Raw genomic sequence first — 57,671 nt, forward strand, 5'->3', positions numbered from 1 at the left:
GGGCCCTGTCCTGATCACGAGCCAGAGTTCGCGCGACCAGCCGGGAGCTGACAGCTACAAGTACCTGCTCCAGCCGAACCTGCTGTTGCGCTAAGAACTCCGGTGCGGGTAACTCACCTGTCCCTGACCGACTTCCGCAACTATGCGCAGGTCGAGGTTCCGTTCCAGCCGGGACCGAACCTCATCGTCGGGAGCAACGGCCAGGGGAAGACCAACCTGGTCGAGGCCCTCGGCTTCCTGAGCACACTGGGTTCGCACCGGGTGTCGACGACGGCCGCGATGATCAGGTCCGGCGAGGAATCCGCGATCATCCGGGCCAAACTCGAGTACAACGGCCGGGACCTCCTCGCCGAAGTGCAGATCAACCGCTCGGGACTGAACCGGGCGCAGATCAACCGTTCGGTGATCAAGACGAGGGAACTGCCGCGGTATTTCTCGAGCGTCCTGTTCGCTCCGGAAGACCTCGCGCTCGTCCGCGGCGACCCGTCTGGACGACGCCGTTTTCTCGACCAGCTGCTCGTCCTCCGGTCTCCGCGTCTCACCGGTGTGCTCGCCGACTACGACAGGGTGCTCCGGCAGCGCAATTCCCTGTTGAAATCGGCGAGGGCGTCCGGATTGCGCACAACCCAGCTCGGAACCCTCGAAGTGTGGGACGACCGTCTCGTGGAATTCGGTTCGGAGATCATCGACGAGCGGGCGAAGCTCGTCGAAGAGCTCGGCACACCCCTCCGCACTGCATATGAGGCCGTCGTCGGCGCCGATCACGGGCCGGCCCTGCTCGGCGCACTCAGTATCCTCGGACTGGATGACACCCTCGGCAGCGAGGAGGACACTCCCTCCGGAGCATCGGTCGGCACGAATGATGCCGGAGCGAAGGAGGCAGGGGCGACCGCCGACCTGTTCCGTGCATCCCTGGCCGGTGTGCGCAGGAAGGAACTCGACCGCGGGATGACCCTCGTCGGACCGCATCGCGACGATGTGGTGTTCATGCTCAATGCCCTGCCGGCGCGTGGGTATGCGAGCCATGGCGAATCCTGGTCGTTCGCCCTCGCGCTCAAGCTCGCAGCCGCCGAACTCCTGCGCAGGGACTCCTCGAGTGGGGATCCTGTCCTCATCCTCGACGACGTCTTCGCCGAACTCGACCAATCGCGCCGCAGCCGCCTCGCAGCCGCGGTCCTGGGATTCGACCAGGTGCTCATCACGGCAGCCGTGTTCGAGGATGTCCCCAAGCAACTGGCCGCGCACACGATTCACATCCACGCCGGGGAGGTCATCGATGGCTGAGCAGAGCGAGGCAGCACGGGTCTACCTGCGCTTCAAGGACGTGTTCGGCGACCCGAACGCGAAGCGTGTCAGGGCGAGGCGCCGGGTGCGGGACGACACCGGCTCGAGTGTCCCGTTCGGCATCGGCCGCGATCCGCGTGGCCTCGGGGACACAATCGACTCCCTGACCCTGCAACTGGGCTGGAACTCACCCCTCGCGCAGTCGGAACTGCTCGCATCCTGGATCGAACTCGCCGGTGAGGAAACCTCGAAACACTCCACTCCCGCCGGCATCGACGAGGGCGTCCTGACCGTGCACTGCGAGTCGACGGCGTGGGCGACCCAGCTGCGCATGATGCGTGTCGAAATCATGACGCACATCTCCGTCCGGTATCCGGACGCGGGCATCCTGTCAATCCGTTTTCAGGGACCCAACGCTCCCTCCTGGAAAAAGGGTCCCAGATCAATTCCAGGGCGCGGTCCACGCGATACCTACGGCTAGGGAGCCAAAACAGGTCAACCGACTAGGCAAAACGCGTCAGATCCCCGTTTATGGCCGGGAGACCATGCCCTGTTTGGTAGACTCAAGGGTCGCCCGCGCGACGGTCAGGAGCTCCATAACAGATGTCAGTCGAACCATTGATCGAGCCGGAGCATGGATACGGCGCCGACGATATCCAGGTCCTCGAAGGACTTGAAGCCGTTCGGAAGCGCCCCGGTATGTATATCGGGTCGACCGGCCCCCGAGGTCTGCACCACCTGGTCTACGAGATTGTGGACAATTCGGTGGACGAGGCCCTCGCGGGACACTGCGACACGATCGGCATCGAGATCCTCGCCGACGGAGCCGTGCGCGTCGCCGACAACGGGCGAGGAATCCCCGTCGACATTCACAAGGCGGAGGGCCGTTCGACGGTCGAGGTCGTCCTGACCGTGCTCCACGCCGGTGGAAAGTTCGGCGGCGGCGGTTATTCAGTCTCCGGCGGCCTCCACGGCGTCGGCAGCTCCGTGGTCAACGCGCTGTCCTCCCGGCTCGACGTCGCGGTTCGTCGCCAGGGCCACGTGTGGCGGCAGAGTTTCCACGACGGTGTCCCCTTCGCCCCGCTGAGCCAGGACGAAGCCTCGGACGAGACCGGAACGACGATCACGTTCTGGCCGAGCGCCGAGACCTTCGAGACCACGGACTTCGACTTCGAAACCCTGCGGGCCCGTTTCCAGCAGATGGCGTTCCTTAATAAGGGGCTCACCATCACGCTCACCGACGAACGACCGGAGCACCTCGACGCAGAGGGCGCACCGATACACAAGACCTTCATGTACGAGAAGGGACTCGTCGACTATGTCGAGTATCTCAACCGTGCCAAGAAGGCTGAACTCGTCAACGAAGAGATCATCTCCTTCGAGTTCGAAGACCACGAACGCAAGATGGCGCTCGAAGTGGCCATGCAGTGGACCACCGCGTATACGGAGAGCGTCCACACCTACGCGAACACGATCAATACCCATGAGGGCGGCACCCACGAAGAGGGTTTCCGCGCAGCGCTCACGACCCTCGTCAACAAGTACGCGAGGGAAAAGGGCATCCTCAAGGAAAAGGACGACAACCTCACCGGCGACGATGTGCGTGAAGGCCTGACCGCCGTCGTGTCGATCAAACTCGCCGAACCGCAGTTCGAGGGCCAGACCAAGACGAAGCTCGGCAACACAGAGGCGAAGTCCTTCGTGCAGAAGGTCGCCAACGACCAGCTCTCCGACTGGTTCAACCGCAACCCGATCTCGGCCAAGGAGATCATCCGCAAGGCCCTCCAGGCCTCGAACGCCCGGATGGCGGCCCGCAAGGCGCGCGAAACCGCCCGACGCAAGGGCCTCCTCGAGGGCGGCGGCATGCCGGGCAAGCTCAAGGACTGCCAGAGCAAGGACCCGTCGCTCTCCGAGATCTTCATTGTCGAGGGTGACTCGGCCGGCGGCTCCGCCGTCCAGGGCCGGAACCCGGAATACCAGGCGATCCTGCCCCTCCGCGGGAAGATCCTGAACGTGGAGAAGGCCCGGCTCGACCGTGCCCTCGGCAACGCAGAAGTCCAGGCCATGATCACGGCGTTCGGCGCCGGCATGGGCGAGGAATTCAACCCGGACAAGGTGCGCTATCACAAGATCGTCCTGATGGCCGATGCGGATGTCGACGGCCAGCACATCACGACCCTCCTGCTGACCCTGTTGTTCCGGTACATGAGGCCGCTCATCGACCTCGGCTACGTGTACCTCGCGCAGCCGCCGCTGTACCGGCTCAAATGGACGAATGCCCCGCACGAATACGTCTACTCCGACAAGGAGCGCGACGCGCTGCTGCCGACGGCGCTGCTGCGGGCAAGCGGATCCCCAAGGACAACGGCATCCAGCGCTACAAGGGCCTCGGCGAGATGGACTACAAGGAGCTGTGGGAAACCACGATGGCGCCTGAGACCCGCACGCTGCTGCAGGTCACGCTCGACGACGCAGCGGCTGCCGACGAGATTTTCTCCACACTGATGGGCGAGGACGTCGAGTCCCGCCGCAACTTCATCCAGAAGAACGCGAAGGACGTGCGTTTCCTTGACATCTGACGACACCACCAACAACACGACCAACGAAGAGACCGCAGCGGAGGCCGCCGCGAAGGCGGCTCATCTCGAGCAGCACGGCAAGATCGACCAGGTCGACCTGCAGCTCGAGATGCAGCGCTCCTACCTCGACTACGCCATGAGCGTCATCGTCGGGCGTGCGCTTCCCGACGTGCGTGACGGCATGAAGCCCGTGCACCGCCGCGTGATCTACGCCATGTTCGACGGCGGCTACCGCCCGGACAAGGCGTTCAGCAAGTGCGCGCGCGTCGTCGGCGACGTGATGGGTCAGTTCCACCCCCACGGTGACTCCTCCATCTACGACGCCCTCGTCCGGCTGGTGCAGCCCTGGAGCCTGCGGTACCCGCTCGCCCTTGGGCAGGGAAACTTCGGCTCCCCGGAAACGACGGCGCTGCCGCCCCGCGGTACACCGAGACGAAGATGGCCCCGCTCGCCCTCGAAATGGTGCGCGACATCGACGAGGACACCGTCGACTTCCAGGACAACTACGACGGCCGCACGCTCGAACCCACCGTGCTCCCCTCGCGCTTCCCGAACCTTCTCGTCAACGGTTCGGTCGGCATCGCCGTGGGCATGGCGACCAACATCCCGCCGCACAACCTGCGCGAGGTATCCGCCGGCGCCCTCTGGTACCTGCAGAACCCGGACGCGACCCGCGAGGAGCTTCTGGAAGCCCTCATCCAGCGGATCAAGGGACCAGACTTCCCCACCGGCGCCCAGATCCTCGGGATCAAGGGCATCCAGGATGCCTATCGCACCGGTCGCGGGTCCATCACGATGCGGGCCGTCGTCAGCATCGAAGAGCTCCAGGGTCGCACCTGCCTCGTGATCACCGAGCTGCCGTACCAGGTCAACCCGGACAACCTCGCGATCAAGATCGCCGACCTCGTCAAGGACGGCAAGATCGGTGGCATCGCCGACATCCGCGATGAGACCTCCGGCCGCACCGGCCAGCGCCTCGTGATCGTGCTCAAGCGCGACGCGGTCGCGAAGGTCGTCCTGAACAACCTCTACAAGCACACCCCGCTGCAGGAGAACTTCGGCGCGAACATGCTCGCGATCGTCGACGGGGTGCCGCGCACGCTTCCCCTCGATGGTTTCGTCTCCGCCTGGGTCGACCACCAGGTCGACGTCATCGTGCGGCGCACCCAGTTCCGGCTCAACAAGGCCGAAGCGGATGCGCACATCCTGCGCGGGTACCTCAAGGCCCTCGACGCCCTCGACGAGGTGATCGCGCTCATCCGCCGGTCTCCGACCGTCGACGACGCCCGCACCGGCCTGATGGACCTCCTGGACGTGGACAAGCTCCAGGCCGACGCCATCCTGACCATGCAGCTGCGCCGCCTCGCGGCCCTGGAGCGTCAGAAGATCATCGACCAGGCCGCCGAACTCGAGCTGCAGATCGTCGAGTTCCAGTCGATCCTCGCGAGCCCGGAGCGCCAGCGCACGATCATCAGCGACGAACTCACCGAGATCACCACGAAATTCGGCGACGACCGCCGGACCGAGATCATGTTCGGCTTCGACGGCGACATGTCGGTCGAGGACCTCATCCCCGAAGAGGAGATGGTGGTCACCGTCACGCGCGGCGGTTACATCAAGCGCACCCGCAGCGACAACTACCGCAACCAGCACCGCGGCGGCAAGGGCGTCAAGGGTGCCCAGCTACGCGCGGACGACGTCGTGGAGCACTTCTTCGTCACGACCACCCACCATTGGCTGCTGTTCTTCACGAACACCGGCCGGGTCTATCGCGCCAAGGCGTACGAGGCCCAGGAATCCGGTCGCGACGCCAAGGGCCAGCACGTTGCCAACCTGCTCGCACTGCAGCCGGGCGAGGAGATCGCGCAGATCCTCGACATCCGCGACTACGGGGCGGCCCAGTACCTCACGCTCGCCACTCGCGACGGCCTGATCAAGAAGACGGCCCTGAGCGAGTACGACACGAACCGTACCGGCGGAATCATCGCGATCAAGCTGCGCGAGGGCGACGAACTCGTCTCCGCGCTGCTCGTGGAGGAAGACTCGGACCTGCTGCTCGTGTCCAGGAAGGGAATGTCGATCCGGTTCACCGCGAGCGACGAAGCCCTCCGGCCGATGGGCCGCAGCACTTCCGGCGTGATCGGGATGCACTTCCGCGGGGATGACCGGCTGCTCGACGCATCCGTTGTCTCCGACGACGGCTACGTGTTCGTCGTGACGGAGGGCGGATACGCCAAGCGCACCGCGGCCGATCAGTACCGCCTGCAGAACCGTGGCGGACTCGGTATCAAGGTCGCGAAACTCAACGATGATCGCGGGGACCTCGTCGGGTCCCTTATCGTGGATGACGAGGACGAAGTACTCGTGGTCCTTGCCAGTGGCAAGGTGGTACGCTCTGACGTCGCAGAAGTCCCTGCCAAGGGACGGGACACGATGGGCGTCGTCTTCGCTAAGTTTGCGGAAGAAGACCGGATCATCGCCATTGCGAAGAACTCCGAACGTAACCTGATCGTCGAGGAAACTGCGGACGAGCCGGAGAGCGATTCGGGAGAGGAAGAACCGTTAGATGAGTAGTGTTGCTGAGAAACTTGCCAAGAAGTCCGGCCGGAGGCCCACTGTGACAACCAAGCAGGTGCGGCTCAAGCTGGTGTACATCGACTTCTGGTCGGCGGTGAAGCTGTCGTTCCTGATCGCCCTGTGCCTCGGTATCGTGACCATACGTCGCGACCTTCCTGATTTTCACGGTGCTCAACGGCACCGGGATCTTCGGCAAGATCGACGCGCTGTACGCCGATATCGCGGGGTCTTCCTCCGATCTGGCCAGCATCCTGTCCATCGGTAATGTCATGGGCTTCGCTGTCGTCGTGGCGGTGCTGAACACGGTCGTCATCACGGCCCTGGGTGCCGTCTACGCCGTGCTGTACAACCTGAGCGTGAAGATCACCGGCGGACTGCTCGTCGGCTTCACGAACAACTAGCTCGACCTTCTCCACCCGCTCCACCCGCGTCACCCGCTCCACCCGCGTCACCGCCTCCCAATCGGGCAGCATCCGAAACGAATCGGCTGCTCGATTGGGAGAAACCGGAGGTTTCCGGTAGTCTCAAATCTGCCCAATAAGGGGGATATAGCTCAGTTGGTTAGAGCGCTTCACCTGATAATGAAGAGGTCCCAGGTTCAAATCCCGGTATCCCCACGCAGTTACAGTTTTATGCAGTCGCAGTTATAAGAAGTACCGGCCGTTCCGGCCATCACCCCCGTGAATGTACGGGGCCATAGCTCAATTGGTAGAGCGCCTGCTTTGCAAGCAGGAGGTCCGGGGTTCGATTCCCCGTGGCTCCACAATCTGCACGAGAATGAATCCTGCACGAGAATGACAGAAGGCCCGCATCCAGTGGATGCGGGCCTTCTTTGTGTCTCTGTCTGTCTGTTACGACTCGACGGACGATGCGTTCTTGGGCTCGTCGTCGGCGACCCAGAGCTCGTCATCGGCGCGGAACGTCTGCCAGACGGCGTATGCGACTCCTGCGGCGGCGGCCAGGGCGACACCGAGCGCGATGTATGCGCCGGCCCCCGGGCCCTTCTTCTCGATCACAACGGGCTGCTGGAAGTGCAGGCGGCTCAGGGCCGCACGAACGCGGGCATCCCTGGCGACGTCTCCGACGCTCATGACGGTGCCGATAGCAGTGCCGATGCCGGGAAGCACCTTCGTGACGACCTGGCTGCGCACATCCTCTGCGAGATCCTGCGTTGCCTGGATCTTCGGGCGTACCAACTGGTCGTAGCTGTCGCGGACACGGGGAACGACTTCCTCGCGGGTGAGCACCCCCGCCTGGTGTGCGGCATCACGTGCGAGCACGTTTGCCCGATCGAGAACCTCCTGCTGGTGGTTCCACAACTCGTCTGCGCTCTTGCGCAGCTTCGTAAGTTCCTTGCGGCGCTTGCGTGACAGGCTCATCTGGACCCTCCATCGATGTCATGTGGCGAACACCATCCATCTTGCCACGCAATACCGCAAGAGGGCTTCGGATGGCGTGGACGGTCAGGATCCGTCTTCGCGCCTGTGCAAGAATTGACCCCATGTCAAAGCACACCGCCGTCGCAACGCTCAATACATCGCTCGGACCGATCAAGGTCAACCTCTTCGGCAACCACGCGCCGAAGACGGTGAAGAACTTCGTGGGCCTCGCCACCGGCGAGATCGAATGGAAGCACCCCGGCACTGGCAAGGTCTCGAAGACTCCCCTCTATGACGGGACCGTCTTCCACCGCATCATCAAGGACTTCATGATCCAGGCCGGCGACCCGCTCGGTCAGGGCACCGGTGGCCCCGGCTTCCAGTTCGACGACGAGATCAGCCCCGACCTCGACTTCACCCAGCCGTACGTCTTCGCGATGGCCAACGCCGGCATCCAGGGCGGCCGCGGCACCAACGGGTCGCAGTTCTTCATCACTGTCGTCCCGACCACGTGGCTGCAGGGCAAGCACACCATCTTCGGCGCCGTCGAGGACGAAGCCTCCCGTGCCATCGTCGCGAAGCTTGCCACCGTGCCGACCGATGGCCGTGACCGTCCCCTCACCGAGGTCGTCATCGAGTCCGTCACCGTCGAGCAGGTCTAGGCCCACTTCGAATGACTGACCTGCCCGGATCCGCAGCCAATTTCTGCTATCGGCATCCGGGCAGGCAAAGCTTCATCCTCTGTCAGCGCTGCGGCCGCACCATCTGCCCGGAGTGCCAGACACAGGCCGCCGTCGGCGTGATCTGCCCCGAGTGCATGAAGGAGCAGCGGCAGAACGCCCCGCGCACCCGCCCGGCCCTGCTGACCCGCATCTCCTCGAGCCGTGGGCCCGTCGTCACGTACGGCATCATCGGGGTCACCTTCGCCGTGTTCCTGCTGCAGCTCGTCCCGGGATTCGACGTGACGAGCGCATTGCTCTATGCGGGCATCTACTCGTACCCCGGCAGTTTCGAGCCATGGCGGATGCTCACCAGTGTCTTCGTCCACTCGACCGGCTTCATCTTCCACGTGCTTCTCAACATGTACACACTGTGGATATTCGGCCAGATCCTCGAGGGGATGCTCGGCCGCGGTCGATTCCTCGCCCTGTACCTGCTGAGCGGCCTCGCCGGTTCGCTCGGGGTGTTGTTCCTCGCTGGTCCGCTCACACCGGTCGTCGGGGCATCCGGTGCGATCTTCGGCCTGATGGGCGCGTTCCTGGTAATTCAGAGGCGCCTCGGAGGCAACTCGACACAATTGCTGATCCTGGTCGGAATCAACCTCGTGATCGGCTTCCTGCCGAACCTCAATGTTGCCTGGCAGGCGCATGTCGGCGGCCTGATCGGCGGTGCGATCCTCGGCCTGATCTACGTGCAGACTCGGCGCAGCAAGCACCAGTCGCTGCAGAACTGGCTTGTCGCGGCCTTCGCGATCGTGCTCGTCGCCCTGAGTTTCGTCAAGTTCCTGGGCTGAAAGTTATCCACAGGTCTGTCCACAACTGGGGATAATTACACCGGTGTAATTGACCCCCAAAAGGGGGTAACCGAGAGGTTAACGCCAGCGGGTCGTCATCAGGAAGCCGACGAAGGCGATCCCGAATCCAACGAGGATGTTCCAGGAGCCGAGGCCGGCGATCGGCAGGGTGCCCTGGCTCACGTAGAAGACGATGATCCATGCCAGTCCGATGAGCATGAAGCCGAACATGACTGGTTTGAACCAGACGGCGTTCGGGGCGTCCTCGCCAGAGCGAACGACCTCGGTGCGGGCGGGCTTGGTGCGGGGATTCGTTCGTGCCATGCCTGCGATTCTAGCGCCATTGCCCATCAGGCGACCTCTCCAGGGCCTGCCGGCCACCACTGCCGATTAGAATCGGAACCATGTCCGACGCCACCCCGCCCGCTGCGCCAGCGGAGAGTCGCCGCGAGCGGCGCGCTTCCCGGCGCCGCAGGCCGGTGAGTGTGATCGGTGTCATCGGTGAAGTGCTCATCACGGGTGGCGTTCTCGTTTTCCTCTTCATCGCCTGGCAACTGTGGTGGAACGACCTCGTCGTTGCGGGGGAACAGGCGAGTGCGGCCAACCAGATCAGCCAGCAGTGGATCGGCGACGCACAGGCGGCCAGCGCGACGCCAGCGCCGACCGCCACGAACACGCCGACGGCCGTTCCCGTCCAGACGCCGGGCTTCGGGACTCCCGTCGTCAGCGTCGCCCCGGGGGAGGCGCAGCCGTTCGCCGTGCTGTATGTGCCCCGCTATGGCGCCGCGTACTCGCGCACCATCGCTGAGGGCGTCGGCCACAACGTGCTCAACAGTCCACGCCTCGGCATCGGGCATTACCCCGGCACTCAGATGCCCGGCGAGGTCGGGAACTTCGTCGTGGCCGCTCACCGCAGCGCCAATGGCGGCGGCATGCACCTGATCAACGAGTTTCAGCTCGGCGATCCCATTTTCGTGCAGACGGCCGACGGCTACTACACGTACCGGTTCCGTGACCTGGAATACGTGCAACCGACCGACGTGGGCGTGCTCGCCGCAGTCCCGCATGCGCCGGGGGCCACCGCGACCGATCGCATCATCACCCTCACGAGTTGCAATCCGCTCTATTCGACGGCGGAACGCATCATCGCCTACGGCGTCTTCGATTCCTGGCAGCCGATCTCGGCCGGCCCGCCCGCGGAACTCGCCGCCATCATCGCAGCCCAGGCCGCGGGCTAGGAGGCTCATATGTACGCAGCACTGTGGCGGGTCCTCCCCGGCCCGCTCTGGCTCCGCATCCTCCAGGTGCTGGTGCTCATCGCTCTTGTCCTCTTCGTCCTCGCCACGTGGGTTTTCCCGTGGGTGGACACCATCGTCAACAGCCAGGAATCGACGGTCGGCACCCCATGACCCGCATACTCGTGATCGACAACTACGACAGCTTCGTCTACACGCTCAACGGCTACCTGATGGAGCTCGGAGCTGAGACCGAGGTCGTGCGAAACGACGCCTTTCCACCAGAGGACGCCGCAGCGCGCATCGCCGAATTCGACGGTGTGCTGCTCTCGCCGGGGCCGGGGAAGCCTGCGGACGCGGGCGTTTCCATCGCAGTCGTGCTGGCCGCGTTCGAGGCCGGCTCGCCGCTCTTCGGCGTGTGCCTGGGGCACCAGGCGATCGCGGAGGCCTTCGGGGCCACGGTGACGAACGCCGAGGAGCTCATGCACGGCAAGACGAGCCAGGTCACGCACGACGACAGCGCTTTCTACGCGGGCGTTCCGCAGCCCTTCACGGCGACCCGGTACCACTCGCTCGCCGTCGTCGATTCCACCGTTCCGAGCGACCTTGTCGTGACCTCGCGGACGGCTGGCGGGGTGATCATGGGGCTGCGGCACGCATCCGCTCCGATTCTCGGCGTGCAGTTCCACCCGGAATCGGTCCTGACCGAGGGCGGCTACCTCATGCTTGCCAACTGGCTGGCCCTCACCGGCCTGCCAGGGGCCCAGGAGACCGCGCGGGGACTCCACCCCATCCTCAAGCTCTCCTAGGGGTAGTCCGAGCGGCTGTGCTCCGACATGAGGGGCCGCGGTCGCTCCGTTGTGGTGTTCGGTTCAAGGCTTCAACGGTTCAATGCCGGGCGGTCGCGCCTGGTCAGTCGCGGTTGGGTGGTCCGGTGAGGACCTGGTGTGCGCGGTGCCTGTTCGGTGGCCGCCAGAGCCGTTGCGGGTCGATGAGTCCGGGCGCCCGGACCTGGGGTGAGCCTTTCACCATGCGGATCTCCCACCCCGAGGTGTCGATCGTGTGGTGATGGAACCAGCAGAGCAGGACCCCGTTATCGACGGTCGTCGGGCCGTCCTTGGCCCAGGGCTTCACGTGGTGTACTTCGGCCCAGTGCGCCGGGGCTTTGCAGCCGGGGATGATGCAGCCGCCGTCCCGGGCGGTGATCGCCCGGCGTTGCGCCCGGTTGAAGTACCGTCGTTCCGGCCCGAGCTTGAGCACTTCGTTGTTCGCCCCGAACAGGACGCCTTGGAAGCCGCCGTCACAGATGCGCTGGTGCACCGTTTTGAGCGACACGGGGGCTTCGACGCCGTCGATCCACCCCACCCCGACCCCGGAGGCGAGGTCCGCCGCATTCACATGCACCATCACCGTCGGCGCCGACCCGCCCATCGACGGGGTGTCCGTGTCGCGGGCGGCGTGTTCGAACAGGGCCCGGAGGATGTCGGCGCGTTTCTCCCCGCCGGTGCGGGTATCCGCCCGCCGCTCCCGCAGCTCCGCTTCGATCACGTCCAGCTCCGGGCCCGTGTCGCTCTCGCCGTCCGCTGATTCGGCGCCGGGGATCATCTGCCCCGAATCCATCAGGGCCTGTTCCTCGGCGGTGGGGAACGCGGGCCGGGCGTGGAAGCTCAGGAAGGCGTCGAAGAGGGTGTTCATGATCCCGAACAGTTCCGGTGTCACCCCACCCTTCACCGGGTACAACCCGTTCTTGAGTTGGCCGAAGCCGATGTTGGACTTCGCCTCGAACAGGTCCTCGGTTGGGAGGACCCCGTCGGGGTCCAGGGCCGCCTGCCACTGCGCGACCATGCCCCGGATCAGGTCCGTCGTCACCGCGACACCGGCCCCGGCCAAATCCTCGGTCTCCGGGGTGATCAGCCCCGCCGCCGACGCGACCAGGGCCCGCTCCGCCGTCAACAGGTCATCCGGGGCCACCCGGTGACTGATCACCTGCAACCCCGCCACGATCAACTCCGCCGTCTCCACCCCGATCTGCCCCGCGGTCAGGGCGGCCCCGACAGTGGGGAACAAGGGCGGTAACCAGCTGCTCCCGCCGCACGGCCGCGGCAACACCGCGTCGCCGAGCTTCGTGCGGCGCTTGATCTCCCGGGCCGACACCCGTGTCACCCGGGTGAGGACATCCCACGGGCCCGTGCAGCCCATCTTCCAGGCCAGGCACTCGCGGCCGAGGACCCGGGCCCGCCGGTCCACATCCGTCGCCGTGTTCACCCGTGCCGCATCCACCGTCCGGCCGATGGCCTCCACTTCCTTCAGTGTCGTGACCGCTTCCGCGTCACTGAGCAGCCCCACTGGGATCGCCGCCAGGGCATCTGCGAGAGCCGAACGCGCTTCGGCGAGCCGGGCGACGGCATCCGCATGCACCGACGGCACCGACCCGCCCAGCCCTTCAGCGCCCTCGAAACCCTCGGCAACCGCGACCGAATGGGCCGACTCGACGCCTGCGATGGGCTGATCACCCGCGGCCCCGGAACCGGGTGTCTGCGGGGTGTGTGACTGGGGATCCGAAGCTCCTGCCATACCCCGATTCTACCCCGAATCGAACACAAAGACGAGATTTGTTCACATAATTCTATGTATATATACTCTATATTCACATCTGATGACGACGGGTGCAGGCTCGTGGTACCGAATTCAGGCGATCAGCCCGGGTGAGCGACACCTGCCCGCGGACCAGTGCGGTCAATCCAGCCGGGATACACGGATCTCCTGAATTCGACACACTCACCCTGCTCTGGGATCCTCCGCGCTCGGGCACGGCAGGCGTCACGGCGGCCAGCGCGCTGGACTGTGGGGCAGATGCGCTCGTGAGCTCTTTGCATCCCGAGCGGGAGGGAGGGTGGGGCAGAAAACGCGGCGTTAGCCTGCGCAGTAGGTGAGCGCCACCTGGGACTTCTGCTCCACGTCTCCGGGCGCCTGGGATTGCTTGGTGACCGGAGATCCGGGTTTCATGGCGCACGTGGCGTCTGGCGTCGGGATCGGCACAAGCTGTACGGACGGGGCCAGCAGGAGCTCGCTGGCCGCCTGAAGAGACTGGCCGACGAGGTTCGGCAGGGTGACGAGGCCGCTGGAGATGAAGATATCGACGGTGTCGCCGGTCTGGGCACTCCCCTGCAGCGCCGGGTCGGTGCGCAGCACAAGGTTGGGCGCGATCGTCGCAGAGTTCTCCTTGGTGATCGACCCTGGCAGGAGCCCGAGAGCGCTGATCGCGGCCTGGGCGTCGGCGATCGGCAGGTTCGTGACATCGGGCACCGTCACGGGCTGCGGACCCGTTGATACGTAGACCTTGATCACATCGGTCGGCTGGGCGATCGTTCCAGCGGGCGGGTCTGTTCGGGTGACCTTGTCCTTGGGGACCGTTGCGCTGGCCTCCTGAGCCATCGTGGCAGCGAGGTCGGACTCGATGAGGGTGTTCTGGGCGGTCTCGTAGCTCTGGCCGACCAACGAGGGCACCTTCCGGGAGTTATCCGGGAGGTCGCTGCTGGGGGTGAGGCTGAAGGCCCAGATCATCACGGAAAGCACGATCACGATCACGCTGAGGATGCCGGCCCAGATCCAGATGACCGGGGGCCGTCGCTGAGTGCGCACCATCGTGGCGTCCTCGGCGAGTTGCTTGAGCGCAAGCTCCGATCCGGAGGTCGCCGTGGGCGGTGCGCCGAAAAGGCTCGCGGTGGCTTCATCGACGGGGCGGTGCAGCGGGATCACGCCGGAGCCGGCGATCTCGACATCCGTTCGGAACTCGACGGCGCTCTGGTACCGGGCGAAACGGTCCTTTTCAAGGGCGCGCATCACGACGACGTCGAGTGCCGGGGAAACCTTGGGGTTGATCGAGCTCGGGGCGACCGGTGTCTCGCTGACGTGCTGGTAGGCGACGGCGACGGGTGTATCGCCGCGGAATGGCGCGCGGCCGGTGAGCATCTCGAAGAGAACGACGCCGGTGGAGTACAGGTCCGTGCGTGCGTCGACGGATTCTCCCTTGGCCTGCTCCGGGGAGAAATAGGATGCCGTGCCGAGGATCGCCGTGGTCTGGGCGACCGTCGTCGAGGAATCCGAGATGGCCCTGGCGATGCCGAAGTCCATCACCTTCACCTGGCCGGTCTTGGTGATCATGATGTTGCCGGGCTTGATGTCGCGATGAACGACACCCGCGCGGTGCGAGTATTCGAGCGCCGTCAGGACGCCGTCGATGATGCGCACGGCCTCGGTGGCCTGGACAGGGCCTTCGCGGATGATGTCCTTGAGCAGGCGTCCATCGACGAATTCCATCACGATGAACGGAATCTGCGATTCGAGGCCGCCGGGTTCTCCGACGGTCTCCTCGCCGGCGTCGAAGACACGCACGATCGTGGGGTGCGCCATCCGCGCCGCGGCCTGGGCCTCCTGGCGGAAGCGGGTGCGGAAGGCGGGATCGGCCGCGAGGGACGACTTCAGGAGTTTGATCGCAACCGTGCGGCCGAGCCGCGCGTCGGTGCCGATATGCACGTCGGACATGCCGCCGCGACCAATGAGTGCCCCCACTCGATAGCGACCTGCGAGCAGGCGGCCTTCATCACTCACAGACTCACTCCCACTCTTGTCGACCATTCGGCTCCAGGCATCGCCCCGGCTGAGGCAACCCTGGTTGCGCGGATCTTGGCTATTTTAGCTGACGTCCCTGCGTCAGTCTTACGGTGTCGCAGCGGTGATCGGCACCGCGGTGGAGGACGGCGACCAGGCTGAGGCGACCTGTCCGCAGTAGTACAGGTACTTGACGGTCATCGATCCGACCGGGCCGGCGACGACGGTCGCCGTGGTGACATCGGCGCCCGTCGGGTTCGCGGATTGCACGGTGCCGCCCGTCACCTCGAGCTTGTACCCGGCCAGGGTCTGGCCACTGGGGCACGATTGCGCGACCCAGGTGTAGGTCACCGTCTTGCCGCTGGCGACGGTGGTCGTGGTCGTCGTCGGAGCGGCGCTCGGGGCGTCGGGTACGACGGCCGGAGCGTAGACCGTGACCGTGATCTTCTCGCCCTTCTTGACCGGGCCGGTGGGGTTGACCGAGTAGACCGTGTCTGCAACCTGCGTTGCCGGGTCGACCGAGGCCTTGCCCGTGACGACGTCGGCGACGAAGCCCAGAGACTGGAGCATGGTGCGGGCTTCCCCGCTGGTCTTACCGATGAAATCGGACTCGGTTACTTCCGCCGTGGTGGGCGTCGGCCGTCGGAGTCGGCGTCGGCGTGGGCGTCGGAGTGGCGCTCGGCGTCTTCGAGGGAGTGGGCGACGGGGTGCTCGACGTGCTCGACGTCGTGACGGGGGTGCTTCCGCTGTTCTGCTGGGAAACGAACGCGACAATGCCACCGATGAGAACAAGGGCCAGCAGTGCGATCAGGGCGATGAGAGGCCAGGTCCAGGGGCTGCGCTTCTTCTTCGCGGCCTCCTCGGCCGCTGCCGCGGACGCGCGCGTGACGGGCGGCAGCCCGGAGGGAAGCAGCGTGGTCGCCTGCGCGTTCGCACCGGCACCGGGCATGAGCATGGTCGCCATGGTGGGGGTGACCCCGTTCATGACGGCAGGTACGGAAGCGGCCGCGAGGGCCACATCACCGCGGCGCAGGGCGGTCGCGGCCCTGGCGAGGTGGGCTGCGGATGCCGGGCGATCCGCCGGGTTCTTCGCGAGGCAGGAGATGACGAGGTTGCGGACCGGCTCGGAGACGGTGTCGGGCAGGTCAGGGGCGATCTCGTTGATCTGCGCCATCGCGATGGCCACCTGGGACTCGCCCGTGAACGGGCGGCGTCCGGCGAGGCACTCGTATGCCACGATCCCCAGTGAGTAGATGTCGGTCGTCGGCGACGCTGAGCGACCGCTGGCCTGTTCGGGCGAGAGGTACTGCACGGTGCCCATGACCTGGCCGGTGGCGGTCAGTGGAACCTGGTCCGCGATGCGGGCGATGCCGAAGTCGGTGATCTTGACGCGGCCGTCGGGGGTGATCAGCAGGTTCCCGGGCTTGATGTCCCGGTGCACCAGTCCCGCGGCGTGCGCGGCGTGCAGGGCGGATGCCGTCTGCGCGACGATGTCGAGGACCTTGTCGGTCGGCAGGACGTGCTCGCGCTCGAGGATCGTCGACAGGGCTTCGCCGGGTACGAGTTCCATGACGAGGAACGCGCTTCCGTCTTCTTCGCCGTAGTCGAAGACATTGGCGATGCCTTCGTGGTTGACGAGAGCGGCGTGACGAGCCTCGGCGCGGAAGCGCTCGAGGAAGCCCGGGTCACCGAGGTACTCGTCTTTCAAGATCTTGATGGCGACGGTACGACCGATTACGAGGTCGACGGACTGCCAGACCTCGCCCATTCCGCCGATGGCGATCCGGGACTTCAGTTCGTAGCGTCCCCCGAAGGTGAGCCCTGCTGTGGGTCTCATTTGTTCAGCACCGCCTCTAGTACCTGCTTTGCAACGGGTGCGGCGAGCAAATTGCCGTACCCCTTCTGGCCAAGACCTCCGCCATCCTCGACGAGGACGGTGATCGCGTATTTTGGATCTTCTGCGGGAGCAAAACCGGTGAACCAGAGTGTGTATGGCTCGTCAGTTCCGTTCTCGGCCGTACCCGTTTTTCCCGCCACGTTGACCCCGTCTATTCTTGCATTGCTCGCCGCGCCATCCGCGACGTCGTTGACCATCATCTGGGTCATCGTGGCCGCGGTTGCGGCGCTGATCACCTGTTTCACCGTCTTCGGCGTAAAGCTTTCGAGAGGGCTGAGATTGGGGGCGATGATTTCCTCCACCAGGTTCGGCGCCATCTGGACTCCGCCGTTTGCGATCGTCGCAGACACCATCGCCATCTGCAGGGGCGTTGCGCGCACTTCGTACTGCCCGAATGCCGAAAGTGCGGTCTGCGCGTCGTCGAGGACCGTGGGGTACACGCTCGTCGCGACGTCGAGGGGAACCGAGTAGCTCGTGTTGAACCCGTACTTCTCGGCCATCTCCCGGATGGCCGTCGACCCGAGCTGCAGCCCGAGCTCCGCCATGGGGATGTTGCAGGACAGGCGCAGCGCGGTGGCGATCGTGACCGTGTCGCCGCTGCCGCAGGTGCCGCCACCGGAATTGATCACGATCGACGAGCTGCCCGGCAGCGTGAAGGTCGCCAGGTTCGGGAAGGCGCTGTCGGGGGTGAACTTGCCCGATTCGATGGCAGCGGATGCGACGACGAGCTTGAAGACGGAGCCGGGAGGGTTGAGGGCATCGATGGACCGGTTGATGAGGGGGTTGCCCGGGTCGTTCACGAGGCTCTGGTACGTGCCGGTGACGGCCTCGCTGTCGTGCACGGCGAGCAGGTTCGGGTCGTAGCTCGGCTTGGACACCATGGCCAGGATCCGGCCGGTCTTCGGCTCGGTGACGATGACGGCACCGGTGAGGTTCCCGAGGGCATCCCAGGCGGCCTGCTGGGCGACCGGGTCGATCGTGACCTCGACCGATGCGCCCTTGGAGACCTGGCCGGTGACGAGGGAGTTCATCTGGTCGAAGAACTGGGAGTCCGAGGTGCCGCTGAGCTCGCCGTTGAGCGCGTGCTCGAGCCCGGTGGCCGCGCCATTGACGGGCAGGAACCCCGTGACAGGGGCGTAGAGCGCGGCCTTGCTGTACGTGCGCAGGTACTTGTAGTTGTCATCGGTCGGGACAGACTGTGCGATCGGGGTGCCCGCAACCAGGATGGCGCCGCGCTCGACCATGTAGCTGTCGTAGAGCGTGCGGGTATTGCGTGAGTCTGCGGACAGGCTTTCGGCCTGGAAGACCTGGATGATCGTCGTCGAGCTCAGCAGGGCGACGAACATCAGCATGACGACAATGCTGACGCGCTTGAGTTCGCGATTCATCAGACCACCAGCCTGGGTTGGTTGCGGATGGTGTCGGACAGGCGCAGCAGGAGCGCGACGATGATCCAGTTGGCGACGAGCGATGACCCGCCGGCCGCGAGGAAGGGTGTCGTGAGCCCCGTGAGCGGAATGACCCTGGTGACACCGCCGATCACGATGAAGCACTGGAGGGCGACGACGAAGGAGAGCCCGACGCCGAGGAGCTTGCCGAAGTCGTCGTGCCCGGCGAAGCCGATGCGGATGCCGCGGGCCACGAAGAGCAGGTACAGGGCCAGGATCGCGAACAGCCCGGCGAGGCCGAGTTCTTCGCCGAGGCTCGCGATGATGTAGTCGCTCTGCGGAACCGGGGTGATTTCGGGGCGTCCCTGGCCGAGGCCGGTGCCGAGAAGGCCGCCCTTGGCGAGCCCGAACAAGCCCTGGACGAGCTGGTAGCTCCCGCCGTCTGCGTTGTAGACGTCGGGGTTGAGCGCATCGAGCCAGTTCTGGAACCGGCCGTGCACGTAGTCGAGGGTCTGGCTGGCGATGATCGCGCCGCCGATGAAGAGGGTCATGCCGAGCAGGACCCAGCTGAGCCGGCCGGTCGCGATGTAGAGCATGACGAGGAACAGCCCGAAGTAGAGCAGCGCTGTTCCGAGATCGCGCTGGAAGATGATGACCGACATCGAGAGGGCCCAGAGAACCAGGATCGGACCGAGGTCGCGCAGCCGCGGGAACTTCATCCAGAGCACCCGGCGGCCGACCATCGACAGGCTGTCCCGGTTGCGGACCAGATAGCCGGCGAAGAAGATCGCGAGGGCGATCTTTGCGATCTCACCGGGCTGGAAGGTTGCGAAGGAGCCGATTCCGATCCAGACCCTGGCACCGCTGACCTCGCGGCCGAGGCCGGGGACGAGCGGGAGGAGGAGCAGGACGACCGCGACGAACCCGGACACGTAGGTGTAGCGGAAGAGCACCCGGTGGTTGCGGATGACGAGCATCACCGTGATGGCGCAGGCGATCGCCAGGCCGCTCCACACGGTCTGGCGCACCGCGGCACTGTCCCAGCCGGCGTCTCCATTGGCGATGTCGATGCGGTAGATCATCGCAATTCCGATGCCGTTCAGGAGCGTGGCGATCGGCAGGATGAACGGGTCGGCGTCCCGCGCCACGAAGCGCAGGACGATGTGCAGGCAGAGCACGAGGCCGGACAACCCTGCGCCCAGCACGACGAGGGTCGTATCGATGTGCCCGAGCGCCCCGAGCTGGACGAGCACGACGGCCGAGGCGTTGATCCCGCACGCGACGATGAGCAGGAACAGTTCGACGTTCCGCATCTTCTGCGGCAGGTGCAGTCGCCGCGTGCTGCCGGGCTTGGACTTCGGAGCGCGCGTGGGGGCATCCGTTGCCCGCGCGTTACTCATTCTTCGCCTTCGTCAGGCGCTCGACCACGAGGCGGGCCTCATCGAGCGACGCTGCGCTGATGGTCTGCTCGACCTGCTGCCGGTCGTAGACGCGCAGGTCGGTGACCTGGAGCGGGGTCTCCTCGTAGACGGAGTGGAGGGAGATGGGCCCGAGGTCCTGTTGCACGCCGCGGAAGATCGCGACCGTGCTGCCCTCGACGCCGACGTAGTACCGCGTCTGGGTCCACTGGTAGCCGAGGATTCCGCCGCCGACGAGGGCGACGATGAGCAGGATGACGCCGGCGAGCCAGGTGGCCTTGCGGCGGCGGGCGCGGCGGGCATCCTCCTCGATGAGTTCGGTGAGGTAGTCCTGGGAATCGGGTTCGAAGTGGGTCTCGCGAACGGGGTGCAGGCGCAGGCTCGACATCCGCAGGGCACGGCTGCGTCCGGGTTCCTCGCCGAAGGCCAGCGGTGCGGATGCCGACCCGACGACGATGGGGGTGTCGATGCGTTGGTCCGGCGCGCCGATGTCGACGACGACGATCGTGACGTTGTCAGGGGCTCCGCCGTCGAGGCTCTCCTTGACGAGTCGGTCGGCGACGCCCTGCGGGTCGAGCTCGCTCGAGAGTGCGGCCGCGATGCTCGTGTTGGAGACGACGCCGCTCAGTCCGTCAGAGCAGATCAGCCAGCGGTCGCCGGCGAAGGTCGCGAGGATCGAGGTGTCGATCTCGGGGGCGGCCTCGACGTCTCCGAGCACGCGCATCAGGACCGAGCGGCGCGGGTGCACCATCGCCTCCTGCTCGGTGATGCGGCCGCTGTCAACGAGGCGCTGCACGAAGGTGTGGTCGATCGTGATCTGGGAGAGCTCGCCCTGGCGCAGGAGGTAGATGCGTGAGTCGCCGATGTGGGCGATCGCGACCTCGTCGTTGAGCACGATCAGGGCGCTGACGGTCGTGCCCATTCCCGTCAGCTCGGTGTGCTCGTAGACCGTCTCGGCGAGGAGGGAGTTCGCCGCGATGAGGGCGGCCTGGAGTGCGAATTCGGCGTCCTGCGGGCTCTGGTAGTCCCGGTCGGCCTCGATGATGCGCTTGGTCGCGATCGCGGAGGCGACGTCGCCTCCCGCGTGCCCGCCCATGCCGTCTGCGACGAGGAACAGGTGCTGGCCGGAGTAGCCGGAGTCCTGGTTGTTGGACCGGATCTTTCCAACGTGGGACGCGGCCGCGCTGTGACTGACTGTCGCCATGGACCTACCGCCGAAGCTCGAAGCTGGTCGCGCCGATCTTGACGGTGGTGTTCAAGGGGACAGGTGTCGGAACCGCGAGGCGTACGCCCGCGAGGAAGGTGCCGTTTGTCGAATCGAGATCCTGGATCATCCACTTGTCATTCCACAGCATCAGCCGGGCATGGTGGGTCGACGTGTAGTCGTCGCGAATGACGAGGCTTGAATCGGCGGAGCGACCGATCGTGACCGAATCCACGGTCAACGGGAATTCGGTGCCGGCCTTCGGGCCGGAGGTGATCACGAGCCTGGTCGCGTTCTGGGCGGTGGCCTTGTCGCCGGGGCCGAGGTCGTCCTTCTCGGCGTGCGCCGAGAACTGTTCCGTCGGTGCCGCAGCGGATGCCGCCGGCGGCTGGACGAAGGCGGGAGCGGCCTGCATCACCGGTGCCGCGGCCGGCACGGCCGACGGGAATGCTGCGGCGAGTCCTGCGGACGCCACCGCGGGGGCGCCGTCCTTGGGCTGCTTGCGGACTCTCTGGCCGAAGAGGTCGCTGCGGAGGGCATAGACGATGCCGAAGATGAAGAGCCAGAGCACGAGAAGGAACCCGAGCCGCAGGACGAGCAGGGTCAGCTCGCTGACATTCATGCGGAGGGCCCCCAGAATCCGCCCATGTCGTGGCGCTCGTGCGGTGCGGCCGGCAGATCGGAGCGCTGGTCGGCAGCGGGAGCATCCGCGTGGGCCTGGGCGAGCACCCGGAAGACGATGCGGGTGCGGCCGATGGTGATGACCGAATCCGGTTCGAGGATCGCCTGCTTGACGGCGACACCGTTGAGCTGGGATCCATTCGTGGAGCCGAGGTCGCGCACCTGCGCACGGGCGCCGTCCCAGGTGATCTCGACGTGGCGGCGGGAGGTGCCGGTGTCGTCGATGGTGATGTCGGCATCCGTGCCGCGACCGATGACCGTGGTCGACTTGCGGAGCGGGTACCGCTTGCCGCCGACATCGACGACGGGCGTCCAGGTGACGCTGCCCTTGACGGTGGACGAGTCGATCTGGACCATGCCCTCGCTGAGGCCGCGGTCGTCGGAGAGGCTGATCGAGATGCCGCCGGCGAACTGGTAGCGCTGCTCGTTGCCGTGCTGCTGGACCAGGTCGGTGAGCTCGTCGATGAGTGCGGGTCCGAGGTTGGTCATGCGCTGGAAGTCGGTGTGGCTCATGCGGACGGTGAAGCGATTGGGCGCGAGGATGCGGTCGCGGGACACCACAGCTGCCTTGGTGTCCAGTTCGCGACGCAGCGCGGAGGTGATCTCCACCGGCTGTAGTCCCGACTTGAAGGTCTTGGCGAATGCGCCGTTTACGGCGCGCTCAAGGCCCTTTTCAAAGTTATCCAGAATGCCCACAGGTCTCCCGATCCGATCCTTTCGGCTATCAGCATGTTACTTGCCTCGCGTGTTAACTCGCCCGCCGGGCACATGGAACCGGAATTGTCATCCTACGGGAGGCGGCTATGGGCACGGAGGTGGGTCCGTTTCTGTCCGGCCAGGAGGCAGTCTCGCATGACTCGCGTCCGAGAGGGTCACGAGACGGCAAACGGGGCGGATGCTGCGCGCCCCTTCCCGCCTCGCCCGGCGGCTGGACGAATGGCATTCGCACCCCGAATAGTGCTAGCCTCTCTAAGTTCGCGCGAGTGGCGGAATTGGCAGACGCGCTGGCTTCAGGTGCCAGTGTTCGAAAGGACGTGGGGGTTCAAGTCCCCCTCGCGCACAGTGGGTTGAATGATCCAGTCGGACAAGAAAGGCCCCCGGGTAACCGGGGGCCTTTCGTCGTTTTCGAGCGGACGCAGGCGACTCTGGCTGCGCCGTTAGAACGCGAAGACTTCCTCGTGCAGGCGGGCAGGCGGATGTCCGGCGTCCTTCAGCGCCGACCGGACAGCCCTGGACAGACCGCGCGATGCGCACACGTAGACGTCGCGGGCAGCGACGTCGGGGACGAGCCGAGTCAGGTTCGCACCGGTCATGCTGTCCCGGGGATCTGTGGACGGCCCGATCATCCACACGATCGAGGCACCGCGCAACCGGGCGATTTCCTCGAGTTCGTCGCGGAAGATCACGTCATCGTCCCGGGAGGCCCGGTAGAGGAGGGTCAGGGAGCCGTCGCCGACCTCGAGCTCTTCGAAGAGTGCGCGCATCGGTGTGATCCCAACGCCGCCGGCGATGAGCAGAACGGATTCACGAGTGCGTTTCCGGTGCGTCATGGCCCCGTACGGCCCCTCGGCGAGCACGCGCGTGCCCGGCCGGAGGGAGTGAAGCGTGTGACTGCCGTTCCCGAGCGCCTTTACGGTGATTCGAAGCAGGTCATCGCCGGGAGGCGCAGACAGCGAGAAGGGATGCGCGGAGCGCCAGACCCCCGGCGCCAGAAATCGCCAGCGGAAGAACTGACCCGCTTCGACGCGCAGTTCGTCGATGTGCCGCCCGCGCAGAATGACGCTCACGACGCCGTCCGCCTCGGGCACCAGGCGTTCGATCCGGAGGCGGTGGCGCCAGGCGTGCTCCAGCGGCTTGAGAACGCGGTAGCGGAGCACCAGGCCCAGTGCGGATACGAAGAACAGGGTCCAGGCGATCTGGAGCCCGGGCCTGCCGGCAAGGTCGGGCCCGGCCAGTTCGTGCGTGAACGAGAGCGCCAGGGCGATATAGCTGAGCAGGTGGATGCCGTGCCACGTCTCGTAGGAGACCGAGCGCCGGGCTGCCCGCACCGACATGACCGCGATCACGCCGAACAGGACCGTCCCGGCGGTCGCGGCCACCAGCCCGGGCATGCCCAGGACGGCGAGGGATGCCGTGAAGGCATCTTCCCAGTGGCTGAGCATCCAGGAATGCACGGCCGCGACCGCATGAATCACCAGGAGGACGATGAAGGCGCGACCGCCGACGCCGTGCCAGCGGGCGAGCCGGTCGGCACCGATCGAGCGTTCGAGCAACGGTGCGCGCGACATCAGGACCACCATCACCGTGACGACATATCCGGCCAGGAATCCGGTGGTGTGAGCGAGGATGGCCGAGTCGAACTGGACAGGAAACCGGACGTCGACGAAGGCGAGTGCCGCAGACAGGACGGCGCCGATCACGATCAGTGTCTTGATGAGCGCGGCCGCAACGGGCGGCCGGGGCGATTGTCGATGACCGGTCACGGCCGGCTGTCCGGCACGATCGCCGGCGCAGCCGGGGAGACCGCCGGGGCAGCAGTGACCATGGCCGCCGCCGATGCGGTCATCACGACCACGACGGCAAGGGACGTAAGCCAGTTCAGCGCGGTCCACGCGCTGCGGGAGACGCGGGAGGCGTTCACTCGGTGGTGGGGTGCAGCCGGTCCGCGAGTGCGCCGGTGGGCCGGAACTGAGGTCATGGTCCTTCCTCCAGGGTGAGAGCACACGAGCGGAACTTTCCTCATCGGGCGACCGGAGGTGACGACGGTGCTTCGATGCGTCTTGTGCGAAAACTGCCTCCAATTGTGGTTCACATCCCGAAATTCAGGCAGTGATCGGGTAGATCCACACGAGATCCACAGTTTCATGAGGATTGCTCAGCTCGGCTGATTCCTAAGGTTTAGCGTCCGGATTGACGATGAGGAAGTCACTCAGACGGGTCCACCCCTCGGGAACTTCGTCGTTGCTCTCGATGACCCGTGCTCCGCCGGTGCCGCTTCCAGACGTCCACATTCCGTCTGCGGAACCGCAGAACGAATTCGAAGGACCGTCCGGCAGTTTTGCCACCATCAGGCAGAAGCCCGGGGTGCCTCGTTGCGGATCCGTGTACTTGGAGACGAAATAGCTCACATCTCTGGTGGTGCCGACGAACCGACTGGAAGCGGCATCGAGGCCGTCACTTGAAGCCTTGAGCGCCGAGGGAAGTGCGTCTTCGGGACCGGGTTTCTGCGCAAGGAACAGCCGGATCTCCGTGGTGGAGTCGTTGGCGACACAACTCGTCAGGCCGAGGCACGATGCACAGACCAATGCTGCCGCGATCCAGGCTCTGCTGGTCACTCTGAGACGAATCATGGCTAGCCCCCGCTTGAACCCACGCTGTAGTCTTCGTGGGAAACCTAGCATGGCATCGGCCGATATTGTCGGTCCGACCAGCAACTTACATCACCGAGCGGAGGACTCGCTCCCGTCCGCATTTGTGGCGAAGGTGAACCCATTGAGCCGAGATGGCTGTGGTGGCGGATGACGGCACGCCCAACATCCGGCTGCTTGCCTGGACGGGAGTAGCGCGAGCGTAGTGAATCCGTAGGGAAACTCCGTTTCGGCGCATGGATTCCGTAAGGATGGCGCGGCCCCCTGCGCCCGGGATGACGCTGGATTGGTGAACAGCGCTCGAATGGACCTCTCGGAACTCACGCTCAGCCGGTGGCTCTCGCCACTCCTCGACGGACGCTGCCGCTGGGGCAGCTACACGGTTTCGGCCGGTCGCTACGGCAGCACGAGCCAGCGGCTCGTGCTGTATCCGGCGGGGATCTCCGCACGGCAGCGCCGACGGGTTCGCGTGTGGCGCGGTTGGACGGTGCTCGGCCTGGTGGCCGTGTTCGGAGAGTTCGTAACGCTTGTTGAGGCGGGCGCACCGAGACTCCTGGTGATCACGGCCTGCATCGGGTTTTACGTCGCGAGCACCCTTGCTGTCGCCCATGCCGCCGGATCGATTCGTCGAGGCGTCCTCGAGCTGACCGTCGTGAGCTCCAGCCTCGCCCCCGACACGCGACTCTCCGCAGAGTCCCGCTATCTGGCGGGGCTCGCTTCGACGCTGTTGATCGCCGAGGAGTCACTCGCCTGCGGAGCGTCGTCGCCTGCCGATCACGAACTGGTGTGGTCGTCCGCGTACTCCGATGCCCAGCGTCACCTCGGTGCCGGGCGGTGACGTCGGCCGGGACTTCGACAGCTCCCTAGGGCAGGGGTCCTCGGCGGGCGACGGCGCCGGCGAGGGTGGCGTGGAGGAGCGGAAGCACGGACACGGCCATGAGCACCGTTCCGAAGACGACGTCGTCGGCACGGAGCAGGATGCCGCCGATCAGCAGGGCTGTGAAGAGGACCGCAGAGATGATCCGCCGTCCCGTTCGCTCGAGACTGCCCAGGCGGCGCTCGAGCCGTGGGGTCTGCACCGTGAGGTTGCCGTCTTCGACCCGCGTGATCAGGGTATCGAGCCGCTGGGGCAGCCGGGCGATGAGTCCTGCGGCCGCCACCGTGCGCTTCGCGAGATCCTGCACCAGGTTTCCGCCTTCGGCCCGGATCAGCTGTGCGGAGTACGGCTCGACGGCGTTCCAGATGTTGAAGGCCGGGTCGAGCGAACTGCACATCCCGCTGGTCAGCGACATCGCGCGCACGATGAGCAGGAAGTTCTCCGGCAGCTGGACCGGCAGGGTGCGCACCACATCACCGAATTCGTTCGCGAAGGCGCGGAACTCGCGCGGATCGACCTCCTGCAGTTCGGCGAAGCCCATCCCGCCGAAACGCGCGAACAGCGCCGTCAGCGCCCTCTCGAGTTCCGCGGTGTCCGCGGAGGGCAGGAGCACGCCCACCTCGCGAATGCCGTCCACCATGCCCTTGCCGTTGCGGGACGCGGCGGCGATGAGCAGGTTCCGGAGACCGCGACGCAGCGCGTCGGGTACCTCGCCCATCATTCCGAAGTCGATGAACGTGAACTTCCAGGCCCGGCCTGGAGCATCCGCTGTTGTGGCCGCATCCGCGGTGGCGAGGGGGTGACGAAGATATTGCCCGGGTGCGGGTCGGCGTGGAAATAGCCGTTGACGAAGAGCTGGTCGAACATGACCGCCGCGAACTCGGTGGCGACTTCAGACGGATCGATGCCTGCCGCCCTGAGCCCATCGACGTCATTGATCTTGATGGCCGTGACGTCCTGCAGGGTCAGCACCCGCCGCGTCGTTCGCTCCCACACGAGCTCGGGAACGCTGACGCGGGCGTCGTCGGCGAAGTTCCCCGCGAACCGTTCCGCGCTCGCGGCCTCGTGCAGGTAGTCGATCTCCTCGAGGCTCGTCACCGCGAACTCCTCGACGAGGACGGGCATGTCGACCCGATCCGAAACGAGGCGAATGTGGCTGAGCCAGCCGGCGACGCGGCGAAGGGCCCGGAGGTCGACGTCGACGATCGCACCGATGCCCGGCCGCTGGATCTTCACGACGACGTCCAGCAGGCCGGTCTCGGCAGCATCCATTTCCGAGAGCCGCGCGCGGTGGACCTGACCGAGGGATGCCGCGGCGAGAGGGGTCGGGTCGACGAACGAGAACGCGCGCTCGAGTGTCACCCCCAATTCGGACTCGGCGAGGGCCCGGATGGCCGGGAACGGCACGGCCGGGACCTCGTCCTGCAGGCCCTCGAGCTCCTTGGTGATCTCGGGCGGCAGCACGTCGAGCCGGGACGACATGAACTGGCCGACCTTGATCATGAGGCCACCCAGGTCGACCGCGAGCACGTGGAAGCGCTGCGCGATGCGCTGGAGCCGCGCCGACCGGTTGCGCGCCGAGAGCCGGGCGAGTCCGATCCGGGGCAGGAACAGTTCGTACCACCAGGTCTGCACCAGGTACCGCGCGGCGAACCGCAGGATCCGGCGGTAGCGGGCGCGCATGTTCCCGTCGTCGGTCATCGGATCTCCTTGACGCCGGCGTGCTTCGGGCACTCGTTCAATCCTGGGCGAGGATGGAGTACAACTGGCGACGCGCCTCGTCGAGCACGGCGACGGCCTTGTCCACCTGCTCCGGGCTGCCGGAGCGCCCGACCTGCGCGGCGGCCTGGGCCAGGCCGATTCCCGCCTTGGGCAGTGCGGTCGCCCGGCCGCTGTCGCGGGCACTCGGGGCCTCCCAGGGGGCGGAGGTCTCGGCTGCGGCATCCGCTACCGCGCGGCCCTCGTCCGTGAGCGCGTAGGTCTTGCGACCGTTGGCCTCCTCGGCCGTGATGAAACCCTCGTCGGCGAGCAGCTGGAGCGCCGGATACACCGAGCCGGGGCTCGGCTTCCACGCCCCGTTGCTGCGCTCCTCGATCTCGTGGATGATCTGGTAGCCGTGCATCGGCTGCTCCAGGAGGAGCGCGAGCACCGCGGCACGGACGTCGCCGCGCCCGACCCTCGTGCCGACCTTCTGTTCGAACTGCCCGCGCAACTGCTCCATCGCTTCCCAGATGGCGTTTCCGGCCCAACCTTCGCCCGGTCCGCCCTTGCGACCCGGGAATCCGTCTCCCATAAATGAACCACTCATGATGACCTCCTCAGCGCCGTAACAGAGCTCGACGATACCTAACGATATAACGTTCAACTCTGATCTCGAGCTGGATTTCACGGCGGCGCGCCCGTGTGTCGCGCGGGTTCTCAGCCGGAGCAGTCCTGAGCGTAGGCTCATTCCGTCAGGGCAAACGCTGTTCCGCCCAATGGAATATGTGTTGGTGTGCCCTGCGGTAGTTCTCAAGGAAGAGATTCAGTTCATGAGCGAGAAACTCGCATCATCCCGATGGTCACGGCTCATGCCGGTCATCTTCATCACCTACAGCCTGGCCTACCTGGACCTGTCTCGAATTACAGTCTGGGCGCCGCCGCGGGGATGGCGAAAGACCTCAACATCACGGCCAGCGCCTCGGCCTTCCTTGCAGCCCTGTTCTTCCTCGGCTACTTCTTCTTCCAGGTGCCGAGCGCGAGTTACGCGCAACGGCGGAGCGCGAAGAAGCTGATCTTCTACGCGCTGATCCTGTGGGGCATCCTGGCCAGCTGCATCGGCATCGTCACGAACATCTGGGTGCTATTCGTCATCCGGTTCGCGATCGGTATCGTCGAGGCGGCCATCATGCCCGCGATGCTCATCCTGCTCAGTAACTGGTTCACCAGCGGCGAACGCTCCAAAGCCAATACCGTCCTGATCCTCGGCAACCCGGTGACCATGCTCTGGATGTCGGTGGTGTCGGGCTATCTGGTGTCGCACTTCAGCTGGCGCTGGATGTTCATCATCGAAGGCCTGCCCGCGATCATCTGGGCGTTCGTCTGGCTGCGTATGATCGACAACTCCCCGAACGACGCGAAGTGGCTGTCCGCAGGCCAGAAGAAGGACATCAACGACGAATTCGCCCGGGAACAGGTCGGACTGCACGCCGTGCCGAACTACCGCGAGGCATTCAAGCAGAAGGCCGTCATCCAGCTCTGCATCCAGTACTTCTTCTGGAGCATCGGCGTCTACGGCTTCGTCATGTGGCTCCCCTCGATCATCAAGACCGCGTCGTCCTTCGACATCGTGATCATCGGCTGGCTCACCGCCATCCCGTACCTGCTCGCGACCGTGCTGATGGTGGTCGCCTCGTTCTTCTCCGACCGGCTCCTGAAGCGGAAGCTCTTCATCTGGCCGTTCCTCCTGGTGGCGGCGGTCGCGTTCTACGCCTCCTACCTCGTCGGGACGTCCAACTTCTGGCTGTCGTTCATCCTGCTCGTGATCGCCGGCGGCGCTATGTACGCCCCGTACGGGCCGTTCTTCGCGATCGTCCCCGAGATCCTGCCGAAGAACGTCGCGGGCGGCGCGATGGCCCTCGTCAACAGCTTCGGCGCACTCGGATCCTTCGCAGGGGCCTACTTCGTCGGCTTCCTCAATAACGTCACCGGGTCGAACGATGCGTCCTATATCTTCATGGCCCTGTCACTGATCATCGCGGTCGTGTTCACGATCGTGGTGAAGGCCGTCTCGACGCCGGACTTCAAGCTGCAGGGCACCATCCCCGCGGCATCGCCCAGCGCATCGGCACTCCAGTGAGCGGCTCCCGACCGGTGTTCGTCAACACCATGGTCTACAAAGAGGCCCTCGACGTGTCCACCACGGTCCAGGCCGACCTCGTCGCCGAGGTACTCGCGCTCGGGGCCACCGGAATCGAGATCCGCCGAGAGTACCTCTCGCCCGAGCCTGCGGCCCGGCACGAAGAACTCCTGACGATCGCCGGCCTGGCGACCGAGGCCGGACTCGAGGTCTACTACTCCGTTCCCGAGTCGCTCTTCGTGGACGGTGAGGCCTCTCCTCTCCTGACCGGCTACCTTGACGAAGCGGCGATGCTCGGAGCTCTCAGCGTCAAGCTGAACATCGGCGAGCCCGGTGACGAGCTGGCAGGGCTCGGGCGCCTTGTCGAGGCCCTGCTGGCGGCATCCGCCCGGGTCACGATCGAGAACGACCAGACCGCGCGGAACGGGCGACTGGATGTCGTGGCTGCGCTCCTCCGCGACCTGCGGGCCCAGAACGTTCCGATCGGGTACACGTTCGATGCCGGAAACTGGCTCTGGGCGGGCGTTGACCCGGTCGCCGCCGCCCGGGAACTCGGACGATACGCGACGGTCCTCCACCTGAAGGACATCGGCCGCCTCGGTGGGCTGCACTCCGTGCTGCTCGACGAGGGCGACGTCGACTGGCGTTCCGTGCTCCGCGAGATCGGGACCCACGTGCCCGTCGTGCTCGAATACCCGATCCCCGATCGGGCCACCGCGGCGAGCGAACTGGCGAAGATCCGCCGGGTCCTCGCCGAACCGACCAGCGACTGAACGGAACCACATGCCCAGCACTGTCCAGAGGGACTTCGACGTCGTCACCTTCGGCGAGATCATGGCGATGTTCGTCGCGGAGGAGTCCGGTCCGCTCGCCCGGGTCGACCGCTTCACCCGCAGGCTGGCGGGCGCGGAATTCAATGTCGCCGTCGGTCTGCGGCGGCTCGGCCACAGCGTCGGGTTCATCACGCGTCTCGGCACGGACCCGTTCGGTGAATTCGTCCTGCAGCAGCTCGAGGCGAACGGCATCGATGTCGGCCAGGTCGACCTGCACGCGAGCGAACCGACCGGGTTCCAGCTGAAGAACCGGCCGGGCGAGGACGAAGACCCGCTCGTGGTCTACTTCCGGTCGCACTCAGCGGCACGTACGCTCGCGCCCACCGAGGCGACGGCCGCTTACGTGCGCCGTGCCGGGCATGTGCACCTGACCGGGATCCCGCTCGCGATCGGCGACGGACCGCGGCACCTCGCCGCCCAGGCCGTCGATGTTGCACGTGAAACCGGCGCGACGGTGAGTTTCGATCCGAACCTGCGCCCCAGCCTCTGGGCCGACACCGCGGAAATGGTGCGCGCGATCAATGAGATCGCCGTGCAGGCGGACTGGGTGCTGCCCGGCACGAGCGAAGGGCACATCCTCACCGGGGAGACCACCCCGGCCGGAATCGCCCGCTGGTACCTCGATCGCGGCGTGAAGGTCGTCGCGGTCAAGGCCGGTTCCCGCGGCGCCGAACTCTTCGCCGCGGACGGGACGCACGCGAGCTGCCCGCCGTTCTCGGTGTCTGTCGTCGACACGGTCGGCGCGGGCGACGGCTTCTCCGCTGGACTCCTCAGTGCGGCCCTCGACGGGCTCTCACTCGCCGACTGGGTGCACCGTGCCGGCGCGGTCGGCGCGCTGGCCACGACGTCGCGCGGTGACCAGGAGGGGCTGCCCGACCGGGCCGGACTCGCTACATTCCTCGAGGCGCATGCGCCGGCATCCATTTGATCAGGGAGACTGACAGCATGACCACCACCGCAACGCTCCGCGTCGTTGTCGCGACCCCGCTGAGCGAGGAGCTCTGCCGGCTGATCGAGCGGGCGGAACCCCGCATCGAGCTCGTGCGTGACCAGGCCCTGCTGCCGCCGATGCGCCGCCCTGCCGACTACCGCGGCGACCCCGCCTTCCGGCGCACCGCCGGACAGCAGGCCGACTTCGAGCGGATGCTCGACTCGGCCGACGTGCTCTTCGGCATCCCCGACGTGAACCCGGTCGCCCTTCGCCGAACCGTTGAGGCGAATCCGGGACTCCGCTGGGTGCAGGTGATGGCGGCGGGCGGCGGCTCGCAGGTCAAGTCCGCAGGCCTCGGTCAGGCCGATCTCGACCGGGTGGTCTTCACGACCTCGGCCGGGGTGCACGGCGGCCCGCTCGCCGAATTCGCGATCTTCGGCATCATGGCCGGAGCGAAGCAGCTGCCCGTGCTCCAAAGCGACCAGCGCGCGCACGCGTGGCCGGAGCGCAGGGCCCTCGGCCAGGTGCGCGACCAGACGGTGCTCGTCATCGGGCTGGGCGGAGTGGGGCGCGAGGTCGCCCGGCTCGCGAAGGGGCTCGGGATGCGTGTGATCGGGACGAGCAGGGACGACCTGCCCGTTCCCTTCGTCGACGAGCTGATCCGAACGGAGGACCTCGCGGCCGGAGCCGCGAGCGCGGACGCGATCGTCGTCGCCCTGCCGGGAACGGCCGCGACCCTGAAACTTGTCGGCGAGAACGTCTTCGGCGCGGTCCGGCCGGGAACGACCTTCGTCAGCATCGGGCGTGGCACCGTCGTGGACGAGGACGCCCTCATCCGTGCCCTCGAGTCTGGCCGGATCGGCTTCGCCGCCCTCGACGTGTTCGCGAAGGAACCGCTCGACACCGCGAGCGCGCTCTGGGACTTCCCGAACGTCGTGATCAGCCCCCACACCGCCGCCCTCGACGCCGAGGAGGAACGCCGGATCGCCGAGCTCTTCGCCGACAACGCGACCCGGTTCCTCGACGGCCTCCCCTCCGCCACATCGTCAACACGGTCGAGTTCTACTGAGTCGATCGTTCCCAGGCCTGGCCTGCTGTCCGAATCGGCGCGCAGTCAGGTGCGGCGACTAGGGTCGGACGGATGCATACTCCGACCTCGTCTCTCCCCTCCGTCTCTCCCACCCCCGGTTTCGTGCGGGTGCGGGGAGCCAGGGAGAACAACCTGAGGGATGTCGACGTCGACGTGCCCCGCGACGCGATCGTCGCGTTCACCGGCGTCTCCGGTTCCGGCAAGTCGTCGCTCGCCTTCGGCACGATCTTCGCAGAGGCCCAGCGCCGGTTCCTCGAATCGGTGGCCCCGTACGCCCGCCGACTGATCCAGCAGGGCCACACCCCGCAGGTGGACGAGATCACGGGCCTCCCTCCCGCGGTCGCCCTGCAGCAGCGGCGCGGCACGCCGAGTTCGCGGTCCACGGTCGGCACCCTGACGACCCTGTCGAATTCACTGCGCATGATGTATTCCCGTGCGGGCACGTACCCGGCGGATGCGCCCAGGCTCGAATCGGACTCCTTCTCCCCGAATACCGTGGCCGGGGCGTGCCCGCGCTGCCACGGGCTCGGAATCGCGCACCTCCCGACGCGCGCGAGCCTCGTGCCCGACGGGACCCTCAGCATCCGCGAGGGCGCCGTCGCGGCGTGGCCGGGCGCCTGGCAGGGCAAGAACCTCCGCGACATCCTGATCGCCCTCGGCTACGACGTCGACGTGCCGTGGAACGACCTCCCCGCTGAGAGCAGGGACTGGATCCTTTTCACCGAGGAGCAGCCCGTCGTGGAGATAACGCCGCAGCGCGACCGGGTCGCCAAGCCGTACCAGGGCCGGTTCTGGAGTGCGCGCAGCTACGTCCTGCACACCCTCGCCGACTCGCAGAGCCAGAGTCAGCGGGAGCGCGCGCTCCGGTTCGTGGAGTCCGGACCCTGCTCGCTCTGCGACGGGAGCGGACTCACCCCGGCCGCCCTCGCCGTGACGGTGGCCGGGCTCTCCATCTCCCAGCTGGCCGGGCTGCCGCTCACCACCCTCGCCGAGACCCTCCGCCCGCTCACGCAGGCCGGTTCCGCCGGGCGCGGCGAGGCATCCGCCGGGGTCGAAGCCACGATCAGCCGCGACCTGCTCGCGCGCATCGAGGTGCTGGTCGATCTCGGCCTCGGCTACCTCAGCCTCTCGCGCTCCACCCCGACGCTCTCGCCCGGTGAGATGCAGCGCCTCCGGATCGCGACCCAGTTGAGGTCTGGACTCTTCGGCGTCGTCTACGTGCTCGACGAGCCCTCTGCGGGTCTGCACCCCGCCGACGCCGAACCCCTCCTCGTCGTGCTCGAGCAGCTCAAGTCCTCCGGCAACTCCGTCTTCGTCGTCGAACACAACATGGACGTCGTGCGCGCCGCCGACTGGGTCATCGACGTCGGTCCGCACGCAGGAACCGGCGGCGGCGAGGTGCTCTACAGCGGTCCGGTCGGCGGGCTCGCCGGGGTCCCGGAGTCGGTGACACGGCGGTTCCTGTTCCCCGCTTCCGACACGACGGATGCCGCGGTCCCGGCGCCGGCGCGGAGGGAACCACACGCCTGGCTCGGCCTGCGCGGGGTCAACGTGCACAACCTTCAGGATCTCGACGCCGAGTTCCCGCTCGGGCTCCTCACCGCGGTCACTGGCGTTTCCGGATCGGGAAAATCATCTCTGATCAGCCAGATCGTCGCCGATGACCCGGTTGACCGCCTCGTCACCGTCGACCAGAAGCCGATCGGACGCACTCCCCGCTCGAACCTCGCCACCTATACCGGCCTGTTCGACGCGGTCCGCGCGGCCTTCGCGGCCACCCCCGCAGCCCGCAGCCGCGGCTTCGGGGCGGGACGCTTCTCCTTCAACGTCGCCGGCGGCCGCTGCGAGACCTGCCTCGGGGAGGGCTCCGTCACCGTTGAACTCCTCTTCCTCCCCGGCAGCTACGCCCTGTGCCCGGCGTGCCACGGTTCCCGGTACAACCCGGAGACCCTCGAGGTCGACTACCGCGGCAAGACCATCGCAGAGGTCCTCGGGCTCAGCGTCGATGATGCCGCCGGGTTCCTCGCCGACGTGCCTGCGGCCGCCCGCAGCCTCGAGACCCTCCGCGAGGTCGGCCTCGGCTACGTCCGCCTCGGCCAGCCCGCCACAGAGCTCTCCGGTGGGGAAGCCCAGCGCATCAAGCTCGCCTCCGAGCTCCAGCGTGCCCGCCGCGGCCACACCCTGTACCTGCTCGACGAACCGACAACGGGCCTGCACCCGGCGGATGTGCAGCTCCTGCTCGCCCAGCTGAACCGGCTGGTCGACGCAGGCAACACCGTCGTCGTTGTCGAACACAACCTCGACGTCATCGCGGCGGCCGACTGGGTGATCGACCTCGGCCCGTCCGGAGGGGACGCTGGCGGCCGTATCCTCGTGGCCGGTCCGCCGGAGGTCGTCGCCACCCACGCCGAGAGCAGGACGGCCCCCTATCTCGAGCGGCGACTGCAGGCGTAGGCGACGCTCAGGCGTTTCGGACCAGCCGGAGCACCGGAATCCGGCGTTCGACGGCCCGCTCCTGGTAGCCGGCGAAGCCGGGCGCGAGGGCGATGATCTTCGCCCAGGCTCTGGCGTGCTCGTCGCCGTCCAAATCGGTCGCGGTGACCGCGACCGTCCCTTCCGGGGTCTCGATGGAGGTCTCCGGGTGCGAGAGCAGGTTGAAGTACCAGGCCGGGTGCTGGGGCCGGCCGCCGGCGGAGGCGACCACGAGCCAGGCGTCCCCGTCGCGGATGGACATCACCGGGCTGACGCGCTCGGCACCCGTGCGCGCCCCGGTCGTGTGCAGGAGCACGAGGTTGGACCCGAACCCGGCCGTGGTGACATGACCGTTGTTCTCCCGGAACTCCGAGATGATCTGTTCGTTGAAGTCGCTCACTAGACTGCCTCTCGTCGACGAGCTGCCGGTGCAGGGATTTTACAACGGGAAGAGGATCTCATGAGTGGTGAGCTGGTTCTGGTGACCGGTGGGTCTGGCTTCGTCGGCGCGCACTGCATCGTGCGGCTCCTCGCCGACGGCTACCGGGTGCGCACGACGGTGCGCTCCCTCACCCGGGAGCCCGAGGTGCGCGCGATGGTCGCCGCGGGCGGGGCGGATGCCGGCAGCGCCCTCTCGTTCACCGTCGCCGACCTGCTCTCCGACGCCGGTTGGGCGGAAGCGGTGAACGGCTGCGCCTTCGTCCTGCACGTCGCCTCACCCTTCCCCGCACGTGAGCCGGCGGACGAGGACGAGCTCATCGTCCCCGCCCGCGACGGCGCACTGCGGGTGCTCCGGGCCGCGCGGGACGCCGGCGTGCGGCGGGTCGTGCTGACCTCTTCGTTCGCCGCCGTCGGGTATGGCGCCCAGCATCCGGACCGCCCGTTCACCGAGGACGACTGGACGGACCCGACCGCCTCAGTGAGCGCATACGTCAGGTCGAAGACCATCGCCGAACGTGCGGCCTGGGACTTCGTCGATCGCGAGGGAGGCACCCTCGAGCTCACGGTGATCAACCCGGTCGGAATCTTCGGACCCGTGCTCGGGACAGACCTCTCCAGTTCCGTCGAACTCCTCCGCGGGCTCCTGACGGGTGCTGTGCCCGCGGTGCCGCGGATCGAGACCAACATCGTCGACGTGCGCGATGTCGCCGACCTGCACGTGCGCGCCATGACGAGCCCGCTCGCGCCCGGCGAACGGTTCCTCGCCGTCGCCGGACCCCCGATGACCTTTCCGGAGATCGCAGCCCTGCTGAGGTCGAACCTCGGCGACGTCGCGAGTCGGGTGCCCCGCCGGGTGATGCCGACCTGGCTCGTCCGTGTCCTCGCCCCGTTCAGCGCCCCGCTCCGGCAGGTCGCCCCGCAACTCGGCACGACGCGGAACGCCTCCCATGACAAGGCCAGGCGGATGCTCGGCTGGGAACCTCTGTCCAACGAGGAGGCCATCCTCGCCACCGCGGAGAGCCTCGTGCGCCTCCGGCTTCTCTGACCGGCGGCGCACGAGAGGCGGGATCAGTCGACCTGGTCCATGAAGTCGGTCAGGTGCGCGATCGTCGGGATCGACGAGGTGATCACGGTGCCGTCGTCGCGACGTCCGCCCTCGATCGCAGCCGGCGACGGAGCCCCGGGAGTGCGGGCGCCCTGGTGCTCGAGCGGGACGATGACGGGCTGGCCGAGACGCACCGTGAAAGCGGGCGCCCCGCGCACGGCGAGCTTCGCCTCGACGCCGGCCTCGACGGTCACCTCGACCTCGTCCTGCCTGAGGTCGATCCGGAGCCGGGTGCCCTTGAGCGTGATCCGGAAGGTGAGCCCCTCCCAGCCTTCCGGCAGTCGCGGGTCGAGGGTGACCCGGCCGTTGTGGTCGCGCATGCCGCCGAATCCGTAGACGAGGGCGCTCCAGACTCCACCGGCGGATGCGACGTGAACGCCGTCCGCCGCGTTGTGGTGCAGGTCTGCGAGGTCGACGAACAGGCCGGAGGTGAAGTACCGGAGCGCGAGCTCGTGGTACCCGACTTCGGCCGCGATGATCGACTGGACCACGTCGGACAGGGTCGAGTCGCCGGTCGTGAGCGGGTCGTAGTAGTCGAAGTCGGCGAGCTTCTCCTCCGGAGTGAACTGGTCCCCCTGCAGGAGCAGCGCGAGGACCACATCCGCTTGCTTGAGGACCTGGAAGCGGTAGATCACGAGCGGGTGGTAGTGCAGCAGCAACGGCCGGTTCTGCGGAGGCGTCTGGGACAGGTCCCAGCGTTCCTTCTCGAGGAACTGCGCGTCCTGCGGGTGGATGGCCAGGCCCTTGTCGAAGGGAATGTGCATCGCCTCGGCGGCGAAGGCCCACTCGGCGATCTCGGTGTCCTGGAGGTTCAGCCGGGCGACCATGGCGTCGTAGGCGTCGCGGTCGATGTACCGCAGCCGGCGGACCGCGGTCACGGCGTTCCGCAGGTTCGAGCGCGCCATGATGTTCGTGTACAGGTTGTCGTTGACGACGGTCGTGTACTCGTCCGGCCCGGTGACACCGTGGATGTGGAACACGTCGTTGCCGTGCCCGTTGCCGCGCCAGAAGCCGAGGTCCGCCCACATCCGGCTCGTCTCGACGAGGATGTCGATGGCCTCGCGGGCGAGGAAGTCCTCGTCGCCGGTTGCGGCGACGTACTGGCTGAGCGCATAGGCGATGTCGGCGTCGATGTGGTACTGGGCCGTGCCCGCCGCGTAATACGCGGAGGACTCGAGCCCGTTGATCGTGCGCCACGGGAACAGGGCGCCGAGCTGGTTGAGCTCCGTCGCGCGGTCCCTGGCCTGGTCCAGCATTCCGTGCCGGAAACGCAGCGCGTTGCGGGCCGCGTTCGGAGAGGTATAGGTCAGGAACGGCAGGACGTAGACCTCCGTGTCCCAGAAATAGTGGCCGCCGTAGCCGGAGCCGGACACGCCCTTCGCGGAGACGCCCTGGCCGTCGGCGCGCATCGAGGCCTGGGCGAGCTGGAACAGGTTCCAGCGCACGGCCTGCTGCAGCACGGGCTGCCCGGGAAGCTGCACGTCGGTGCGCGCCCAGAAGTCGGTGAGCCATTCCTGCTGGCGGGCGATGAACGATTCGATGCCCTCGTCCCGCGCGCGGTCCAGGGTGCGGTCGCACCGGTCGGCGAGTTCGTGAGTGGGCACGCCCGCGGAGGTGTGGTAGCTGAGCGTCTTCGTGATGTGGATCGAATTGCCCTGCTTGGCCTTGATCGTGTACACGTGCTTGGCGAGGTCGTCGCCGATAGCGGAGGACTCGACGAACTCGTTGGCTGTCTCGATCTGGTGGTCGGCGGCGCAGGCGATCGTCATCGCCGAGTTCGTGCAGCGGAAGCCGAGGATGTACCGGCCGCCGGAAGCGCGCTTGAAGCGTGGCTGCAGCACCCGGTCGGTGAAGGACTCCGCCTTGCGCGGGTCCCAGTCTGTCGTCATCGAGCCCTTGGGCCGGTCGTACTCGCTGATGCCGTCCTGGCGGTTCAGGATCTGGCTCGAGATCACGACGGACGCATCCGCGTCGAGCATGGTGACCTCGTAGTCGATGATCGCGAGGTGCCGGTCGGTGAACGACACCATCCGGCGGGACCGGATCAGGACGCGCTTGCCCGATGGCGTGCGCCAGACGAGTGAGCGAGAGAGGATGCCGGTGGTGAAGTCGAGCCGGCGCTCGTAGCTGAGCAACTCGGCGAGGGTCAGCACGAGCGGTTCGTCGTCGACGTAGACGCGGATCATCTTGGCGTCGGGAGCGTTGACGATCGTCTGGCCGACGCGGGCGAAACCGAAGGCCTCTTCCGCGTGCCGGATCGGCCAGGTCTCGTGGAAACCGTTGATGTATGTGCCCTGGACGTGGCCGTCCCTGCCCTCGTCGACGTTGCCGCGCAGGCCGAGGTAGCCGTTGCCGACCGCGAAGAGGGTCTCGGTGCGTCCGATGTCGGCTCCGGTGAACGCCGTCTCGACGAGGGCCCATTCGTCGACCGGGAAGCGATTGCGGTCGAGAGGGTCCTGGATGACCTCTTCGGTCAGGTTCATGCGGTGGCCTCCTGCGTTGCGGTTTCGGGTGACGTGCTGGGCTCGGACGGGCGGGGCACCAGTTCATCGAGGTCTGAGACGACAATATCGGCTCCGGCGTCCAGAAGGGTCTGCGGTCCGACGCCGCGGTCGACGCCGAGGACCAGCCCGAAATCACCGGCGCGGCCGGCCTGCACTCCCGACTCGGCGTCTTCGACCACGACGCACTCTGCTGGAGTGAGACCGAGCAGCTCGGCGCCGAGTTCATAGGTGTCCGGCGCGGGCTTCCCGGCGAGCCGACGCTCGGCGGCGAGGTTGCCGTCGACGACGATACCGAAGCGATCACGGATGCCCGCTGCCCCGAGGGTGAGTTCGCCGTTGCGGGAACTCGTGACGACGGCGACCTGCAGCCCGGCGTTGACCACGTAGTCGAGGAAGTCGAGGGAACCCTGGTACGGAGTCACGCCGTCTTCCGCGAGGGTCTCGTTGAAGGCCGCGTTCTTGCGGTTGCCGAGGCCGCACACGGTGTCCTGCGTCGGGGCATCCGTGGGGTCGCCGTCTGGCAGCGTGATCCCGCGCGAGGCGAGGAGGCTGCGCACGCCGTCGTAGCGGGGCTTGCCGTCGATATACCTGAAGTAGTCGGCATCGCTATAGGAGGGACTCACCCCTGGTCTTCGAGGAAGGGGTGAAGAGCCGGGACCACGCGACCATATGCACGTCGGCGGTGGGAGTCAGCACGCCGTCGAGGTCGAAGAGCACGCCACGCAAACCGAGGATGCGGTCGCGGGCCTGGGCTGGCGAAAGGGGAAATGTCGGAGAAGTCATAGACGGGAGCTCTTCTCGATAGATGCCTGAAAATGGAGGCGCCGGGGAATGGTGGGGGGATGTATTCGCCCGGGTGTCGACATCTCGGCGGCGGTGACGAGGATCGCGAGCGACGCGGGTCCACCGGGTCCGGGGTGGGCCTGCGCCTGAGTACAAAACAAGCCTATGCCCTGTGCCTCCGGCGAGTAGACTTTCTCTAAGTGAAACGATTCAACGTTGAACGCACACAGAGAGAAGTCAGACAATGATCACTCGCATGATCTGGAACCAAACGGCACACTTCGGCGCAGGGGCCATTAGCGTCATCCCCGGTGAAATAGCCTCCCGTGGCTTCACCAAGGCCTTTGTGGTCTCGGACAAGGTGCTCGTCACGACCGGCGTCACCGGCAAGGTCACGTCACTCCTCGACGATGCCGGAATCCCTTATGAGGTTTATTCGGACGTCACCCCGAACCCGCCGATCGAAGCGGTCAAGCGCGGCGTCGCGGCCTTCGCGGCCTCGGGCGCAGACGTATTGATCGGCATCGGCGGCGGCTCGCCGCAGGACACCTGCAAGGCCATCGGCATCATCACGAACAACCCCGAGTTCGCGGACGTGCGCTCGCTCGAGGGCGTCGCGGCCACGAAGCGGGCCTCCGTTCCGATCATCGCCGTTCCGACGACGGCGGGAACCGCATCGGAGACCACGATCAACTACGTGATCACCGACGTCGAACGCTCCCGCAAGTTCGTCTGCGTCGACCCGCACGCGATTCCGATCGTCGCCGTCGTCGATTCCGAGATGATGTCATCCGCGCCACGTTCGCTCAAGGTCGCCACAGGACTGGACGCGCTCACCCACGCGATCGAGGGCTACACGACCAAGGGCGCCTGGGAACTCTCCGACCTCTTCCACCTCAAGGCGATCACGATGATCGCCGAGTCCCTCGCCGCCGCCGCCGACGGCGACCCGGTTGCCGCGGACCGGATGGCCCTCGCCCAGTACATCGCGGGAATGGGCTACTCCAACGTCGGCCTCGGCCTCGTGCACGGGATGGCCCACCCGCTCGGCGCCTTCTACAACGCCCCGCATGGCGTGGCCAACGGCATCCTGCTCGCCCCCGTGATGGCGTTCAACGCCGACGCGACCGGCGACCGCTTCCGCGACATCGCGGTGGCCTTCGCGGTCGCCGGTGCCGCAGACCTGTCGGTCGAGGATGCCCGCACCGCGGCCGTCACTGCCGTCACGGCATTCGCCCGCGACCTCGGCAACCCGACGACACTGCGCGAGATCGGTGCGAAGGAGGAGGACCTCCCGGCACTCGCCCGGGCCGCCTTCGACGACGTCTGCACCGGCGGTAACCCGCGCGACGTGACCGTCGAGCAGATCCTCGCGCTGTACACCTCGATCTACTGATCCCAGAGTCACCTTTCCGGTCGAGAGTGACCCGTATACCGGGCGCTCTCGACCGGAAAGGTAGACCTCGGGTTGGTCGATTGAGAACAGGAGCGGCCGGCGCGTGTGCGCCGGCCGCTCCTTTCTGTTTCCCCTGTTTCCCCGTGCCGGCTATCGGCTGACGAGAGTCCGGACCGGCGTATACCGCTCGGGTACGAAGCTGCGGGCGACGAGGGCGCGCAGCCCTTCGAGCGAACCGGTGACGAGGCCCTGGGCCCGCGCCTGCACGAGCACATTGCCGATCGCGGTCGCCTCGACGGGGCCGGCGAGCACGGGCAGGCCGAGCCGGTCGGCCGTGAGCTGGCAGAGCAGGCGGTTCTGCGAGCCGCCGCCGACGATGTGCACGACCCGTACGTCGGTGCCGGAAAGCGCGGCTGCGGTCTCGACGCCGCGGGCGAAGGCATCCGCGAGGCTCTCGAGGATGCTGCGCACGAGTTCGGCGTTCGAGCGCGGAACGCGCAGGTCGTGCTCGAGGCAGTAGTCGCGGATGCGGCCCGGCATGTCCCCGGGGGCGAGGAAGCGCTGGTCGTCGGCGTCGAACACGGCGACGGGCCCGGTGACCTCGCCGGCCGCACGCAGCAGGTCGGCGAGAACGATCGTCTCGCCGGCGTGCTCCCAGGTGCGGATCGACTCGCTGAGCAGCCAGAGGCCCATCACATTGTGCAGGTAGCGCACGCGGCCGTCGACGCCGCCCTCGTTCGTGAAGTTGGCCGCGCGGCCTGCCGCCCTGAGCACCGGGGCCTCGAGCTCGACGCCGACGAGCCCCCAGGTGCCGCACGAGATGTAGGCGAAGTCGTCGCTGAGGGCAGGCACCGCGACGACGGCGGATGCCGTGTCGTGCGAGCCGATGGCCGTCACGTCGATCGGGGCGCGGGCGCCGATCTCGCCGGCGACGTCAGGGAGCAGGGAACCGATCCGGGTCCCGGCATCGACGAGGCGCGGGAAGATCCGGCGGTCGAAGCCGAGCCGGTCGATGAGCGGTTCGTCCCACTCTCGGCTGCCGACGCCGAGGAGGCCGGTCGTTGATGCGTTGGTGCGTTCGGCGACGGCGACGCCGGTGAGCCAGTAGTTCAGAAGATCGGGCACGAGCAGCACCTGGTCGGCCTGGTCGAGCGAGCCGGCGGTCAGGTCTGCGGTCAGCTGGTAGAGCGTGTTGAACGGCAGGAACTGGAGTCCGTTGGCCGCATAGAGTTCGGCGGGTGTGGCGATCCGGTGGACGAGATCGACAGCGGGCTGGGTGCGCGCATCGCGATAGTGGTACGGGAGTTGCAGCATCCGCCCCTGCCGCAGCAGCGCGTAGTCGACGGCCCAGGAGTCGACGCCGATGCTCACGAGGGCGGGCTCTTCCGCGGCGGCGGTCCCGAGACCGGCGAGCACATTGCGGTAGAGCTCGACGATGTTCCAGTGCAGCGAGGGATGCCCGTCCTCATTCAGGCGAATCGGCCCGTTCGCGAAGCGGGCCACCGGGCGGAGGCGCAGCTCGTTCGGCCCGACGTGGCCGAGCATGACCCGGCCGCTCGTGGCGCCGAGGTCGACGGCCGCGACGACTGCGGCATCCGTGCTGGTGGTCATCTTCGTACTCTCTGCTCGTCAGAACTTAAAGGAGTTGCCGTTTCGGACGACTGCGGCCGGTGTGCCGGCCACAGTCGTCCGAAACGGCAACGGGTGGTGCCGAATGCGGGTGGGGTCAGGCGCCCCAGCCGGCCTGGGTGCCACCGACGCGGTCTGCGCAGATCTTCTCCTGGTAACCGGATGCCTTGAATGCGGCGATCGGGTCGGCCGCGAGTCCGCGGGACTCGCGCCACGCGGCGAGGTCGGTGCGGACGTCGGAGTAGAAGGCGTCCATCATGATGCCGTTGGCGCCGAGGACGTCGCCGGCCTCCTGCGCCGCTGCGAGGGCGACGGTGTCCACGCTGAGGGCGCGGGCGGTCATTTCCTGCACGTTCAGCACGGAGCGGATCTGGCCGGGGATCTTCTCTTCGACGTTGTGGCACTGGTCGAGCATGAATGCGACGGTGGAGTCGGGTCCGTAGCCGCCGCCGCGGATGACTTCGTAGAGGATCCGGAACAGCTGGAACGGGTCTGCCGCTCCGACGATGAGGTCGTCGTCGGCGTAGAAGCGGGAGTTGAAGTCGAAGGAGCCGAGCTTGCCGAGGCGGAGCAGCTGCGCGACGATGAACTCGATGTTCGTGCCGGGCGCGTGGTGGCCGGTGTCCAGGCACACCATCGCCTTGTCGCCGAGGGCGGAGACCTGCGCGTAGCTGGTTCCCCAGTCGGGCACGTCGGTGTGATAGAACGCCGGCTCGAAGAACTTGTACTCCAGGACCAGGCGCTGGTGCTCGCCGATCCGGGCGTAGATCTTGCCGAGGGAGTCGGCGAGGCGGTCCTGCCGGCCGCGGATATCGCCCTGGCCCGGGTAGTTGGTGCCGTCGGCGAGCCAGATCTTCAGGTCTTCCGAGCCGGTCTGGTTCATCACGTCGATGCAGTCGAAGTGGTGATCGATCGCCATCTGGCGCACCTTCGGGTCGATGTGGGTGAGGCTGCCGAACTTGTAGGCGTCGTCCTGGAACGTGTTCGAGTTGACCGTGCCGAGCGTGACGCCGAGGTCTTCGGCGTACTTTCCGAGCGCCGCATAGTCGTCGACCTTGTCCCACGGAATGTGGATCGCGACGCTCGGGGAAAGCGCGGTGAACTTGTTGACCGTTGCGGCATCGGCGATCTTCTCCTGGGGGTGCGCGGCGTGCCGGGGGTCGAGAAGACCTTGAAGCGGGTGCCCGAGTTGCCGAACGCCCACGACGGGAGCTCGATGGCCTGGCTTTCCAGGAGGCGAAGGGTTTCTGCGGATACCGTCATGGGGTCACTTCTCTGTGGGTATGTCTGTGGATACTGCTGAGGTTGAGCGCGGCGGCGGCCCGCTCGGGGCCGCCGCACATCGGGTGCCGAATGCCGCTTAGGGCAGGCGCGCACCCTCGGGGATGACGATCTTCTCGAGCTCGAGGATGTTCGGGGTGCCGAGCTGCAGGGCCCCGTAGAGCACCTGCGCGTTGGCCTCGACCGCGACGGCGACCTTGAATGCGCCGGCGACGTCTTCACCGACCGAGATCATGCCGTGGTTGCCCCAGACGACGGCGTTCGTGTCGTCGCCCATGAGCGCGGCGCTGAGCTCGCCGAAATCCTTGTTGGTGGAGAACTCGAACGGCATGATGCGCACGGCGCCCTTGGCGTAGAGCACCATGTTCAGCAGCACGGGGTCGATGGTCTTGCCGACGGCGCCGAACATGTTCGCGTACGGCGACTCGGTGTGCACGATCGCGTTGATGTCGGGGCGGCGGCGGTAATGGGCGAGGTGGACATCCGTCTCGGTCGACGGGAACAGGTCCCCCTCGATGACGACGCCGTCATAGCCGACGACGACCATCTCGTCGACCGTCAGCACGTCGTAGCGGATGCCGGAGGGCGTAATGACGATCGCGTCATGCTCGGGCAGGCGAATCGAGATGTTGCCCTGGGTGTTGAAGTTGAGTCCGGTACGCACCGACTCCTTGCACCAGTACAGGATTTCTTCGCGGAGTTCGCGACTGGCAAAGCTCATGGGATGTCCTCGTCTTCGTGGTAATTGAATCGTTTCAACTATCTCGACTATAACTCCGGAAACCGCAGCGCGTCAACTCCCCGGTTCTCCCGGATCGTCGCCCCCGGTCACGGCGCACCCGAAATGGTTAGGCAGGCACACGATTGTGACGTAGTCTGCTGGGACACCTCATTGAATCGTTTCATTCAATGAACGGTGCGGCGCCACCGGCGCCACCGCATCGCGTCCTCGAAGCCGAGGCCACGAGCCTCTGCATCAATGACGAGAGCAAAGGAGGACCATTCGTGGTCCGAATTGGAAACAAAAGCACAACCGGAATGAAAGCCACCATCTCGGTGGCGATGTCCAATTACATCGAAGCGGGATCGATCATCGCGATCGCAACCAGCCTGTCGCTCTGGCAGAAGGAGTTCGGGATCGACGACTTCGCGGTCGGATTGCTCGCGGCCCTGAGCGCGAACGCGTTCGGTGCGGCGGCGGGTGCGCTCATCGGCGGCCCGTTGTGCGACAAGTACGGTCGCAAGTTCATTTATACCTACGACCTCATCGTCTATATGATCGGCGTCGCCCTCGCCGTGTTCGCGATGAGCTACGGGATGCTGCTGCTCGCCTTCATCATCACCGGTATCGCCGTCGGGGCCGGTGTTCCGGCCTCGTGGACCTACCTCTCCGAGCAGGCGCCGGCCGGGCAGCGCGCCAAGCACGTCGGTGCCGCCCAGCTCGCCTGGTCCTGCGGCCCGCTGATCGGTTTCCTCCTCGCCGTCGCGGTCGAGCCCCTCGGCCTCCTCGGCAGCCGGCTCATCTTCGCCGAGCTCTTCGTCGTGGCCTTCATCACCTGGTACATGCGGCAGGGACTGCCGGAGACGGCCATCTGGAAGGAATCCAACGCGAAGGCGACATCCACCAACGTCTTCCACGGCGTCAAGGCGCTCTTCAGCAAGAAGGCGAACATCACCGCGATCTTCTTCCTGATCGGCGTGTACTCGTTCTGGAATATAGTCGCAGGACAGGCCGGAATCTTCATGCCGCGGGTCTACGCCGCCGCGGGCGTCGAGAGCGCCACGGAGCAGTACCTGCTCCAGGCGCTCGTCTGGGGTCTCACGGTGGCCACGACCTACTTCGGCTTCATGCGCCTCGCGGACAGGTTCAACCGCCGCATGCTCTACATCGTCGGTTCGCTTCTGGGCATCGCTGCCTGGGCCGTGCTCGTCTTCGCCGAACCGACCATGCCGGCGCTGCTCTCCTTCGCCGTGCTCTGGGGCGTCGCGGCCGGCATCGGCGCCCAGGCCTTCTACGGCCTCTGGGCCAGCGAGCTCTTCGCGACCGAGTACCGGGCGAGCGCGCAGGGCATCCTGTTCTTCGTCGCCCGGATCATGGTCGGCCTGCTCAGCATGGTCTTCCCGATCCTGCTGACCTCGATCGGGCTGTCCTGGCTCGGCCTCATCCTGATCGGCTTCCTCGCCGTCTCGCTCGTGGTCGGAGCCGTCTGGGCGCCGCACACCCAGGGTAAGAGCCTCCAGCAGATCGAAGCCGAACGCTACCCGGAAGACGTCGTCGCCGAGGAGTCAGTCGTCGAAGCATCCGTCGTCGGGGAACCGGTCGCGATGAACATGCACTTCTAGCCGGATCCAGCGCCCCGGTCTTCGCCGCCGCGCCCGTTTGCGCAGGTCGCGCCCGAAAGAGCGGGCGCGACCTGCGCAAACCGGCGCGGTTTCCGTCGTCACGGGGCGCGGGCAGCGGAAACCGGCGCGCGGGCGGGCGCGAAGCGGGTGCGGGCAGGCGGATGTCTCGCCTAGCCGGCGGTCGACTCGCGGATGATGAGCTCGGGCTGGAACTGGATCTGCTCGTGCTCGAAGTCCTCGCCGCCCTCCGCCTCGCGCATCAGCAGGTCGACGGCCGTGTACCCGATCAGGGCGCTCGGCTGGCGGATCGACGAAAGCGGTACAACGGCAGCGGACGCGAAGGCGATGTCGTCGTATCCGATCAGGGCGATGTCGCGGGGGACGCGTACGTCGCCGAGCATATTCAGTGCCTGGAGCACGCCCATCGCGAGCAGGTCGTTGGCCGCGAAGACGGCGTCCGGGCGTTCTCCCGCCGGGCGGGCGAGGAGCTGTTCACCGACGGACCGCCCCTGCAGCACCGAGAGCGAGTCCGTGTCGATCGTCTCGAGGACGACCCCCGGGTGCTCGGCGACGGCCTTGCGGGCGCCCTCGAGCCGGTCGACGACCTGGCGGATGCTGTGGGGCCCGCCGACGAAGGCGATCCGGGTCCGTCCGATGGCGGCGAGGTGGCTCACGGCGAGGTATCCGCCGGCCACGTCATCGACGGCGACGGACGAGAAGCTCCGGTCGGCGATCTCGCGGTCCACGAGCACGGTCGGTGTGCCGCGGGCGCGGAGCCGCGAGAGGCGGTCGCCGACGTCCCCGAGGGGTGAGATGAGCACGCCGTGCACCCTCTGTTCCTCGAAGAGGTCGAGATAGGCGCTCTGGCGCCCCGGGTTCTCGTCGCTGTTGCCCAGGAGCACCGTGAGGCCGTCCTCGGCTGCGCGGTCTTCGGCGCCGCGCGCGACATCCGTGAAAAAGGGGTTGGCGACGTCGAGGACGACGAGGCCGATGCTCCGGCTGCGACCGGCACGCAATTGGCGGGCTGCGTCGTTGCGCACGAAACCGAGCTGGCTGATCGCCGCCTGGACGCGTTCGACGGTGCTCGGGGAAACCTTGTCCGGGCGATTGAGCACATTCGACACCGTGCCGACGGACACGCCGGCAGTCGCGGCCACCTCACGCACGCTTACGGACATCGGGTCTTCTCCAGATCGGGCCGCACGGGGCCACGATGAATCGTGTCAGATCGGGGCGCGGATATCCAGCCACCGGCATCCGCGCGGTGTTTTTCGCGGCGGGTCGGGGTTTGTTCGGCCCGCTGCCACCATGCTCCGAGAATAGCTCGTCGTTACGCAGTTGTTACTTGACAGCTGCGGTGGCATCGAAATAGATTTCCCTGTGTTCGCAGAATTAAAACGATTCAACGCCCGCTCGCGCGTTTCCCCAGCGTTCCTCAATGTGGAGGTCAGGACCTATCAATGTCGATCAGCCCCAGTAATTCCGGCCCGCCGGCCCTCGAACTGCGTGGAGTGGCCAAGGCCTTCGGATCGGTCGTCGCGCTGACGTCCGCCGACCTCACCGTGCACATGAACTCCATCCACGCCCTCGTGGGCGAGAACGGCGCGGGCAAGTCGACCCTCGTCAAGATCGTCGCCGGACTCTACCAGCGCGACGCGGGGACTTCCTGCTCCGCGGCGAAAGCGTCGACTTCCGCTCGACGGCCGAGGCCAAGGCGGCCGGCATCGCGGTCATCTATCAGGAGCCCACCCTCTTCCCCGACCTCTCGGTCACGGAGAACATCTTCATGGGTCGCCAGCCGACCCAGCGCTTCGGCCGGATCGACCGCAAGGCCATGCGCGCTGAGGCCGAGGAACTCTTCACCCGCCTCGCGGTGCGCATCGACCCCGACCGCCCGGCCGAGGGGCTGTCGATCGCCGACCAGCAGATCATCGAGATCGCCAAGGCCATTTCGGTGGACGCCCGGGTGCTGATCATGGACGAACCCACCGCAGCCCTCAGCGGCGTCGAGGTCGACCGGCTCTTCGCCGTCGCCCGCAGCCTGCGTGACGAGGGCCGCGCCCTGGTCTTCATTTCGCACCGCTTCGACGAAGTCTTCGCCCTCTGCGACACCATCACGGTCATGCGCGACGGGCAATACATCTCGACCGATGCGATCCAGTCCACGAGCGTCGACGAGATCGTGCGCAGGATGGTCGGCCGCGAGGTCACCGACCTGTTCCCGAAGGAGGTCGCCCCTGTCGGCGACGTGCTGCTCGAAGTCGAGGGGCTGACCTCCGCCGGTGTCTTCCACGATGTGTCCTTCACGGTGCGGTCCGGCGAGATCGTCGGGCTCTCGGGCCTCGTCGGCGCCGGTCGCAGCGAGATCGTCCGTGCCGTTTTCGGCGTCGACCGCTACGACTCCGGAGCCGTGCGGATGCACGGGAAGTCCGTTCCGAAGCTCAACCCGACCGCGGCCATGGCTGCCGGAATGGCCCTCGTGCCCGAGGACCGCCGGAAGCAGGGCCTCGTGCTCGAGTCATCCGTCGCCCGCAACCTGACACTCTCGACCCGTACCCGGCTCAGTCGCTTCGGGTTCATCGACTCGAGCCTCGAGAACCGGGCCGCCAAGGACTGGGCCGGCCGCCTCGAGGTCAAGACGAACGCCCTCGACACCGAGGTCGGCACGCTCTCCGGCGGAAACCAGCAGAAGGTCGTGCTCGGTAAGTGGCTGTCGACGAACCCCGAGGTGCTCATCATCGACGAACCCACCCGCGGGATCGACGTCGGAACCAAGGCCGAGGTGCATCGCCTGCTCTCGCAGCTCGCGGGTGAGGGCCTCGGGATCGTGATGATCTCCTCGGAACTGCCGGAAATCCTGGGTATGGCCGACCGCGTGCTCGTCGTCCGCGAAGGCCGCATCACCGCGGAGATCTCCCGGGCGGATGCCACGGCCGAGTCCATCATGTTCGCTGCCACCCACTCAACGGAGTCCATCCAGTGACCACGACAACCAGCACCCAGACGCCCACCGGAGCGGGCGGCGGAGCGTTCCAGCGCGGTCTGCGCACCTTCCTGCGTTCCCGCGAGACCGGCATCCTCGCCGCCCTCGTGATCGTTGTGCTCATCACCACGATCAAGAACCCGAGTTTCCTCTTCAGCCAGGACGGATTCCGGGACCTGCTCCTCACCCCGTCGATCCTCGTGCTCGTGGCCGTCGGCCAGGCGATCGTGATCATCACCCGATCGGTCGACCTCTCGGTCGGCTCTGTCGTCGGACTGACGGCCTACCTGACCGGGCGCCTTTTCATCGACGTGCCCGGCATCCCGATCATCGTCGTCTTCGCCGCAGGCATGGCACTCGGTGCTGCGCTCGGCCTGCTCAACGGCGCGCTCGTCGCGTTCGGCAAGGTGCCGGCCCTCGTGATCACGCTCGGAACCCTGTATGCCTACCGGGGCATCAACGTGCTCTGGGCCGGCAGCAACCGGGTGAACGCGTCCGACCTGCCCAAGGACTTCCTCGCCCTCGGCACGAGTGCGCTGCTCTTCGTGCCGTACCTCACGATCATCGCGCTGATCGTGGTGCTCGTCGCAGGCTGGTACCTGCGCAACCAGCGAGGCGGTCGGGAGCTCTACGCGATCGGTTCGGATCCCGATGCCGCGCAGCTTTACGGACTCGGCGTCACCCGTCGCATCCTCGTCGCCTTCCTGCTCTGCGGCGCCCTCGCCGGGCTCGCCGGCGTGCTCTTCGCTGCCCGTTACGGAACGACCAACTCGCAGACGGGCACCGGGCTCGAGCTGCAGGCCGTCGGCGCTGCCGTGATCGGCGGCGTCGCGATCTTCGGCGGCAGCGGCACCGTCTACGGCGCGGCCATCGGTGCGGTCCTGCTGCTCACCATCAACCGTGCCCTGCCCATCCTGGGCATCCCCGACTTCTGGCAGCAGGCGGTCGTGGGCACCCTCATCATCGGCGCTATCGTGCTCGACCGGGTCCTCTCGCTCCGACTCTCCCGCCAACTCATTTCAGAACGGGAGGTCTCCGCATGACCATCTCCGCCCCGGCCGACAGCCGGACCGGCACGCGCGTCTACGCCGAGTACGGTCGACCCTTCTGGATGCGCCTGCTCCTCACCCGCGAGATGGCGGTCATCGTCGCCCTCATCCTCGTGATCGTGATCGCCTCGCTCGAGGTGCGACGCTTCGGCACCACCACGACGCTCGGCTTCCTGCTCCTCGACGTCGCGCCGATCCTGATGATCGCCCTGCCGATGACCCTCGTGATCATGATGGGCGAGATCGACCTCTCCGTCGCAAGCACGCTCGGCCTGAGCAGTGTCCTGCTCGGTATCCTGACCCAGGCCGGCTGGCCGGTCCCGGTCGCCATCGTCGCCTGCCTGGTGATGGGCCTCGTCGCGGGCCTGATCAATGGGCTCCTGGTCACCGTGGTCGGCCTGCCCTCGCTCGCGGTCACCATCGGCACGCTCGCCCTCTATCGCGGCATCGCCGTCGGCCTGCTCGGGACGACCGCCGTCACGAGCTTCCCGGCGTTCTGGACCGGCCTCGCCCAGTCGAAGTTCGGCAGCACCGGCATCCCCGTCGCCATGGTGCTGGTCGTCGCGTTGATCGTGGTCTTCGTCGCTCTCCTGCACTTCACCCCCTTCGGCCGCGGAATCGTGGCGATCGGCTTCAGCACGGAGACCGCGCACTTCTCCGGAGTGCACGTCAACCGGACCAAGGTCGTCGCCTTCATGCTCACGGGGCTGATCGCCGCGCTCGCCGGAATCTACTGGACCTTCCGCTACGGCAGCGCTCGCGGTGACAATGCGATGGGACTCGAGCTGTCGGTCATCGCCGCGGTCCTCCTGGGTGGAGTGTCCATTTTCGGCGGCAAGGGCGCCATCCACGGCGTCATCGCCGGCGTGCTCCTGATCGGCGTGCTGCAGAGCGCGCTCCGCCTCGCCAATGTCAGCTCGGACGTCATCAACATCATCACCGGCGCCCTGCTGATCCTGTCCGTGCTCTCCCCCGATTTCTGTCGTGGTTCCGCAGCCTGCGTTTCCGTCGTGCCACGCCAGAGAAACAGAAGCAGTAACCGCTCCGTTCCCTCGCCCGACCACCAACATCCGCTTCACCCCACCTGAAAGGCACAACGATGTCTCCTTCCACCACCACCCGGCGCCACGGCGCCCGCGCTGTCGCGCTCGTCGCCGGCGTCGCAGCCATCGCCCTCCTCGCCACCGGATGCTCCAGTTCGGCCTCGACCGACACCTCCACCGGTGCAGCTGCGTCCGGCTCCGGCGACAAGAACTACGCGATCACGTTCCTGCCGAAGAACCTCGGCAATGCATACTTCGACACCTCCGACAAGGGCGGATCCAAGGCGATCACCGAATTCGGCGGAACCTACGCCGAGGTCGGCCCGGCGACCGCCGCGGCCGATGCCCAGGTCAGCTTCATCAACACGCTCACCCAGCAGGGAGTCGGCGCGATCATCATCTCCGCCGACGACCCCACGGCGATCGGCAGCGCCCTCAACGAGGCCCGAGCGGCCGGCACCAAGGTCGTCACCTTCGACTCGGACACCGACCCGCAGTACCGCGACCTGTACATCAACCAGGCCACGGCCGACGGCATCGCCAAGATCGAGGTCGACCTGATCACCAAGCAGATCGGCGACACCGGCGAGGTCGCCATCCTCTCCGCCTCGGCCAACGCGACCAACCAGAACGCCTGGATCGAGACGATGAAGAAGGAACTCGCCGCGAACCACCCGAACGTCACGCTCGTCGACACCGTCTACGGCAACGACGATGACCAGACCTCCTTCGACAAGACGGCGGCCCTGCTCCAGTCGCACCCGAACCTGAAGGGCATCATCTCGCCCACAACGGTCGGCATCGCAGCGGCGGCCCGCTACCTGCAGACCTCGCAGTACAAGGGCAAGGTCGCGCTCACCGGTCTCGGCACGCCGAACCAGATGCGTGACTACGTCAACGACGGCACGGTCACGGCATTCGCGCTCTGGAACCCGGCCGACCTCGGCTACCTCGCCGCCTACGGCGCCAAGGCCCTGATCGACGGCACCATCACCGGCAAGGAAGGCGACAAGTTCACCGCAGGCGCCCTCGGCGAATTCACCGTCGGCAAGGATGCCACCGTGCTCCTCGGCGAGCCGTTCACATTCACCAAGGAGAACATCGCGGACTTCAACTTCTAGGTCGTTCCACGCGCACAACCCCGTATCACCCGCAGTATCGCAGTGCCCGCGCGAGTCGGCTGCGGGGCGGATGCCGGTTGCATCCGTCCCGCGGCCTTGCGGGAATGCGCTCCGCACGGCAAACTTGAATCGATTCATTTTCGGAATCCGAACCAGCAAGGAACCTCAATGTCGAGCAGCGATACCCAGCACCGCGTGTGCTTCCAGCTCCAGGTCAAGCCGGAGCTGATCCCCGAATACCGTCGTCGCCACGCCGCAGTCTGGCCCGACATGCTGCTGGCCCTCAAGAGCACGGGCTGGAACAACTACTCCATTTTCCTGCGCGACGACGGGCTGCTGATCGGCTACTTCGAGACCGCGAGCCTCGCCGCCGCCCAGGCGGGCATGGCCGCAACCGAGGTCAACGCCCGCTGGCAGGCCGAGATGGGCGACTTCTTCGTCGCCCTCGACGGTGCCCCAGACACCGGTTTCCTCCAACTGACCGAGATCTTCAATCTGGAAGACCAACTCGACTCCCTCGCCGCCGCATCCGCTGCCCCGACCGAAAGAAGCACAACGTGAGCATCAGCCCCGACACCCTGGCCCAGCTCGAGGGGCAGGTCATCGAACTGCCGTCCTGGGCGTTCGGCAACTCCGGCACCCGGTTCAAGGTGTTCGGCACGCCCGGAACTCCGCGCACCATCCAGGAGAAGATCTCCGACGCCGCGCAGGTGCACCAGGTCACCGGCCTTTCGCCGAAGGTGGCCCTGCACATCCCGTGGGACAAGGTCGACGACTACACCGGTCTGCGCGAGTTCGCCGCGGAGAAGGGCCTCACGCTCGGCACGGTCAACTCGAACACGTTCCAGGACGACGCCTACAAGTTCGGCAGCCTGACCCACATCGACCCGAAGGTGCGCCAGATGGCGATCGATCACCACTTCGACTGCATCGACGTGATGAACCAGACCGGCTCGGAAGACCTGAAGATCTGGCTCGCCGACGGCACCAACTACCCGGGCCAGGGCGATATCCGCGGCCGGCAGGACCGCCTCGCCGACTCCCTCGGCAAGATCTACGCCCGGATCGGCGAGCACCAGCGCCTGGTCCTGGAGTACAAGTTCTTCGAGCCGGCGTTCTATCACACCGACGTGCCCGACTGGGGAACCAGCTACGCGCAGGTCTCCGCCCTCGGCGACAAGGCGATGGTGTGCCTGGACACCGGCCACCACGCGCCCGGCACGAACATCGAGTTCATCGTCGCGCAGCTGCTCCGCCTCGGCAAGCTCGGCTCCTTCGACTTCAACTCCCGCTTCTACGCCGACGACGACCTCATCGTCGGAGCGGCAGACCCGTTCCAGCTGTTCCGGATCCTCTACGAAGTCATCCGCGGCGGCGGCTACGGACCCGACTCCACCGTCGCATTCATGCTCGACCAGTGCCACAACGTCGAAGAGAAGATCCCCGGCCAGATCCGCTCCGTGCTGAACGTGCAGGAAATGACCGCCCGCGCCCTCAGCGTGGACACCGTCGCCCTCGCAGCGGCGCAGGAGGCCGGCGACGTCCTCGGCGCCAACGGCATCATGATGGACGCCTTCTACTCCGACGTCCGCACCGACCTCGCCGCGTGGCGCGAGTCCCGCGGACTCGCGGCCGACCCGATCGCCGCATTCAAGGCATCCGGTTACCAGGAGAAGATCTGCGCAGACCGCGTCGGTGGCACCCAGGCCGGCTGGGGCGCCTAGACCACCCTCCCCGCCGCAACAGTCAGGGCCCGACACCCCGCACCGCCCGTGCTTGCCCCCGCTCGTCCTTTGCCCTCTAGCTCCTCTCCCAGCCCCTGGAAAGCAGATCATGACCACCAATCCCACGGCCGCGGCGCTCGTCGCCCGCTCCAACCGCCTCGGCGCGAACCCCAAGAACACGAACTACGCCGGGGGCAACACCTCCGCCAAGGGCACCGAGATCGACCCCGTCACCGGCACCACCGTCGAGCTGCTCTGGGTCAAGGGCTCCGGCGGAGACCTCGGCACCCTCACCGAGTCCGGCCTCGCCGTGCTCCGCCTCGACCGGCTGCGCGCGATGGTGGATGTCTACCCCGGCCTTGACCGCGAGGATGAGATGGTCGGTGCCCTCGACTACGCCCTGCACGGGCGCGGCGGCGCCGTCCCCTCGATCGACACGGCGATGCACGGACTGGTCGACGCGGCCCACGTCGACCACCTGCACCCGGACGCCGGCATCGCGATCGCGACGGCCGTCGACGGGGAAGAACTCACCGACTCGATCTTCGGCCACCGGGTGATCTGGGTGCCCTGGCGCCGCCCCGGCTTCCAGCTCGGCCTCGACATCGCCGCGATCAAGGACGCCCACCCCGGCGCGATCGGCGCGATCCTCGGCGGCCACGGCATCACCGCCTGGGGTGACACGAGCGAGGAGGCCGAGGCGAACTCGCTCTGGATCATCGAGACCGCCACCTCCTACATCGAGGAGCACTCCAAGCCGGAGCCCTTCGGCGCCCCGCTCGAGGGCTTCGGTGCGCTGTCGGCGGCCGAGCGCCGCGCCAAGGCTGCCGCGCTTGCGCCGACCCTCCGCGGCCTCGTCTCCACCGACAGCGCCAAGGTCGGCCACTTCACCGACGAGCCCGAGGTCCTCGACTTCCTCGCCAGCGTCGAACACCCGAGGCTCGCCGGCCTCGGCACGAGCTGCCCCGACCACTTCCTGCGCACCAAGGTCACGCCGCTCCTGCTCGACCTCCCGGCGGACGCCTCGGTCGAGGCGTCCCTCGCCCGGCTCCACGAACTCCACGAGCAGTACCGCCTCGACTACCAGGCCTACTACGACCGGCACGCGACCCCGGAGTCGCCCGCCATCCGCGGTGCCGACCCGCTCATCGTGCTGATCCCGGGCGTCGGCATGTTCAGTTACGGCGCGAACAAGCAGACCGCGCGCGTCGCCGGCGAGTTCTACATCAACGCCATCCACGTGATGCGGGGAGCCGAGGGGCTCTCCCGCTACTCCCCGATCGACGAGGCCGAGAAGTTCGCCATCGAATACTGGGCGCTCGAAGAGGCCAAGCTCCAGCGGATGCCGAAGCCCAAGCCGCTCGCCGGACGCATCGCGCTCGTGACCGGCGCGGCAAGCGGCATCGGCAAGGCGATCGCCACCCGGCTCGCGGCCGAGGGCGCCTGCGTCGTGATCGCCGACCTCGAACTGGCCAAGGCGCAGGAGGCCGCGGCGGCGATCGGCGGCACGGATATCGCGATCGGCGTTCAGGCGAACGTCACGGACGAGAACCAGGTTCAGGCCGGCATCGACGCCGCCGTGCTCGCCTTCGGCGGCCTCGACCTCGTCGTGAACAACGCCGGGCTCTCGCTCTCCAAGTCCCTGCTCGAGACCACGGTCGCCGACTGGGACCTGCAGCACAACGTGATGGCGAAGGGTTCCTTCCTCGTCTCCCGCGCCGCGGCCCGGGTGCTGATCGACCAGAAGCTCGGCGGCGACATCATCTATATCTCGAGCAAGAACTCGGTCTTCGCGGGCCCGAACAACATCGCGTACTCGGCGACGAAGGCCGACCAGGCCCACCAGGTGCGCCTGCTGGCCGCCGAACTCGGCGAGTACGGCGTCAAGGTCAACGGCATCAACCCCGACGGTGTCGTGCGCGGCTCCGGCATCTTCGCCGGCGGCTGGGGAGCCAAGCGCGCCGCGGTCTACGGCGTCGATGAGCAGGACCTCGGCAAGTACTACGCCCAGCGCACCCTGCTCAAGCGCGAGGTGCTTCCCGAGAACGTCGCCAACGCGGTCTTCGTGCTGTGCACGAGCGACCTCAGCCACACCACCGGGCTGCACATCCCGGTCGACGCCGGCGTCGCCGCCGCCTTCCTGCGATGAGCGGGGGCATCCGCTCGCGCACGACAGGGCTCCCGGCTTCCCCGGGCGAGCGGATGCCGCCACGCGTCCCGATCCCGGCGGTCGCCGTTCCGGTCGAGAGTTGCCGTTCTACCGGGCGCTCTCGACCGGAACGGCGACTCTCGCGAGGGTGCCGTCGTGGTGAGCAGCGCGGGGACCGTCGCCGCGATCGACCTCGGCGCGTCGAGCGGGCGGGTCATGCTCGGGCACGTCGGCCACAACGAGCTGCGACTCCGGCCGGTCGCCCGGTTCCCGAACCTGCCGGTGCGCACGATCGACGGACTGCACTGGGACATCCTCGACCTCTACCGCAACGTCCTCGCCGGCCTGCACTCCGCCGTGCGGGAGGAACCCGGGCTGCGGAGCGCCGCCGTGGACTCCTGGGCGGTCGACTATGCGCTCCTTTCCGGGCAGCGGATGCTCGGCAACCCGTTCCACTACCGGGACGAGCGCACCGCTGCGGGAGTCGAGTCGACCCACGCCCTGGTGCCGCACGCCGAGCTCTACGCCGGGAACGGGCTCCAGTTCCTGCCGTTCAACACGCTGTACCAGCTGGCCGCCGAACGGCAGGCCGGCGGCCTCGACGGCGCGGACACGATGCTGCTGATTCCCGACCTGCTCGGCTTCTGGCTGACCGGGGAGCGCGTCGCCGAGCGCACCAACGCGTCGACGACCGGGCTGCTCACGGTGTTGACAGGGCACGGGCACGGCCACGGTTCCGGTCACGGGGAGTGGGACGATGCGCTCATCGCACGCCTCGGCCTGCCGCGCTCGATCTTCCCGCGGCTGGTCGATCCGGGGTCCCGGATCGGGTCTCTGCTGCCGGAGGTGGCTCACGAAATCGGAGCCGTCTCGCGACTGGATCTCGTCGCCGTCGGGTCGCACGACACGGCATCCGCTGTCGTCGCCGTGCCGATGCGGGACGAG

44 protein-coding genes, 3 tRNA genes and 7 pseudogenes (2 of these 54 running past the window's edge) are annotated in these 57,671 nt (G+C 66.9%); 31 read left to right on the plus strand and 23 right to left on the minus strand.

Annotated features, from left to right (window positions below):
- The 8 genes and pseudogenes from dnaN to RGU41_RS16500 form a co-directional block, all read left to right on the plus strand.
- Nucleotides 1-94, plus strand: the 3' portion of a protein-coding gene (dnaN, locus tag RGU41_RS16465) for a DNA polymerase III subunit beta (RefSeq protein ID WP_134448560.1). The gene continues 1,055 nt to the left of window position 1, outside the view; 94 of the gene's 1,149 nt are visible here — the last part of the coding sequence; its start codon lies off the left edge, out of view; it ends in the stop codon at nt 92-94.
- Between the two features lie 8 nt (nt 95-102).
- Nucleotides 103-1,284 carry a DNA replication/repair protein RecF gene (gene recF, locus RGU41_RS16470; RefSeq protein ID WP_134448562.1) on the plus strand — a complete coding sequence of 394 codons (1,182 nt, stop codon included), beginning with the start codon at nt 103-105 and terminating at the stop codon, nt 1,282-1,284.
- On the plus strand, nt 1,277-1,765 hold the full coding sequence (locus RGU41_RS16475) for a DUF721 domain-containing protein (RefSeq protein WP_134558118.1): 489 nt from the start codon (nt 1,277-1,279) through the stop codon (nt 1,763-1,765). Before recF ends, RGU41_RS16475 begins: the two co-directional genes overlap by 8 nt.
- Nucleotides 1,766-1,887: 122 nt before the next feature.
- A pseudogene (gene gyrB / locus RGU41_RS16480) lies at nt 1,888-3,863 on the plus strand (DNA topoisomerase (ATP-hydrolyzing) subunit B).
- 82 nt (nt 3,864-3,945) lie between these two features.
- Nucleotides 3,946-6,437, plus strand: a pseudogene (gene gyrA / locus RGU41_RS16485) (DNA gyrase subunit A).
- Nucleotides 6,430-6,841: pseudogene (locus RGU41_RS16490) on the plus strand (DUF3566 domain-containing protein). Before gyrA ends, RGU41_RS16490 begins: the two co-directional pseudogenes overlap by 8 nt.
- 141 nt (nt 6,842-6,982) lie before the next feature.
- Nucleotides 6,983-7,057: transfer RNA gene (locus tag RGU41_RS16495), tRNA-Ser, on the plus strand.
- A 73-nt stretch (nt 7,058-7,130) separates the two neighbouring features.
- A tRNA-Ala gene (locus RGU41_RS16500) sits at nt 7,131-7,203 on the plus strand.
- Between the two features lie 88 nt (nt 7,204-7,291).
- Here RGU41_RS16500 and RGU41_RS16505 read toward each other — a convergent pair.
- The gene (locus RGU41_RS16505) at nt 7,292-7,819 is read right to left on the minus strand and encodes a hypothetical protein (protein WP_134448570.1); all 528 of its coding nucleotides are present in this window, start codon (nt 7,817-7,819) and stop codon (nt 7,292-7,294) included.
- Nucleotides 7,820-7,941: 122 nt separating this feature from the next.
- Here RGU41_RS16505 and RGU41_RS16510 point away from each other — a divergent pair, with 122 nt between their 5' ends.
- Both RGU41_RS16510 and RGU41_RS16515 read left to right on the plus strand, forming a co-directional pair.
- The gene (locus tag RGU41_RS16510; RefSeq protein ID WP_134448572.1) at nt 7,942-8,481 is read left to right on the plus strand and encodes a peptidylprolyl isomerase; all 540 of its coding nucleotides are present in this window, start codon (nt 7,942-7,944) and stop codon (nt 8,479-8,481) included.
- 11 nt (nt 8,482-8,492) lie between these two features.
- Nucleotides 8,493-9,332 carry a rhomboid family intramembrane serine protease gene (locus tag RGU41_RS16515; protein ID WP_134448574.1) on the plus strand — a complete coding sequence of 280 codons (840 nt, stop codon included), beginning with the start codon at nt 8,493-8,495 and terminating at the stop codon, nt 9,330-9,332.
- Between the two features lie 78 nt (nt 9,333-9,410).
- Here RGU41_RS16515 and RGU41_RS16520 read toward each other — a convergent pair whose 3' ends face one another.
- Complete coding sequence (locus RGU41_RS16520; protein WP_134448576.1) at nt 9,411-9,656, minus strand: cell division protein CrgA; 246 nt, start codon at nt 9,654-9,656, stop codon at nt 9,411-9,413.
- 80 nt (nt 9,657-9,736) lie between these two features.
- On the opposite strand from RGU41_RS16520, the gene RGU41_RS16525 reads away from it, so the two are divergent.
- Genes RGU41_RS16525 through RGU41_RS16535 form a run of 3 tightly spaced genes read left to right on the plus strand, consistent with a single transcriptional unit; the run spans nt 9,737 to nt 11,376 of the window.
- Nucleotides 9,737-10,570, plus strand: coding sequence for a class E sortase (locus RGU41_RS16525; RefSeq protein ID WP_241985065.1), 834 nt, complete (start codon nt 9,737-9,739; stop codon nt 10,568-10,570).
- Nucleotides 10,571-10,579: 9 nt separating this feature from the next.
- Nucleotides 10,580-10,741 carry a hypothetical protein gene (locus tag RGU41_RS16530; RefSeq protein ID WP_166787341.1) on the plus strand — a complete coding sequence of 54 codons (162 nt, stop codon included), beginning with the start codon at nt 10,580-10,582 and terminating at the stop codon, nt 10,739-10,741.
- Nucleotides 10,738-11,376, plus strand: a complete 639-nt coding sequence (locus tag RGU41_RS16535; protein ID WP_322136868.1) for an anthranilate synthase component II — start codon at nt 10,738-10,740, stop codon at nt 11,374-11,376. The genes RGU41_RS16530 and RGU41_RS16535 overlap by 4 nt, the downstream gene beginning before the upstream one ends.
- Nucleotides 11,377-11,479: 103 nt before the next feature.
- On the opposite strand, the gene RGU41_RS16540 is transcribed toward RGU41_RS16535, so the two are convergent.
- The 8 genes and pseudogenes from RGU41_RS16540 to RGU41_RS16575 all read right to left on the minus strand — a co-directional run bounded on the left by RGU41_RS16540 (nt 11,480) and on the right by RGU41_RS16575 (nt 22,462).
- Nucleotides 11,480-13,141, minus strand: coding sequence for an HNH endonuclease signature motif containing protein (locus RGU41_RS16540; RefSeq protein ID WP_322136869.1), 1,662 nt, complete (start codon nt 13,139-13,141; stop codon nt 11,480-11,482).
- A 339-nt stretch (nt 13,142-13,480) separates the two neighbouring features.
- The gene (pknB, locus tag RGU41_RS16545; RefSeq protein WP_134448582.1) at nt 13,481-15,205 is read right to left on the minus strand and encodes a Stk1 family PASTA domain-containing Ser/Thr kinase; all 1,725 of its coding nucleotides are present in this window, start codon (nt 15,203-15,205) and stop codon (nt 13,481-13,483) included.
- Between the two features lie 81 nt (nt 15,206-15,286).
- Nucleotides 15,287-17,015, minus strand: a pseudogene (locus tag RGU41_RS16550) (serine/threonine protein kinase).
- Complete coding sequence (locus RGU41_RS16555) at nt 17,012-18,463, minus strand: peptidoglycan D,D-transpeptidase FtsI family protein (protein ID WP_134560834.1); 1,452 nt, start codon at nt 18,461-18,463, stop codon at nt 17,012-17,014. Before RGU41_RS16555 ends, RGU41_RS16550 begins: the two are co-directional and overlap by 4 nt.
- Entirely contained in the window at nt 18,463-19,863 is a 1,401-nt protein-coding gene (locus RGU41_RS16560) for an FtsW/RodA/SpoVE family cell cycle protein (RefSeq protein ID WP_134448588.1), read from the minus strand. Before RGU41_RS16560 ends, RGU41_RS16555 begins: the two co-directional genes overlap by 1 nt.
- Entirely contained in the window at nt 19,856-21,085 is a 1,230-nt protein-coding gene (locus RGU41_RS16565; RefSeq protein WP_134448590.1) for a PP2C family protein-serine/threonine phosphatase, read from the minus strand. The genes RGU41_RS16560 and RGU41_RS16565 overlap by 8 nt, the downstream gene beginning before the upstream one ends.
- Nucleotides 21,086-21,089: 4 nt before the next feature.
- Nucleotides 21,090-21,707: an FHA domain-containing protein gene (locus RGU41_RS16570; protein ID WP_322136870.1), complete on the minus strand. Its 618-nt coding sequence runs from the start codon at nt 21,705-21,707 to the stop codon at nt 21,090-21,092.
- Nucleotides 21,704-22,462 carry an FhaA domain-containing protein gene (locus RGU41_RS16575; RefSeq protein WP_134560835.1) on the minus strand — a complete coding sequence of 253 codons (759 nt, stop codon included), beginning with the start codon at nt 22,460-22,462 and terminating at the stop codon, nt 21,704-21,706. The genes RGU41_RS16570 and RGU41_RS16575 overlap by 4 nt, the downstream gene beginning before the upstream one ends.
- A 281-nt stretch (nt 22,463-22,743) precedes the next feature.
- Between RGU41_RS16575 and RGU41_RS16580 the strand changes: the two genes are divergently transcribed.
- Nucleotides 22,744-22,826 (plus strand) — tRNA-Leu (locus RGU41_RS16580).
- 97 nt (nt 22,827-22,923) lie between these two features.
- On the opposite strand, the gene RGU41_RS16585 is transcribed toward RGU41_RS16580, so the two are convergent.
- The 3 genes from RGU41_RS16585 to RGU41_RS16595 all read right to left on the minus strand — a co-directional run bounded on the left by RGU41_RS16585 (nt 22,924) and on the right by RGU41_RS16595 (nt 25,101).
- Nucleotides 22,924-24,249 carry a ferredoxin reductase family protein gene (locus RGU41_RS16585; RefSeq protein WP_322136871.1) on the minus strand — a complete coding sequence of 442 codons (1,326 nt, stop codon included), beginning with the start codon at nt 24,247-24,249 and terminating at the stop codon, nt 22,924-22,926.
- The gene (locus RGU41_RS16590) at nt 24,246-24,464 is read right to left on the minus strand and encodes a hypothetical protein (RefSeq protein WP_134448596.1); all 219 of its coding nucleotides are present in this window, start codon (nt 24,462-24,464) and stop codon (nt 24,246-24,248) included. The genes RGU41_RS16585 and RGU41_RS16590 overlap by 4 nt, the downstream gene beginning before the upstream one ends.
- A gap of 193 nt (nt 24,465-24,657) precedes the next feature.
- Nucleotides 24,658-25,101: a hypothetical protein gene (locus tag RGU41_RS16595; RefSeq protein ID WP_322136872.1), complete on the minus strand. Its 444-nt coding sequence runs from the start codon at nt 25,099-25,101 to the stop codon at nt 24,658-24,660.
- 337 nt (nt 25,102-25,438) lie between these two features.
- Between RGU41_RS16595 and RGU41_RS16600 the strand changes: the two genes are divergently transcribed.
- Nucleotides 25,439-25,972: a DUF6611 family protein gene (locus RGU41_RS16600; RefSeq protein WP_322136873.1), complete on the plus strand. Its 534-nt coding sequence runs from the start codon at nt 25,439-25,441 to the stop codon at nt 25,970-25,972.
- A 25-nt stretch (nt 25,973-25,997) separates the two neighbouring features.
- Here RGU41_RS16600 and RGU41_RS16605 read toward each other — a convergent pair.
- Nucleotides 25,998-27,712: pseudogene (locus tag RGU41_RS16605) on the minus strand (ABC1 kinase family protein).
- A gap of 37 nt (nt 27,713-27,749) precedes the next feature.
- Nucleotides 27,750-28,319: a PadR family transcriptional regulator gene (locus tag RGU41_RS16610; protein WP_134448604.1), complete on the minus strand. Its 570-nt coding sequence runs from the start codon at nt 28,317-28,319 to the stop codon at nt 27,750-27,752.
- Between the two features lie 249 nt (nt 28,320-28,568).
- Between RGU41_RS16610 and RGU41_RS16615 the strand changes: the two genes are divergently transcribed.
- The 5 genes from RGU41_RS16615 to RGU41_RS16635 are packed head-to-tail and all read left to right on the plus strand — an operon-like array spanning nt 28,569 to nt 35,157.
- A complete protein-coding gene (locus RGU41_RS16615; protein WP_416173162.1) occupies nt 28,569-29,849 on the plus strand; it encodes an MFS transporter in 1,281 nt (426 codons plus the stop codon).
- Nucleotides 29,846-30,622, plus strand: a complete 777-nt coding sequence (locus RGU41_RS16620; protein WP_322136875.1) for a sugar phosphate isomerase/epimerase family protein — start codon at nt 29,846-29,848, stop codon at nt 30,620-30,622. Before RGU41_RS16615 ends, RGU41_RS16620 begins: the two co-directional genes overlap by 4 nt.
- Nucleotides 30,623-30,632: 10 nt before the next feature.
- Entirely contained in the window at nt 30,633-31,610 is a 978-nt protein-coding gene (locus tag RGU41_RS16625; RefSeq protein WP_322136876.1) for a sugar kinase, read from the plus strand.
- Nucleotides 31,611-31,627: 17 nt separating this feature from the next.
- Nucleotides 31,628-32,839 carry a D-2-hydroxyacid dehydrogenase gene (locus tag RGU41_RS16630; protein WP_322136877.1) on the plus strand — a complete coding sequence of 404 codons (1,212 nt, stop codon included), beginning with the start codon at nt 31,628-31,630 and terminating at the stop codon, nt 32,837-32,839.
- Nucleotides 32,755-35,157 (plus strand): excinuclease ABC subunit UvrA, encoded by a 2,403-nt coding sequence (locus RGU41_RS16635; RefSeq protein ID WP_322136878.1) that lies wholly within the window; start codon nt 32,755-32,757, stop codon nt 35,155-35,157. Before RGU41_RS16630 ends, RGU41_RS16635 begins: the two co-directional genes overlap by 85 nt.
- A gap of 7 nt (nt 35,158-35,164) precedes the next feature.
- Here the strand turns inward: RGU41_RS16635 and RGU41_RS16640 are convergent, their stop codons facing one another.
- Entirely contained in the window at nt 35,165-35,575 is a 411-nt protein-coding gene (locus tag RGU41_RS16640) for a nitroreductase/quinone reductase family protein (protein WP_134448616.1), read from the minus strand.
- Between the two features lie 60 nt (nt 35,576-35,635).
- On the opposite strand from RGU41_RS16640, the gene RGU41_RS16645 reads away from it, so the two are divergent.
- Nucleotides 35,636-36,661: an aldehyde reductase gene (locus RGU41_RS16645; protein ID WP_322136879.1), complete on the plus strand. Its 1,026-nt coding sequence runs from the start codon at nt 35,636-35,638 to the stop codon at nt 36,659-36,661.
- Nucleotides 36,662-36,684: 23 nt separating this feature from the next.
- Here RGU41_RS16645 and RGU41_RS16650 read toward each other — a convergent pair whose 3' ends face one another.
- Genes RGU41_RS16650 through RGU41_RS21060 form a run of 3 tightly spaced genes read right to left on the minus strand, consistent with a single transcriptional unit; the run spans nt 36,685 to nt 40,008 of the window.
- Complete coding sequence (locus tag RGU41_RS16650) at nt 36,685-39,204, minus strand: glycoside hydrolase family 65 protein (protein WP_134448620.1); 2,520 nt, start codon at nt 39,202-39,204, stop codon at nt 36,685-36,687.
- Entirely contained in the window at nt 39,201-39,848 is a 648-nt protein-coding gene (locus RGU41_RS16655) for an HAD family hydrolase (protein ID WP_416173163.1), read from the minus strand. The genes RGU41_RS16650 and RGU41_RS16655 overlap by 4 nt, the downstream gene beginning before the upstream one ends.
- Complete coding sequence (locus RGU41_RS21060) at nt 39,832-40,008, minus strand: hypothetical protein (RefSeq protein WP_416173164.1); 177 nt, start codon at nt 40,006-40,008, stop codon at nt 39,832-39,834. The genes RGU41_RS16655 and RGU41_RS21060 overlap by 17 nt, the downstream gene beginning before the upstream one ends.
- Before the next feature lie 256 nt (nt 40,009-40,264).
- On the opposite strand from RGU41_RS21060, the gene fucO reads away from it, so the two are divergent.
- Nucleotides 40,265-41,404, plus strand: a complete 1,140-nt coding sequence (gene fucO / locus RGU41_RS16660; RefSeq protein ID WP_322136880.1) for a lactaldehyde reductase — start codon at nt 40,265-40,267, stop codon at nt 41,402-41,404.
- Between the two features lie 150 nt (nt 41,405-41,554).
- Here the strand turns inward: fucO and RGU41_RS16665 are convergent, their stop codons facing one another.
- The 3 genes and pseudogenes from RGU41_RS16665 to RGU41_RS16675 all read right to left on the minus strand — a co-directional run bounded on the left by RGU41_RS16665 (nt 41,555) and on the right by RGU41_RS16675 (nt 45,035).
- On the minus strand, nt 41,555-43,015 hold the full coding sequence (locus tag RGU41_RS16665) for a rhamnulokinase family protein (RefSeq protein ID WP_322136881.1): 1,461 nt from the start codon (nt 43,013-43,015) through the stop codon (nt 41,555-41,557).
- Between the two features lie 115 nt (nt 43,016-43,130).
- Nucleotides 43,131-44,296: pseudogene (rhaI, locus tag RGU41_RS16670) on the minus strand (L-rhamnose isomerase).
- Nucleotides 44,297-44,393: 97 nt separating this feature from the next.
- Nucleotides 44,394-45,035: a class II aldolase/adducin family protein gene (locus tag RGU41_RS16675; protein WP_134446406.1), complete on the minus strand. Its 642-nt coding sequence runs from the start codon at nt 45,033-45,035 to the stop codon at nt 44,394-44,396.
- Between the two features lie 317 nt (nt 45,036-45,352).
- Between RGU41_RS16675 and RGU41_RS16680 the strand changes: the two genes are divergently transcribed.
- The gene (locus tag RGU41_RS16680; protein ID WP_198413724.1) at nt 45,353-46,657 is read left to right on the plus strand and encodes an MFS transporter; all 1,305 of its coding nucleotides are present in this window, start codon (nt 45,353-45,355) and stop codon (nt 46,655-46,657) included.
- Nucleotides 46,658-46,827: 170 nt separating this feature from the next.
- Here RGU41_RS16680 and RGU41_RS16685 read toward each other — a convergent pair whose 3' ends face one another.
- Nucleotides 46,828-47,835, minus strand: coding sequence for a LacI family DNA-binding transcriptional regulator (locus RGU41_RS16685; RefSeq protein ID WP_134446404.1), 1,008 nt, complete (start codon nt 47,833-47,835; stop codon nt 46,828-46,830).
- A gap of 282 nt (nt 47,836-48,117) precedes the next feature.
- On the opposite strand from RGU41_RS16685, the pseudogene RGU41_RS16690 reads away from it, so the two are divergent.
- The 8 genes and pseudogenes from RGU41_RS16690 to RGU41_RS16725 form a co-directional block, all read left to right on the plus strand.
- Nucleotides 48,118-49,640, plus strand: a pseudogene (locus RGU41_RS16690) (sugar ABC transporter ATP-binding protein).
- Nucleotides 49,637-50,683 (plus strand): ABC transporter permease, encoded by a 1,047-nt coding sequence (locus tag RGU41_RS16695; RefSeq protein WP_370294981.1) that lies wholly within the window; start codon nt 49,637-49,639, stop codon nt 50,681-50,683. Before RGU41_RS16690 ends, RGU41_RS16695 begins: the two are co-directional and overlap by 4 nt.
- On the plus strand, nt 50,680-51,777 hold the full coding sequence (locus RGU41_RS16700) for an ABC transporter permease (RefSeq protein WP_322136882.1): 1,098 nt from the start codon (nt 50,680-50,682) through the stop codon (nt 51,775-51,777). The genes RGU41_RS16695 and RGU41_RS16700 overlap by 4 nt, the downstream gene beginning before the upstream one ends.
- Nucleotides 51,778-51,788: 11 nt before the next feature.
- Nucleotides 51,789-52,853 (plus strand): rhamnose ABC transporter substrate-binding protein, encoded by a 1,065-nt coding sequence (rhaS, locus tag RGU41_RS16705; protein WP_134446401.1) that lies wholly within the window; start codon nt 51,789-51,791, stop codon nt 52,851-52,853.
- 168 nt (nt 52,854-53,021) lie between these two features.
- On the plus strand, nt 53,022-53,414 hold the full coding sequence (locus RGU41_RS16710; protein WP_134559349.1) for an L-rhamnose mutarotase: 393 nt from the start codon (nt 53,022-53,024) through the stop codon (nt 53,412-53,414).
- Nucleotides 53,411-54,577, plus strand: a complete 1,167-nt coding sequence (gene rhaI / locus RGU41_RS16715) for an L-rhamnose isomerase (protein ID WP_322136883.1) — start codon at nt 53,411-53,413, stop codon at nt 54,575-54,577. The genes RGU41_RS16710 and rhaI (RGU41_RS16715) overlap by 4 nt, the downstream gene beginning before the upstream one ends.
- A gap of 109 nt (nt 54,578-54,686) precedes the next feature.
- Nucleotides 54,687-56,726, plus strand: coding sequence for a bifunctional aldolase/short-chain dehydrogenase (locus RGU41_RS16720; protein WP_322136884.1), 2,040 nt, complete (start codon nt 54,687-54,689; stop codon nt 56,724-56,726).
- 156 nt (nt 56,727-56,882) lie between these two features.
- Nucleotides 56,883-57,671 carry the 5' portion of a rhamnulokinase gene (locus tag RGU41_RS16725; protein ID WP_416173165.1) on the plus strand. 669 nt of this gene lie beyond the right edge of the window, so 789 of the gene's 1,458 nt are visible here — the first part of the coding sequence; it begins with the start codon at nt 56,883-56,885; the stop codon falls past the right edge of the window.

It is taken from the genome of Cryobacterium sp. 10C3, assembly GCF_034314285.1.
Classification (GTDB): domain Bacteria; phylum Actinomycetota; class Actinomycetes; order Actinomycetales; family Microbacteriaceae; genus Cryobacterium; species Cryobacterium glucosi.

Bases quoted from the DNA above. Each gene is read 5' to 3' on its own strand.
- RGU41_RS16475 (WP_134558118.1), top strand. From the start codon at position 1,277: ATGGCTGAGCAGAGCGAGGCAGCACGGGTCTACCTGCGCTTCAAGGAC.
- RGU41_RS16505 (WP_134448570.1), bottom strand. From the start codon at position 7,819: ATGAGCCTGTCACGCAAGCGCCGCAAGGAACTTACGAAGCTGCGCAAG.
- RGU41_RS16510 (WP_134448572.1), top strand. From the start codon at position 7,942: ATGTCAAAGCACACCGCCGTCGCAACGCTCAATACATCGCTCGGACCG.
- RGU41_RS16515 (WP_134448574.1), top strand. From the start codon at position 8,493: ATGACTGACCTGCCCGGATCCGCAGCCAATTTCTGCTATCGGCATCCG.
- RGU41_RS16520 (WP_134448576.1), bottom strand. From the start codon at position 9,656: ATGGCACGAACGAATCCCCGCACCAAGCCCGCCCGCACCGAGGTCGTT.
- RGU41_RS16525 (WP_241985065.1), top strand. From the start codon at position 9,737: ATGTCCGACGCCACCCCGCCCGCTGCGCCAGCGGAGAGTCGCCGCGAG.
- RGU41_RS16530 (WP_166787341.1), top strand. From the start codon at position 10,580: ATGTACGCAGCACTGTGGCGGGTCCTCCCCGGCCCGCTCTGGCTCCGC.
- RGU41_RS16535 (WP_322136868.1), top strand. From the start codon at position 10,738: ATGACCCGCATACTCGTGATCGACAACTACGACAGCTTCGTCTACACG.
- RGU41_RS16540 (WP_322136869.1), bottom strand. From the start codon at position 13,141: ATGGCAGGAGCTTCGGATCCCCAGTCACACACCCCGCAGACACCCGGT.
- pknB (WP_134448582.1), bottom strand. From the start codon at position 15,205: ATGGTCGACAAGAGTGGGAGTGAGTCTGTGAGTGATGAAGGCCGCCTG.
- RGU41_RS16555 (WP_134560834.1), bottom strand. From the start codon at position 18,463: ATGAATCGCGAACTCAAGCGCGTCAGCATTGTCGTCATGCTGATGTTC.
- RGU41_RS16560 (WP_134448588.1), bottom strand. From the start codon at position 19,863: ATGAGTAACGCGCGGGCAACGGATGCCCCCACGCGCGCTCCGAAGTCC.
- RGU41_RS16565 (WP_134448590.1), bottom strand. From the start codon at position 21,085: ATGGCGACAGTCAGTCACAGCGCGGCCGCGTCCCACGTTGGAAAGATC.
- RGU41_RS16570 (WP_322136870.1), bottom strand. From the start codon at position 21,707: ATGAATGTCAGCGAGCTGACCCTGCTCGTCCTGCGGCTCGGGTTCCTT.
- RGU41_RS16590 (WP_134448596.1), bottom strand. From the start codon at position 24,464: ATGACCTCAGTTCCGGCCCACCGGCGCACTCGCGGACCGGCTGCACCC.
- RGU41_RS16600 (WP_322136873.1), top strand. From the start codon at position 25,439: ATGGACCTCTCGGAACTCACGCTCAGCCGGTGGCTCTCGCCACTCCTC.
- RGU41_RS16610 (WP_134448604.1), bottom strand. From the start codon at position 28,319: ATGAGTGGTTCATTTATGGGAGACGGATTCCCGGGTCGCAAGGGCGGA.
- RGU41_RS16615 (WP_416173162.1), top strand. From the start codon at position 28,569: ATGGTCACGGCTCATGCCGGTCATCTTCATCACCTACAGCCTGGCCTA.
- RGU41_RS16625 (WP_322136876.1), top strand. From the start codon at position 30,633: ATGCCCAGCACTGTCCAGAGGGACTTCGACGTCGTCACCTTCGGCGAG.
- RGU41_RS16630 (WP_322136877.1), top strand. From the start codon at position 31,628: ATGACCACCACCGCAACGCTCCGCGTCGTTGTCGCGACCCCGCTGAGC.
- RGU41_RS16635 (WP_322136878.1), top strand. From the start codon at position 32,755: ATGCATACTCCGACCTCGTCTCTCCCCTCCGTCTCTCCCACCCCCGGT.
- RGU41_RS16645 (WP_322136879.1), top strand. From the start codon at position 35,636: ATGAGTGGTGAGCTGGTTCTGGTGACCGGTGGGTCTGGCTTCGTCGGC.
- RGU41_RS16650 (WP_134448620.1), bottom strand. From the start codon at position 39,204: ATGAACCTGACCGAAGAGGTCATCCAGGACCCTCTCGACCGCAATCGC.
- RGU41_RS21060 (WP_416173164.1), bottom strand. From the start codon at position 40,008: ATGACTTCTCCGACATTTCCCCTTTCGCCAGCCCAGGCCCGCGACCGC.
- fucO (WP_322136880.1), top strand. From the start codon at position 40,265: ATGATCTGGAACCAAACGGCACACTTCGGCGCAGGGGCCATTAGCGTC.
- RGU41_RS16665 (WP_322136881.1), bottom strand. From the start codon at position 43,015: ATGACCACCAGCACGGATGCCGCAGTCGTCGCGGCCGTCGACCTCGGC.
- RGU41_RS16675 (WP_134446406.1), bottom strand. From the start codon at position 45,035: ATGAGCTTTGCCAGTCGCGAACTCCGCGAAGAAATCCTGTACTGGTGC.
- RGU41_RS16680 (WP_198413724.1), top strand. From the start codon at position 45,353: ATGAAAGCCACCATCTCGGTGGCGATGTCCAATTACATCGAAGCGGGA.
- RGU41_RS16685 (WP_134446404.1), bottom strand. From the start codon at position 47,835: ATGTCCGTAAGCGTGCGTGAGGTGGCCGCGACTGCCGGCGTGTCCGTC.
- RGU41_RS16700 (WP_322136882.1), top strand. From the start codon at position 50,680: ATGACCATCTCCGCCCCGGCCGACAGCCGGACCGGCACGCGCGTCTAC.
- rhaS (WP_134446401.1), top strand. From the start codon at position 51,789: ATGTCTCCTTCCACCACCACCCGGCGCCACGGCGCCCGCGCTGTCGCG.
- RGU41_RS16710 (WP_134559349.1), top strand. From the start codon at position 53,022: ATGTCGAGCAGCGATACCCAGCACCGCGTGTGCTTCCAGCTCCAGGTC.
- RGU41_RS16720 (WP_322136884.1), top strand. From the start codon at position 54,687: ATGACCACCAATCCCACGGCCGCGGCGCTCGTCGCCCGCTCCAACCGC.